The sequence below is a fragment of the Vreelandella aquamarina genome, assembly GCF_020075495.1.
GTDB classification, from domain to species: domain Bacteria; phylum Pseudomonadota; class Gammaproteobacteria; order Pseudomonadales; family Halomonadaceae; genus Vreelandella; species Vreelandella aquamarina_A.
In genome coordinates this window covers 56,251-112,698 of the sequence record NZ_JABYQT010000008.1, presented here as the reverse complement: position 1 = coordinate 112,698, position 56,448 = coordinate 56,251, and the positions used below count along the sequence as shown (strand labels likewise).

Here is a 56,448-nt window from a genome sequence, read left to right as displayed (position 1 = left end):
TCGGTCATGAAGTGGTGCATTTCGCCGATACCGAGACGTTTTTCAACGCGGTGCTGACCCGCCGCCCCGATGCCGTGATCATGGACGTGCAGTTTCCCCACGGGCAGACAGCGGGCACCGAAACGCTGACCAGCCTGAACCGGCTGACCGGCCAGGAGCTGCCTTCCATCGTGCTCTCGGGCCATGGCGATTTCCACTCCCGCTTGAGCGCTGTGCGTGCCGGCTGCAACGGCTACTTTACCAAGCCGGTGAAGCCGCTGGACCTGATGCTCGCCATCGATGAGCTGACCGCACCGGTGGATGACGAGCCGCTGCGCGTCTTGATCGTCGACGATGAGCGCGAAGTGGCCGAGTATCATGCCCTGCTGCTCGAAGAGGCCGGCATGATCGTCCATCAGATCCATCACCCCAACGATGCGCTGAACGCGCTCGAACGCTTCAGCCCGGATCTGCTGCTGGTGGATGTCTACATGCCGGTCTGCTCCGGCACCGAGCTTGCCAATATCATTCGCCAGCAGCCGGAGTACGTGGGCCTGCCGATCATCTATCTCTCCAGCGAAACCGACAGCCAGAAGCAGATGTCGGCCATGGCCGCCGGCGTCGAGGCCTTCATCACCAAGCCGGTAGTCCCCGATGAGCTTGTATCGGCGGTACGCCTGCGCGCCGAACGCCTGCGCCTTCTGCGCTCGCTGATGACCCGCGACAGCATGACCGGCCTTTACAACCACAGCACCACGACGGACTTGATCAACAAGACGCTTGCCCAGGCACACCGCAGCGGTGGCCGACACGCCATGGCGATGATCGATATCGACCACTTCAAGACGGTCAACGACACCCACGGCCATCTGGCAGGCGATCAGGTCATCATCACGCTGTCCAGGCTGCTCAGGACTCGCCTGCGGCTTTCAGATACCATTGGCCGGTACGGCGGCGAGGAGTTCGTCGTACTGCTTCGGGATGTCAGCATTGCGCAGGCGACCAGCCTGATCGACGGGCTGCGCCAGGACTTCGCGCTGGTGGATTTTCACGCCGGGGGCGTAAGCTTTCGCTGCACCTTCAGCGCCGGTATCAGCGACTTTCCCAACCACCCCACCACCCAGTCGCTGCGCCTGGCCGCCGACCAGGCGCTCTACCGCGCCAAGCATCAGGGTCGCAACCGGGTGACCAGCAGCATGGAGTCGGCCCATGACGGCGAATGACCAAGGCCCGCTAACCCTCGATCAGGTGCTGGGCGAGTACGACGCCGACAGCGGCGTGGTGGACGTGGAGGAGCCCAGCCAGCAGCTGGTGCTGTTTCGCCTGGGCGGCCAGCGGTTTGCGCTGCCGGGGAGCGCCGTCAAGGAGATCATCAGCCACGACCAGCCGGTCTATTTCGTGCCGGGCCTGCCGGCGTCTACCGAAGGCGTACTGCATCTGCGCGGGCATATCGAATCGGTCATCCTGCCCCATGTGTTGCTCGGCCTGGAACCGAAGGCGTCTGCGTCGGGCATGATCTTGCTGGTCGCAGCGGCCGGTATACGCAGCGGAGTGCGTATCGAGCAACTCGATGATGTGTGCGATGTGCCGCAAAGCCTGCTCAAGGCGCCGCCTGAAACACTTTCCGAGACGCTGCGCCCTTTCGTGAGCGCCCTGTGGCAACCAGAAGAAGGGGCGGCCGCTGTCCTGCTCGACCCGGAAGCGCTGTTCAATGCCTATCAGCAGGGGCTTGGGTAGCCATGCAAGGCGCGGGGGTGCCCCTGGTGCTGTTCAACGCCGGAGCGTATCGCCTGGCCCTCGAGGCACGCTTTGTTACCGGCATGGCCGATACGCCTACAGCTGCCCGTCGCGCCGAGGCTTCGGCGCTGCTCTTTCAAGCGCCCCCTTCCTCACCCCCCGCTTACTGGCTGACGCTGAGCGATACGCAGGGCACCTGGCAGCTCGGCGTTCACCATCCGGTCGCCCTGCGTTCGCTGGCAGCCGACGAGCTCTACCCGTTGCCGCCGCTGCTCATGGCGCGCCGCGCTCATCCAGCACTGTGCGGTATCGCCTTCGAGCCGCCGGCATCCCGCCTGCTGCTGGATGCACGCAGGCTCTGGATACCCGCAGATGCAGCCCGGCCTGACTAACCTGCCAGCCATAGGCAATCAACTCTATCGCCCTTCTCCACCCCATGGTTCGGGGGAATGACCGCCAGCGCGTCGGCCTCGATACACGAGGAGAGCACGGCAGAGTTCTGGTCGGCAAAGGCGCTTGCGGTAATGCCCTGAGCGGTAAACGCAAGTGCTACGCGCATATAGTGCTGGCGCGGCCCGGTCGAGGTGGCAAAATCCGCCGTGGCTGACAGCGCCGGAAGGGCAGCAAGCGCCGGGCAGCCCAGGAGCGCGCCCATCAGCGGGCGTAGAAACAGCCAGGCGCCCACGAACCCGGAAACCGGATTGCCCGGCAGGCCAACAAAACGCGCCTGGCGGCCATCGCTACGCGGCAGCCGGCCCAGCGCCAAGGGCTTGCCGGGGCGAATGGCAAGTTTCCACATATCCAGCTGGCCAAGCGCGTCGAGCGCTGCCTTGACGTGATCCTCCTCGCCTACGCTGACACCGCCTGTACTCACGACCACATCCGCCGCGCTGGCCGCCTGTTCAAGCAGCGCTCGGGTCTGTTCGGCGTCGTCCGGCACGCTGATCACGCAAACCACGTCGGCGCCGAAGTTCTCCAGCAGCCGCTTGAGCATCGGGCGGTTGGAATTGTAGAGCTGGCCCGGCTTCAGCGGTGCGCCCGGCTCGATGATCTCATCGCCGGTGGAAAGCAGCGCCACCCGTGGCCTTCGGCGCACCCTGACCTGGGTGATGCCCTGCCCGGCCAGATGGCCAAGGGCAGCGGCTTCCAGGCGCTGCCCTGCAGCAAGAAGACGCTCTCCCCTGCGCACGTCACGGCCCATCAGGCGGATATTGTCACCCTTGGGGATATCGTCAGGCAGAAGCACCGTGTCGCCCTCGAGCGTCACGCGTTCCTGGATCACCACGCAGTCCGCCCCCGGAGGAATCTCCCCGCCGGTAAAGATGCGCGCGCAGGTGCCTGCCTCAAGAGGCACGGCGGGGCTGCCGGCGGCAATCCGCTGGCTGACCGGCAGGCGCTTGCCCGCCTCAACAGCGCGCAGGGCATAACCGTCCATGGCGCTGTTATCGAAGGGCGGCACGTCAAGCGTTGCCAGCACGTCTTCGGCCAGCACGCGGCCGGGCGCGTGTTCCAACGTCACCTGCTCGGCCTCAAGCGGGGCCACATCTGCCAGCAGCGCCTCAAGCGCCGTTTCGATTGGCTGCAGTTCAGCCATGCTGACCTCGCCCGGGAATCACCAGGTTGGCGAAGTTGCACGGTTTATGACGACTATCCAGCTGCTCGGCCAGAATGCCGTCCCACCCGGTGCGGCAGGCACCGGTAGACCCCGGCAGGCAGAACACCACCGTGGCGTTGGCAAGCCCGCCCAGGCAGCGGCTCTGAATGGTGGAACTGCCGATCTCATCGCCGCTCAGGCGGCGAAAGTGCTCGCCAAAGCCCTCGATATGCTTGTCCAGCAGGACAGACACCGCTTCGGGAGTGGAGTCCCGCCCGGTAAAACCGGTGCCGCCGGTAGTAATCACCACCTGCACGGCCGGGTCGGCGATCCAGCCGGCCACTACCGCGCGGATGCGGTAAACGTCATCCGCCACGATGCGCTTTTCGGCAAGCGTATGGCCAGCATCGGTCAGCCGCTCGGCAAGGGTCTGGCCGCTGCGGTCGGTCGCTTCGGTTCGGGTATCCGAAATGGTGAGGATGGCGATATTCAGAGGCTCCATGGGTTCCATGCGCCTACTCCTGATTCTGTTTCTTGGCCTGGCGCGCCTCGAGGGCAGCCAGTTGCTCCGGGGTGGCCGCTGCCTGGTGGTTCGCTTTCCACTCGCTGTAGGGCATGCCGTAGACGTACTCGCGGGCCGCCTCCAGCTCCAGTGATTCGCCACGCTCCTCAGCGGCGCTGACCATCCACTTGGAAAGACAGTTGCGGCAGAAATCCGCCAGAATCATCAGGTCGATGTTCTGCACATCCTTGTTGTCGTCCAGATGACGCAGCAGGCGACGAAAGGCGGCGGCTTCAAGCTCGGTACGGGTTGTCTGATCCAGTTCGTTAAATGCTGACATTGCCGTTTTCTCATGAAGATTGATGTAGAACCAGCATAACAAAAGACACCGCCAAATGGCGGTGTCTCGAAGGCAACGATACTTCTCAGCTGGTTCGCGTGGCCGACGCCCCGGCGTTCGATGCCTTGCGCGCGGCCAGCTCTTCTTCGGGAATCGCCTGATCCTTGACCTCGTCGTACCACAGGTTGTGGTGCTCCTTGGCCCAGGTTTCATCCACGTAGCCGGTGGTCATGGCTTCCAGCGCGCCTTCGGTCCCCAGCGTGCCGATATAGATATGCCCCAGGGAAATCGCCGTGATGCCCAGTGCGCCCACGGCGTGAATGACGTTGGCCCACTGCATGGTGTCGCGGCTTTGATCGAAGTTGGGGAAATCAAGCACGAAGCCACTGGCCACGACCATCAGACCCACGCTTGCCAGTATCCAGTACCAGGCCTTCTCGCCGCCATTGGCAAAGCCGGCATCCACGTGCTTCTTGCCGATCATGCCACCGCCTTTCTTGAGCCATACCCAGTCGTGCCATTTGGGTATGTTTTCCTTGATCAGGCTTGCCAGCATGATCACCAACAGCACACCAAAGATGGGGCCCATATAGTTGTGCAGCAGCTTGGAGGCGGCAATCATCCACGCCCAGACGGCATCGCCAAACAGGGTACGGAACACGAACTTGCCGAACAGCAGGTTCAGCCCGGTCAGCGCCAGGGTCAGAAACAGCGTGGCCACGGTCCAGTGAAGCGCGCGCATCATCAGTGACCAGCGCGGAATCAGCCGTCCGGTACGCGGGGCTTCCAGATGCTTGCGCCCGACGATCAGGTAGAACAACGTGATCAGCGCAACGGTGGCCCCTATGGCGATCAGGCCAAACGGAGAGACCCAGCGGTTACGGATATGTCGCCAGGTTTCACCGCTTGCATTGATCAGGCTGTAGTTGCTGTCGTGACGCGAATCACGGTAGTTGGGGCCGGTTTCGCCGCTGCGCACCTGACGCCACTGATCGGCGGTGATGCCTGGTGCGGCAGTGGTCATTTCACGGTCCGGGTCGGCCTGGGCCACGGCCACCTGGGTGACGGCAAGGCTCATCACCAGTACAAGTGCCATCGCGACAAACCGCCAGATGCCAAGGGCAAGCCCCTTACCTGAGCGCGGCACCCCAACGGGCGCCGGTGCAGTCAACAGGTTCATGACACGCCTCCTTACCCTTTCTGGGCAGCATCGTAGGCTAGGTGGTCGGTACTGGCCTGCGGGTTGTTGGACCAGGCGCCATCCTTGTGGCCGCGCTGAACGACCCGCTGACGGAAGATGTCCGCCACGTCCTGGGCATCACCGGCCAGCAGCGCCTTGGTGGAGCACATTTCGGCGCACAGCGGCAGTTTGCCTTCGGCAATCCGGTTGGCGCCGTATTTTTCGTACTCTTCTTCCTTACTCTCGGCAGGGCCGCCGGCGCAGAATGTGCACTTGTCCATCTTGCCGCGTTCGCCAAAGGCGCTGGTCTGCGGGAACTGCGGCGCGCCGAACGGGCAGGCGTAGAGACAGTAGCCGCAGCCGATGCACAGATCTTTATCGTGCAGCACGATACCGTCATCGGTCTTGTGGAAGCAGTCGGTCGGGCACACCGCCATGCAAGGCGCGTCATCGCAGTGCATGCAGGCCACCGAGATCGACATCTCGCTGGCTTCGCCGTCGTTCAGGGTCACGACGCGACGCCGTTGAATGCCCCAGGGCACTTCGTTGGCATTCTTGCAGGCAGTGACGCAGCCGTTGCACTCGATGCAGCGCTCGGCGTCACACATGAATTTCATTTGAGCCATGATGTTCTCCTCTTGCCAGGGCAGGCAACTGCCTGCCCTGGCCAAATCTCTGGTTGACCGGACCTAGGCGCGCTCGATGCGGCAGATGGTGCACTTGGTCTCTTGCATCAACGTGACCGGGTCGTAGCCGTAGGTGGTCGCGGTGTTGGCCGCTTCGCCGATCACGTAGGGATCAGAGCCCGCCGGGTAACGGTCGCGCAGGCTTTCGCCCTGGAACATGCCGCCAAAGTGGAACGGCATGAAGGCAACCTTGCGGTCCACCCGCGGCGTCACCAGCGCTTTCACCTTCACGCGGCCGCCTTCGGCGCCTTCCACCCATACCTGATCGCCGTCTTTCACGCCCAGGTCGTTGGCATCCGCCGGGTTGATCTCGACGAACATCTCCTGCTGAAGTTCGGCCAGCCACGACATGGAGCGGGTCTCTTCGCCGCCACCTTCGTACTCGACCAGACGCCCCGAGGTCAGGATGATCGGGTAGTCGGCGCTGTTGTCGCGCGCCTGGATGGACTTGTAGAGCGTCGGCAGGCGCATGATGGAGTCGAAGTCATCCCAGGTCGGGAAGCGCTCGACCAGATCGCGCCGGGTGGTATAGAGCGGCTCGCGGTGCTTGGGCACTTCATCGGGGAAGGTCCACACCACGGCACGCGCCTTGGCGTTACCGTAAGGCGCACAGCCGTGCTCGATCGCGACCCGCTGGATACCGCCGGAGAAGTCGGTTTTCCAGTTCTTGCCTTCCGCAGCCTGCTTCTCTTCGGCGGTCAGGTCGTCCCACCAGCCAATATCCTTGAGCAGCTGGTCGGTAAACTCCGGGTAGCCGTCGTCGATGTCGCTGCCTACCGGCGCGGAGCCTTCGGCCAGCAGGTTGACGCCGTCGCGCTCGATACCAAAACGCGCCCGGAAGCCCATGCCGCCTTCCATGACCGGAATGCTGGTGTCGTAAAGGTTGGGCGAACCTGGATGCCTGAACTCCGGCGTTCCCCAGCACGGCCACGGCAGGCCGTAGTAGTCGCCATCGGCCGGGCCGCCTTCGGCGCGCAGGTTCTCGAAGCTGAAGGTATGCCAGTTCTTCTGGTGCTCTTTGAGGCGTTCCGGGCTTTGGCCGGTGTAACCGACAGTCCACATGCCGCGGTTGATCTCACGCAGCACGTCCTCGATCACCGGGCGGTTGCCGTCCATCGCGTAGTTCTTTACGAACTGCTCGCCAAAGCCCAGCTTGCGTGCGAACAGGTACATGATTTCATGGTCAGGCTTGGACTCGAACAGCGGTTCGATCACCTGGTCGCGCCACTGAATGGAGCGGTTGGTGGCGGTCACGCTGCCGGTGGTTTCGAACTGGGTCGCGGCGGGCAGCAGATACACGCCGTCGGTGCGGTCGTGCATGACCGATGCAACGGTGGGATAAGGGTCAACGATGACCATCATCTCGAGTTTCTGCATGGCCTTTTGCATTTCGGTACCGCGGGTTTGCGAGTTGACCGCATGGCCCCAGTAGAACATGGCCTTCAGCGCGGTACGCTGGGAGATGTTTTCGTCTTCTTCCAGCACCCCGTCCACCCAGCGCGATACCGTGATGCCACTGGTATACATGGGCTGGCCATCGGCGTATTCGGTATCGTCGAAACGACCCTGCAGCCACGCGTAATCCACGTCCCAGACATCGGCCCAGTGCTGCCACGCACCTTCGGCAAGGCCGTAGTAGCCCGGCAAGGAATCGCAGCCCAGGCCCAGGTCCGTTGCGCCCTGAACGTTGTCATGGCCACGCAGAATGTTGGCGCCGCCACCGGATTTACCGATATTGCCCAGCGCCAGCTCCAGAATGCAGTAGGCCCGAGTGTTGTTGTTGCCGGTAGTGTGCTGGGTACCCCCCATGCACCACACCACGCAACCGGGGCGGTTGTCGGCAAGGCGCTTGGCCACATCGAACATTTCCGCTTCGGGTACGCCAGTGACCTCTTCAACGACGCTGGGCGGGAACTGCTCGACTTCCTTGCGCACCTCGTCCATGCCGTAGACACGCTGGTTGATGTACTCGCTGTCTTCCCAGCCGTTGGCGAAGATGTGCCACAACAGGCCCCAGATGTAGGCAACGTCGGTGCCGGGGCGCAGGCGAACGTACTTGTTGGCCTTGGCGGCGGTGCGGGTGAAGCGCGGGTCAGCGACGATGATGTCGCAGTTGTTGCGCTCCTTGGCGATCAGGAAGTGCTGCATCGCCACCGGGTGCGCTTCGCTCGGGTTGGAGCCGATGAACAGCATCGACTTGCAGTTGTGCATGTCGTTGAGCGAGTTGGTCATCGCCCCGTAACCCCAGGTATTGGCCACACCAGCCACCGTGGTGGAGTGGCAGATACGCGCCTGGTGGTCGGTGTTGTTGGTGCCCCACATGGAGGAGAGCTTGCGCATCAGGTACGCCTGCTCGTTGCTGAACTTGGCCGAGCCCAGCCAGTAGACGCTGTCGGGGCCGTAGCTTTCGCGCAGCTCTAGAAGCTTGTCGCCAATTTCATTGACCGCTTCTTCCCAGCCCATGCGCTGCCACTCACCCGCGACCAGCTTCATCGGGTATTTCAGGCGGCGGGTGGAGTGACCGTGCTCGCGCAGCGATGCGCCCTTGGCACAGTGCGAGCCACGGTTGATGGGGTGATCGAAGGCCGGCTCCTGCTTGGTCCAGATACCTTCCTGAACTTCGGCATACACGCCGCAGCCCACCGAGCAGTGCGAGCAGATGGTGCGCTTGGTCTCGACCGGCGAGTCCAGCACCGGCGTCTTTTCTGCGGACTCTGCCCGCTGCATCATGGGCGCGCCGATAAAACCGGCAGCGGCCACGCCGCCAACCGTTGCACCGCTGCGTTTCATGAACTGACGACGCGAAATTCCAAGCCCCGGGGCCTTGGGCGTATCAGGTTTGCGAGTAAGGCGCATGGCTATTCTCCTGGCGTTCAGCCGTCAGTCACGCAGCGAAGCGTAGTAAGCCCGAATATGGTCGGTTTCGTGATAGTTCTTGGCCTGGGCCGCAGGCGCGGCCTGCTTGGGTGCATCTGCCTGTGCGAGCGTGGCGTGGCCAACCGCCGCTCCCACGCCTGCCGCCGCAGCGCCAAGACCCACTGTTTTCATGAACCGCCGGCGTTCGGGATTGTGAGACGTTTGCATGAGGAGATCCTCTTTTCTGCTTGTGTTGTCGGCCCAAGGGCCCTGTTCCTGGCTTGCTGCCACTGCCCCTCAGGGCGTCATGATACGCACGGGACGGTAGGCGGCCTGCGCCTCCATGCTCGCCCGCTCACTCTCTATAAATGCACTGCCCAACTGGCCGGTAGCGGCGTAGAAGGCATTTTCAAGCCTGCCCATATCCGCGAAACAGCGACCTGCCCAGGGCGCGATATGGCGCTGGAAAAAATCGACCTGCTCGTCGCGACTTGCAACAATCAGCATCGCCATGACTTCACACTCGGCAGCCAGATGGTCCTCGGGTTCGTGAACCGCATCGCGCCGCTCGAACCCGAGCATGCGCAGGTCCCGGCGCAGCGCCACCAGGGCGCTGTCCATCAGCTCGCCATTCAGGTAGAAGGAGGCGTAGGGCACGATATCGCCCTGAATGACGCCGACCAGATGATTGAAATGCGCCCGCGAAAGCGCCTCTGGCGTACTGCTGCGCGCTGCCTGAATCAGCGCCGCCCAGCATTCGGCAAGCCGGCTGCCGTCGGCGTCACTTTCAAGCGTTGCCAGCCACTCGAGCAGCTCGGTATCCGGCGGCTGGCGAATCAGGCTGGCCAGCAGCTGGTAGATATCCGCACGGATGGCCTCCGTCTCGCTTATCACGCCCTGTTCATCATTCATCGCCATTACACCTTGAGTTGCGCATTGGGGTCGCGCGCCATGGTCAGCCAGACATCCTTCACCCGGCAGTCCTCGCACATTTCCAGGCGCGCCAGCGCCTCACCGGCAAAATAGGGGTGATTGGCGAGCTTCTGCTTCATCATGGCGACCGTACTGGCAGTGGCAAACGGCTTCGCGCAGCGAATGCACTCAAACGGCGCTTCCTCGTGACAGACATGACGCTCAAGACGCTCCGGCGCGGCCAGAAAACCGGGCACCAGGGTAATCGCATCTTCCGGGCAGGCCTTTTCGCACAGGCCGCACTGCACGCAGTCCGCTTCGCGGAAGCTGAGCGACGGCGAGTCGCGGCCGGCCGCCAGCGCAGGCGTCGGGCAGCTGCTGACGCAGGCAAGGCAGAGCGTGCAGGCGTTGCTGTCCACGTCAAGGCCACCGTAGGCGGCGCGCTCGGTCACGGCGTGGCGCTGGCCGCTGGGCTGGCCCAACGCCGCCAGACACTCGAGCACGCGATTGAGCCGGGTGCGCTTGTCCGGCTCATTCAAGGCAAGGGAGGTATCGGTCAGCGGCATCAGGCGCGGCAGGGCATCCCGGGCCACCTGCTCGCCAGGGGCTATCAGTTGAACCCGCTCGGGGGCGTGGCCCAGAGCTTCCAGCAAGCGCTGGGCCTGGGCCAGTTGATCCTCAAGAAACGCGCTCAGCCGAGGCGGCATCGCTTCATGCAGCTGAATTCTGACCTCTGCCGCACCGCTGGCAAGCGCCGTCAACCACTGATCGTGGCCTGCAGCCCCCAGCTCTTCAAGCGGCACATCCAGCACGTGGCCTGCCGTTACCACGCCTGCGTGCTTTTCAGCATCCAGGGTGTCATGGGTCACAAAACGCATGACCGGCTGAGTGCCGCCGGCGTCGCGGTAGGCGGCAAGCCAGGTAGCCAGCGTATCCTGCTGACGGCGGGTTTCCGGCAGGCGGAACTCGATCGCCCCGGTCGGGCAGGCGCTGGTGCAACTGCCTACGCCCTGGCACAGGAACGGGTCAATCTCGATTCGCGATTCGATGCGCCCCTGATGGCTGGTAATCGCATCGGCGGGGCACACGTCCAGACAGCGCGTACAGCCAATATTGCCACTCGAGGAGTGGGCGCAGAGGTCGCTGTTGACCTGAAAATAGCGCGGCTTGTCGAACTCGCCGACCAGCTCGACGGCGCGCTCGAGCACGCTTTCAAGCGGCTCACCGGCCACTGCTGGCTGTGTGCTCCACGTCAGGTAGCCCGGCGGCGGCAGCTCCCAGCGGCAAACGTCGCAGGCAGCTCCCTCGCCGGTCATGTCCAGCACTACGTCGAACACGTCGCGGGATATCAGTGCACGGGCAAGGTTGAGCGCCTCGCCATCCGCGGGCTGAAGGTTGACCGCGAAGTTGCCCAGATGACCGTCGACAGTGAGTTGCTGGCACTGTTCGGGGGCCAGGGCGTAGTGGGCAGCGGGCTCGCTGCCGCCAGCCAAGGGCGAAAGCGGCGCCTCGGCATCGGTGGACAGCAGAGTGATCGACGCCAACCCACGCCCTTGAAGGGCACGAGCAGCATCGTGAATGGCGCGCTCGCTACCCAGCAGCAAAAGATGCCCACGGCTGTGGTAGGTCACGTTCGCTGGCGTCAGGTTGGCCGGCCACGAGATACGCTGGCGCACGGCTTCTCGGGCAGCGGCGTTACGCTGGTCGTCGATGGACGCCAGGGGTATTTTTTGATTCATGCATTCTCACGGTCAAGAGGTCATGCTAGTTAGCATCTAGTGCGCTATTTTTTAGTTTCTGCTTCTCTTGGTTTTCGGCTTCCATGCCTTTTTCTTTAAACTTTGAACATAGGTTCTTTAAACACAGGTTCTTTAAACATAGAGCAATAATACGCCCCGGGCCGCTTGCCCGTATGTCCGATTAGCCAACGCTTTGGCGCTTATTAGCACTTATTGCGCGGTGGCGGCATCGGATTCAGGGCTATTTTTTAGTCAGCGCTGTCGGTGCCGTCATGGCGGACAGGTTTATGCCCAACAGCACTAAGTTTATCAGCACTTTCTCCAGAATCGGCCCTTTCTATAGCGTTCGTTGGCTGAGTGCAAGTATTTGCGTCATCGCCCGGCTCCTCACGGGGCGCGTCTGACGGTTCGCGTGTTTCGTCATGATCAGACGAATCCAGCGCTTCTTGCGCCTTGTGCGTCCAGCGACGCAGCTTGTCTGCCAACCCATCGGTCATGGGCTTGAGCTGCTGGCGATAATCCGCGTCGTAGTCGTCCAGGCCGTCTCTGACATTATAGTTGCCGGTCGCCCATAGCCGCTTCAGCGCCCGCCGACGCAGCGCCGTACTCACCCCGGACGCCATGAAGATGCTGAAATCGCTTCCGGCCGGCAGAAGATCAGGGTCGGGCAGGCTGTCATCGAGGCTGCCCGGCGCCGGTGCGTCAGACTCGATGGAGCTAGGCGTACCGGCGTCGGGTGCTGCCTGGGGCGACTCAGGGGCCTGGGTTTCAACGCCTTGCGCCGGGGTGTCGTCAACCTCCGGTGCTGAGGTGGCCTCGCGACTCTCGACACCGCGCTTGCGCTGCGACCAGCGCTCCCAGCGACTCACGGGGGCGGCTCCTGGCCGGGCGTGGGCTGTGCCCGCCCGGCGCCCTTGCGCTTTTTCTTGCGCCCCTGTACCGGGGCTTCGCCGTGGCGTGCCAGATAACTCTCTAGCCATACCTGAATGGCCACCGGCATGGGGCTTTCAAACACCTGCTGCTCGCCGTCGAGCCAGCCTGCCGCGACGTCCTGACTGGCGGTAATCGCATCGGGCCTTGGGGCCTGGCCGGTGAAGCCGGCGCGCACGAACAGTCTGGGCGACGTGGAACTCAGGTTGAAGCGGTAGGCGGCACGCTCGGTCATGGTAAGCTGAAGGCCCAGCGGGTAATCCCCCTGCTCGCCCGGCGTCAGTTGAGCAATCCGCCACTGAGTGAGCGTAAAGCCCTTCATCTGCTTGGGCTCGGCGGCCAGGGTCACGCTGAGCGTGCGTAAATTATCGTGCATGGGAGGTGAACACCTTGAACGGGTAGACAAGTAAGCCTCTTGAACGCCATCATCGTCAACAGGGCGTGTTTTACTCTACTATTGCTCATTCATCCATAGCAGCGCCTGACCAGTGACCAGCGAGGATTGCGGATGCCCGCCCTTCAGTTAAGCCGTGCCCGCTTGCCGGCCACTACCACCATTGACATCATGGACGCCTACGGCGAGATACGCCAGCAATCCATTGCCGCCGAACGCGCCCTGACGGTCTACCTCAACAAGCGTGAAATCGTTACGCTCATGACCCTTGGCGATGCCCCGGAAGCCTTGGTGGTCGGCTACCTGCGCAACCAGGGACTGCTTCGTGCCGCCGACGACCTGCTCGCCGTGCAGGTGGACTGGGAGGTCGAGTCGGCGGTGGTGGTAACCCAGCGCCTGCCCGATGACCTCGAAGCCCGCCTGGGCCACCGGACCGTCACTACCGGCTGTGGCCAGGGTACCGTGTTTGGCAATCTGCTCGAGCAGACCGCCTTGGCCGCCCTGCCCGCCACGACGCTTGCTCAATCTGACCTCTATCAACTGCTCACTAATCTGAACGCGTATAATGATACCTATAAAAACGCGGGCGCCGTACATGGCTGTGCGCTGTGCCACCAGACAGCAGTGCTCGATTTCGTGGAAGACGTAGGCCGCCATAACGCCGTGGATACGCTCGCCGGGCGCCAGTGGCTGGCCCAGGCGGCAAGCAGTGATGCGGATATTTTCTACACCACCGGGCGCCTGACCTCCGAGATGGTGCTGAAAGTGGCGCAGATGGGCATCAGCGTGCTGGTATCGCGCTCCGGCGTAACCCAGAAAGGCGTGGAACTTGCCGAGCGCTTCGGGGTCATGCTGATCGCCCGAGCCAAGGGCAAGCAGTTCCAGGCCATCAACGCCGGCGCCCGGCTGACGCTTGATAGCCCTCCACCCCGGCCGCCTGCGGCCAGAACCTCCAAGGAGGCAGGCGTATGATTCCCGCTCACTCCATTACCGGCCTGGTGCTCGCCGGCGGCGAAGGCCGCCGCATGGGCGGGCGCGACAAGGGACTCGTGCCCTTTGCCGGTCTGCCGCTGGTGACCCACGTCATGCAGCGTTTCGAAGGTCAGGTAAATGAGCTTCTGATCAATGCCAACCGCCATCTGGACGGTTACGCCCTGCTGGGCGCGCGCGTGATCAGCGATGTCGAAGAGGGCTTCAAGGGGCCGTTGATGGGCATCTACAGCGGTCTGCGGGCGGCCAGCACGCCCTGGCTGCTGGTTGCCCCCTGCGACTCCCCTGCGCTGCCCCGGGACCTGGTGGCACGCATGGTGGCAGGCATTGGCGAGCACGATATCGGCGTTGCCCATGACGGTGAGCGCCTGCACCCGGTGGTAGCCCTGCTGCGCACGACGCTTGCCGACGACCTGGCCACCGCTCTGGCCGAGGGCGAGCGCAAGATCGACCGTTGGTACGCGCGCCACGCCTGGTGCCAGATCGATATGTCCGACTGCCCCGAGGCCTTTGCCAACCTGAACACCGAAGAAGAGAAGCACCGCCTGGAGCAGACGCTTATGGGCGCCAAGGAGATGCCATGACGCTTTCCTGTTTTGAGCTGGGCGAAACCATGCTCAGCGTCAATGAGGCCATGACCGCGCTGATGACGCTGGTAACCCGCACCACGGGAAGTGAAAGCGTGCCGCTGGAAAAGGCCCATGGCCGGCGTCTGGCAGCAGACGTCACCGCGCCGATCAACGTGCCCCAGCAGACCAACGCGGCCATGGACGGCGTGGCCCTGGCCTGGCCCGATACGCGGGATACCCGCTGGTCGGTGGCCGGTGAAGCGTTCGCCGGCCAGGCGTTTGCCGGGCCGGTTCCCGCCGGGCAGTGCGTGCGCATCACCACCGGCGCCCCGCTGCCGGAAGGTACCGACACCGTGATCATGCGCGAGCAGCTCGACGAGCAGGCTGACCATGTCACGATCAATGCGCCGGAGCGGATCAAGCGCGGCCAGCATATCCGTCAGGCCGGAGAAGACATCCGCGCCGGCAGCGTGGCCCTTGCCGCCGGCACCCGCCTGGACGCCGCCGCCATGGGGCTGATCGCATCACTGGGCTACGCCGAGGTGAGCGTTACCGCCCGCGCGCGGGTCGCGATCTTCTCCACCGGCAACGAAGTGACCGCGCCAGGGAAAGCACTGCCTCCAAGCGCCATCTACGACGCCAACCGCTTCACCTTGACGGGCCTTTTGACCGAGCAGGGCGCCGAGGTGATCGACATCGGTATCCTGCCCGATGACCCCAACGCCATTCAGCAGGCGCTGGAAGATGCCGCCCGACAAAGCGATCTGGTGATTACCAGCGGCGGCGTCTCTGTCGGCCAAGCCGACTTCACCCGCCAGGCGCTCCAGTCAATGGGTCAGCTCGCCTTCTGGCGCGTGGCGCTGCGTCCCGGACGGCCGATGGCCTGTGGCCTGATTGGCGAGCAGCAGACGCCCTTTGTTGGCCTGCCCGGCAATCCGGTGGCGGTCATGGTAACCTTCAGCCAGTTTGTCGTGCCGCTTTTACGCGCCCTGGAAGGCCAGGCGCCTTCACTACCCCGCCGCCTGACGGCGATTGCCGAAACCGCGCTCAAAAGCCGCCTTGCACGCACCGATTTTCTGCGCGGCGTGTATCGCTGTGACGCGCAGGGCGTGCTGCATGTGCGTGACACCGGCGCCCAGGGCTCCGGCATCCTGACCTCGATGGTGGCTGCCAACTGCCTGATTGAGCTAGGCGACGACCAGCCAGGCGCTCAACCCGGCGAGGCAGTCTGCATTCAACCACTAGCGAGATGGCCATGACCGAACAGTTGATAGATGATTTTGGCCGACGCGTAAGCTATGTGCGTATTTCGGTGACCGACCGCTGCGACTTTCGCTGCGTGTACTGCATGAGCGAGGAGATGACGTTTCTGCCCCGCGCGCAGGTGCTCACTCTGGAAGAGATCGGTCAGATTGCCCGCGCCTTTACCGAGATGGGCGTCGAGAAGATCCGCCTTACCGGGGGCGAGCCGCTGGTACGTGGCGGTATCGAGCAGCTGGTCGATGAGATCGGCGCCCTGCCCGGGCTGAACGACTTCACCATGACCACCAATGGGGCGGGCCTGCGCAAGCATGCCAGGCGGCTTTACGAAGGCGGGCTGCGGCGGCTCAACATCAGTCTGGATTCGCTCGACCCGGCACGCTTCAAGCAGCTTACCCGCACCGGCGATCTGGCCAAGGTGATCGATGGTATCCACGCCGCCAAGGAAGCCGGTTTCCAGCGCATCAAGCTCAACGCGGTGATCCTCAAGGGCCGCAACGAGGATGAGGTGCTGGACCTGGTCGAGTTTGCCCGCAATGAAGGGCTGGATATCAGCTTCATCGAAGAGATGCCGCTTGGCGATGTGTCGGACCACTCCCGCGCCGAAACCTTCTACTCAAGCGATGACGTGCAGGCCGTGATCGAGCAGCGCTACCCGTTGCTGCCGACCACGGAAACCACCCCCGGCCCGTCGCGCTATTTCAAAATGGCCGACAGCGACAGCCGGATAGGTTTCATATCGCCCCATAGCCACAACTTCTGCGAGTCCTGCAATCGCGTGCGGGTGACCGTCGAGGGCCGCCTGCTGCTCTGCCTGGGCAACGAACACTCGGTAGACCTGCGTGCCGTGCTGCGCCGTTACCCAGGCGACATGCAGCGGCTCAAGCAGGCCATCATCGATGCTCTGCCCCTCAAGCCCGAGCGCCACCACTTCACTACCGATGGCGACGTGCAGGTCGTGCGTTTCATGAACATGACCGGGGGTTAGCGTGGCTGGCGTAAAAGTGCCGGTGCATATCGTCACCGGGTTTCTGGGCAGCGGCAAGACCACGCTTATTCACAGCCTGATCAAGCAAAAGCCTGTGGATGAAAAATGGGCCGTGCTGGTCAACGAGTTCGGCCAGATCGGGATCGATCAGGCCATGTTCGAAAGCCGTGACGACGTGGTGATCAAGGGCTTGCCCGGCGGCTGCCTGTGCTGCCAGCTCGCTTTCGTGCTTCAGGCGGCGCTGGTCAATCTGCTCGCGCGCAGCAAGCCCGACCGCGTGATCATCGAGCCTTCGGGCCTTGGCCATCCAGCAGGACTCCTGGACCTGCTGCGCGGCGAGGCGTTTGCCGAGGTGGTGGAGGTGCGCGACATCATCGCCACCCTGGACCCGCGGCGCCTGGAAGACGAGCGCGCCCGCACTCATGAAACCTTTCAGGACCAGCTGGCCATTGCCGATGCGGTGGCGCTGACCATGCTCGATCACGCAACACCTGCCCAGCGCCAGGCCGCCCAGCAGTTTGCCGAAGCGCTATGGCCGCCCCCCAAGTGGATCGAACCGGTTGCCAATGGTGAACTGCCGCTCGAACGCCTGACCGGCAGCGGCCACAGCCAGGCGGGAGAGCTTGCCGTGCCCGATGCGCACCGCACGCTGAACGCCCCGCCCAGCCTCGAAGGCAGCTTTTTTGACGCTCCACCGCCCCGCGGCAGCGTACAAAAAGAAACCGGCACCGCGCTTGGCTACACAAGCCTCGGCTTGCGCTGGCACCCTGCCGAGCATTTCGACCTGGACCAGTTGGCCCACGTGCTGAGCGAGCTTCCCGGCAGCGCACGCATCAAGGGGGTGTTTCATACCTCCAGCGGCTGGCAACGGCTCAACCGCGCCGATGGAGCGCTGACATTCGAAAGCAGCGCCTGGCGCCAGGACTCCCGCCTGGAAGTCATTCTTCCCGATACCCTGGTCGCCAGCGTGCCGGATGCCTCTGCCCTGGCCGAGCAGTTGAGGCGCAGGGCACTGCTGCCAAGCGAGGCGTAGAGCGCCAGCTGACCAATCTCCTGTTCGCCCCGCCCCGCGCTCGCTGCTATCGATCACGGTAGCCCTATGGCCCACCACCCTTGCGCGGGTTTTAGACCGGCATGTTCTAGCCCCTTCCAGAAAAAGCGCCGCACCAGGCGCAGTCTCCTCACCTGCCTCGCAAACAGCATCATGCAACACATTGTTCCTGAAGCACTTGGCGACAAAGGGCATTTAATCTTAGAATATGAGAAGATATCTCATATAAAACATTTTCTCATGAAAGGAGTCGCTATGAAAAACACTGCCATGACTACCCGTGTACTGGCCACCTCTCTGCTGCTGGGCGCCGTCAGCGCGACCGCTTATGGCGAGGATCGCGTCGCCACGTTTGACCTGGGCGGCCTGGATACGCTGGATGCATTAGGCTTGAGTGATCGCGTGGTGGGCGTGCCGAAGTCCAACCTGCCGGCCTATCTTGAACAGTATGACACGGATGACATTACCGATATTGGCGGCTTGCGCTCCCCGGACTTCGACGCACTGGCCAACAGCAAGCCGCACCTGATTCTGTTTACCGGCCGCCAGGGCGAGTGGCAAACGGAGATGGAGACGGTTGCCCCCACCCTGAATACCGGCGTACAGGGCGATGACTACCTGGCAGCCTTTGACGACAACGTCCGCGAGATTGCCAGCCGCCTGCACGCAGAAGCACGCGCCGAAGAGGCCCTCGAAACGCTGCATGGCGAGATCGAAGCCCAGCGGGAAGCATTGAGCGACGCGCCGCGCACGCTGGTGGTCACCCACAACGACGGTAATCTGACCCTCAATCAGCATCCGGTGGTGCACGAGGTGCTGGGCGTGGAAACACTGGCAATACCGGATAGCGTGACGTCCGAAACCTACGGCAGCCGCACCTTTACCCCGCTTTCTGCCGACGCGATTGGCGAAATCGACCCCGCCGTCGTGCTGATCATCGATCGCAGCGCAGCGATTGGCAACGAACCTGCCGACCTGGAAGCCCTCGAGCACGACTTGACGGAGGCAGGTGCGTCGGATGTGCGCCTGGTCAGCCTGACGCCGGCGCTCTGGTACCTCTCCGGCGGCGGCCTGCAGAGTCTGGCCATGCAGGTTGAAGAAGTCACCGCCGCGCTGGGTTCATCGAACTAAGCAGGTTCATCGAACTAAGCGGGTTCACAGAACTAAGCAGGTTCACAGAACCAAGCGGGTTCACAGAAATACAAAACCCAGCGCGCCGGGTAACCGTGGGAGGCCTAGAACGCCTCCCACTCTTCTTCTGCGCTACTGGTTGCCACCTGGCGGCGTGGAGCCGGCCGCATCAGCGCTGGCTCAGGCTGTGGCGACGGCTGCTGACGAGGTGAGGCCAAGGGCTGCGGCGTACGACTCTCGGCTTCCGCCAAGCGGAAGCCCGCCACCACGCTTTCAAGCCTTGCCGCCTGCTCTTCGAGCGAGCTTGCCGCTGAGGAGGCCTGCTGCACCAGCGAGGCGTTCTGCTGGGTGACCTCATCCATCTGCGCGACCGCCTGATTGACCTGTTCGATCCCCGAACTCTGCTCCTGGGAAGCAGCGGAGATCTCATCCATGATGTCGGTGACGCGACGCACCGACGACACCACATCACGCATGGTGACACCCGCGTTTTCCACCAGCGCCGAGCCCTCTTTCACCTGAACGGATGATGCCTCGATCAGCGCCTTGATCTCCTTTGCCGCCTCGGCACTGCGGCTTGCCAGGTTGCGCACCTCGCTTGCCACTACCGCAAACCCACGGCCCTGCTCACCCGCGCGCGCCGCTTCCACCGACGCATTGAGCGCCAGGATATTGGTCTGAAAGGCGATGGAGTCGATGACGCTGATGATATCCGTCACTTTCTGAGAGCTTGCCGAGATGCCCTGCATGGTAGTGATGACCTGCTCCACTACCTCGCCACCGCTGGTGGCCGTGCTCGAGGCTTCATTGGCAAGCTGACTCGCCTGGCGAGCGTTATCGGCATTCTGCCTGACCGTGGCCGTCAGCTGCTCCATGCTGGCCGCCGTTTCCTGCAGCGAAGCGGCCTGCTGTTCGGTACGCGAGGAAAGATCCGCGTTGCCGCTGGCGATCTCGCGCGCCCCGATATGGATAGAGCCACTGCTATCACGCACCTGCGATACGGTGCCGGCCAGATTACCTTGCATGTGCTGCATGGCAATGAACAGTTTGCCGATCTCGTTGCGACCACGCGCCAGCACCTTGCCCGACAGGTCGTTGCTGGCGATACGCTCGAAGTGCCCGACCGCCTCATTCAACGGCTTCACGATATAGCCTACGATCGCCATTCGCACCAACAGCACGATAAGTGCCGCGATCAGCAGCACCGCCAGGTCAATGTACCCGATGATCTTCATTTCGCTTTCGTAGTCAGCCACCATCAGCGCGTTCTGCTCCGCCAGGTAGTCGTTATAGGCGCTGACGTTATCGATCAGTTGCTGGTTCAGGTCGCTGGTTACCGCCCGCGCTGCCGTGAACTGCGCTTCGTTTCCTGCGCGCAGCGCCTCGGCAAGCGGTACGAGTCCCTGCTGTATCAGCTGCGCGAAGCTTGCCATTACCGTTTCAGCAAGCGCAGAGGGCGGATTGGTCGATTCGAAATGAGCCAGGTACTCCTGGGCCGTTTGCTGATTGGAGCGTGCCTGCGCCAGGTAGTCATCTGCCAACCGGGCGTCACCACTGGCCGCCGCGTTGAAGCTGTTGACGTAGAAAAGCTGGGTATAGGCAATGGACCGCTGACTGCGGCTGAGGTCGCGGGTGCGTTCTGCAGAAAGCGTCAGCTGGCCAAGCGATTCGTTGGCCTCTTCGCCTGCGCGATGACCAAGAAACGCAATGACGATGATCAGAAGTGAGAAGATGGCCAGTACCAGCGTCAGGCTGGTCTTTACTGACATATTATTCAGTAGTCGATTCATTACACAGAATGCCTTTTAGCAGATTGATTGGTCATTGGCGTTTTAATCCCTTCTCTGGGGATTAAATCGATCTAAGGGGGCTAGATCCGCCAATATAGGTAGGGGTGGGGTAAGTATCTATCGGCTTGAAAAATAGATACTTTAGTCACGTCGGTAAAAACATTACTCAACTTTTCCGAGGAACTCGCAAAAATGAATCGATTTCTTCAAGAAAAACAACAGTGCCTTATTTTCAGTCGTTTATTAAAACCTTCAGCCCTTTTAACTTAAACTTTATTTTTAATATTGATTAAAAAAACACCTACTTTAAATCAGGCTTGCACCGAAGGAACGGTGATCCAAGCAGCAGCACCTGAAACGATACGATTGCCTGTCGATTGGCTGACTTGGATAAAGCGCGTTACCTTGAAGTGACACTACCCAAGGAGCCGTTTATGAGTTTACTGACCGCGCGCAGCTTTCTGGCCGAACACGCCCCGGACCTCAAGATCATCGAACTCGACGAGAGCACCGCGACCGTGGAGCTGGCCGCCGATGCCCACGGCGTGGAGCCTGGCCAGATCGCCAAGACACTGGCGTTCAAGATCGGGGAAATGCCCCTGCTGGTAGTCACCAGCGGCAGCGTGCGGATCGACAATGCCAAGATACGCGATGTCTTCGGCGGCAAGGCCAAGATGCTCGATGCCGAGACGGTCATGGAGCTGACCAGCCACCCGGTGGGCGGCGTCTGCCCTTTCGGACTGGCCGCCGACTTGCCGGTGTATTGCGATACCTCACTTCAGCGCTATGACGAGGTGCTGCCGGCGGCGGGTTCACCCAATAGCGCGGTGCGCCTTTGCCCCATGCGCCTGGCCGAGCTGGTCGGGGCGAAGTGGGTCGACGTATGCTCCCCCGCTGGCACACCCTAGCTGCATGCCGGTGATTTGCGTAAGATAGCCAAACCGCAGGGGCCACCGTGCCCTTGCGGCCACGTTCTCAGGGCGGGGTGAAAGTCCCCACCGGCGGTGATGGCGAAATGCCCAAGCCCGCGAGCGCTCCAGGGCACGCCCTGGAGGTCAGCAGATTCGGTGTGATTCCGAAGCCGACGGTGATAGTCCGGATGAAAGAGAACGGTACGTTGGACATGGAGTGCGCAAGCGGCCCTGGCCGCCTCCTGCCGCTGCCTGAAAATCGTGCCGCGTGCCCTGATTCTGGTACCCTTAGTTACGAGAATGACCATGAATCAGACATTTCCGTTAGACCTTTCAAGCCACACCACGTCCCAGCGCATCGCCTTCATTCAGGGCCACTGGCATGATGACATCGTCGGCCAGGCGTACCAGGCCTTTGTCGAGGAAGTGAAGAAAAGCGGCCTCAGCGCCGACCAGGTCGAGGTCTTCACCGTTCCCGGCGCCTACGAGATTCCCCTGCAAGCCAAGGTGCTGGCCGAAAGCGGCCGATATGGCGCCATCGTAGGCGCGGGGTTTGTCGTGGATGGCGGGATCTACCGTCACGACTTCGTCGCCCATGCGGTCATCGACGGCATGATGCGCGTTCAGCTCGACACCCAGGTGCCGGTCATCTCGGTGGTGCTGACTCCGCATCACTTTCACGAGCACGCCACCCATCACAGCTTCTACTTCGAGCACTTCGTCACCAAGGGCAAGGAAGCCGCCCAGGCGTGTCTCAACACCATCGAAAACCTGCACCGCGCACGCAAGCTGAGCGACACGTAAGGGCGCTCGGGCCCGGCCAGCACCGGGCCTGTAATGGGTGAGTGCGGCCACTAGCAGCCGCACTCACCAAGCGGCGTCTTCAAAAGCGTACCGCGAGTCTCTCCCGCCTGCACCGGGTGCTCATCCCGGCGCCAGAAATCCAGCCCGCCCAGCAACTCCTTCACCCTGAAACCGGCACTTGAAAGCTTCCACGCCCCTTTGGTCGAACCGTTGCAGCCAATGCCATCGCAGTAAGTGATGTACACCTTGGATGGATCAAGCGTGGCGAGCCGCTCAGACGTCATCTCGCGATGTGGCAGGCTCAGCGCGCCGGGAATATGCCCCGCGCAGTAGTGCGCGAAACTTCGAGTGTCGATCACCACGATCTCATCGATGCCGCCGGCCAGATCCTGCGCCAGGTCCCAGGCGTCGGTGTGGTAGCAGAGCTTGGCATGCATGGCTTGCGCCATCTCATCTGGCGTGGCGGGGGCAAAGGCCAGTACGCTGGATTCCCTCATCTCTCTCTCCTCAAACATTCAGCAGGTAGCTGTAGAACTCGTGGTTGCGCTGCCAGCCCAGAGACTCATAAAGCCCCTGGGCACGCGCGTTGCCGACCTGGGTCATCAATGCCAGACGGGGGACGCCGTGTTCACGGGCGAGTTGCGCTGCCGATTCCATCAGCGCCCGCCCCGCCCCTGTTCCCCGGCTTGCGGGTGAGACGTAGAGATCGTTCAGTGTCCAGCGTGCGTTCAGCCCCACGGTGGAGAGGCCGGGGTAGAGCTGTACGAAGCCGTCCACCTCGCCCTGGGCGTTCTCGCTGACCAGAAGGAACGCATCGCCCAGCCCGAAGCGCTGGCTCAGAAAATGGCGGGCGGCTTCCAGGTCGCTTGGCTGCTGATAGAACTGGCGGTACTCGTCCAGAAGATGAGTCAACGCTTCGAGATCGTTGAGTACAGCGGCCCGGACACGGCTCATGGTGTGCTCCTCGTAGGGTAAAGATCAGCAGGGTAGGGGTACGCACAGTCTGCCGTTATAGTGGTACGCACATAAGAGCCACTTGAGCAATTTTCGAAGGAACCAGTCATGCGCCGCACACCCTCCAGTGAATGGCTTATCGATGCCCTGGCCCTGCGGGTGAGCACAGACAACGACCTGCCGCTTGCCCAGCAGCTCTATACCACGCTGCGCGGCTGGATTCAGGGCGGGGAGCTCGAAGCCGGGCGACCCTTGCCGTCCTCCAGGCGTCTTTCTAAAGCGCTCAACATCAGCCGCAACACCGTGCTGGCCGCCATGGACCGCCTGCTGGCCGAAGGCCTGGTGGTCTCCCGGCGCGGCTCCGGGCTTTATGTGGCAACGCTGCCGCTTCTTGCGCTGCCTGCGGCGCCACCTGCCGCCGAGGTGGTCGAGTACTCCACCCGTGGCCTGGCGCTGATCGACCGCTGCGCAACCCTGAGTTCGCAACATACGGCCTTCGCCCCCGGCATTCCGGCGCTGGATCTGTTTCCCCACGCCCAGTGGCAGCGCCTTTTAAGGCGCCACTTTCATCAGGCGGATACTGCCTGGCTTGCCTACCAGACGCTGGGCGGCCTGCCCGCCCTGAAAGAGGCGCTGTGTGACTACCTCACGCTTTCGCGCGCGGTGCGCTGCCGGCCGGAACAGATCGTCATTACTCAGGGCGCCCAGCAGGCGTTCGAACTGATCGTGCAGCTTCTCACCGACAGCGGCGAGAACGTCTGGATGGAAGAGCCCGGCTACGGCGGGGCGCAAACCGCGTTTGCCACCGCCGGGCTTTCCATCACGCCCATACCGGTGGATGAGAATGGCATGAACCCGGCACTCGGCCCCGCGTCAGGCGTCTCCCCGAGACTGATATACGTCACGCCTTCACACCAGTACCCAAGCGGCGTCACCATGCCGGTGCCCCGGCGCCTGGCGCTGCTGGAGCACGCAGCCCATCACGGCGCCTGGATCATCGAAGACGACTACGACAGCGAGTTCCGCTACGACACCCCGCCGGTGCCCTCGCTTCAAGGGCTTGCCGAGCGGGCGGCGGTGATCTACGTCGGCACCTTCAGCAAGGTGCTCTACCCGGGGCTACGGCTTGGCTACCTGGTGCTGCCGGATGCGCTGGCGGATACCTTTCGTCTGGCCCACGCCAGGCTCCACCGGGAAGGTCACTACCCGGCCCAATCGGCGCTGGCCGAGTTCATCGCCAAGGGGCACTTCTCGCGCCACATTGCCCGCATGCGCGGGCGCTACCGCCTGCGCCAGGCGTGCCTGCGAAAGGCCCTGGCGCCTGCCATCGCCCAGGGCCTCAAGCTCTCCTCCGGCCATGCCGGCATGCATCTGGTGGCCGAGCTTGAAAGCGCCGCGCAGGAGCGAGCACTGATCGAGCAGTCGCACGCGGAGGGCATCACGCTCTCGCCCCTGTCGCGCTACTACCTGGGCCAGCCGCAGCGCTTTGGCCTGGTGCTGGGCTACGCCGGGGCCACGGAAGACGAGCTTTCGACCGCCGGGCACTGGCTGGGCCATGCCTGGCTGCGCCTGCAAGGCGGAGGCAACTGAGCGCGCAGGCAAGCAGCGCTGGCCGCTTGTACATCACGGGCTAGCGAATACCGGCAGGAGCCGCCATGCTATAACGAGGTTACCTGCCTGGCTATTGCAAAGGGTCTGACTAGCATGACGTGACTCATGGCACGCGCATCCATACATCCAACAGCAAAGAACATGACGTTCTCAATGGGGTTACTGTGGCTCAACCACTCTCTTCAAATGCCGATAACCACGCCTCGCGATGCAAGGCCAAGGCCTGGAGCGTGCATGTGCTGACCGCCAGCGGCGTGCTGCTGGGCACCATGGCGCTGCTCGCCTTGATCGACGACGACCCGGTGGCCTGCCTGCTCTGGCTGGGCGCGGCAATGATGGTGGATGGCTTCGATGGCACCCTGGCGCGCAAGTACGAGGTCAAGACCATCCTGCCCCACTTCGACGGCTCGACCCTCGACATGGTGATCGACTACCTGACCTGGGCGTTCATCCCGGCGCTGTTCATCTACCACTTCATCGACCTGCCTGCCAATACTGCACTTCTGGCGGTCTTCATCATCCTGCTTTCGTCGATGTTCTGTTTTTGCAACGTGGACATGAAGAGCCAGGATAACTACTTCGTCGGTTTTCCCGCCGCCTGGAACATCGCCGCGGCCTATTTCTACCTGCTCGATTTACCGCCCTGGCTGACCGTCGCCGCGATTCTCGTGCTGGCTGGGCTCACCGTTACCAGAATGAAATTTCTGCACCCTTTTCGGGTACGCAAGTTCATGCCGCTCAATATCACCATTACGCTACTCTGGTGTGTCTGTACCACGGTCTTGATACTGTCGAGCCCCGAACACGCTACCTGGGCGCTGGCGGGGCTTGCCATCACCTCGCTCTATTTCGTGGGCATGTGCCTCTGGCGTACCGCGCAGGAGTGGTTCGATTAACCCAGTTTGACCGTTGAAAAAGGAACAGGGATGTCATTGACGCAGCAGCAGCAAGAACGTTTCCGGCGGCTGGCCGCCGAGATCGAAGGAATCGATGTCGATGTCTACGAACGCTTCGAGCGCGACCCGCTCGAGCCGATCATCGGCTTAGGCAAACCGAACCTGCGCATCGGCTTTTTTGGCCGCGATCCAGGGCGTGAGGAAGTCCGCTACCAGGAGCCCTTTATCGGCGCCGGCGGGCAGCTGGTGAGAAAGGCACTATACGAGCGCCTGCATGGCGAGAAGATGCCAGACTTCGAGGCCTCGCGTGCCGTGGGCGAACACTTTTTCTGGATCAACACCGTGCCCTACAAGCCCGTCGGCAACAAGGCGTGGTCGATGAAGGTAAAACGCCACTTTCATGACCTGATGAACGAAGTGCTGATCTCGCGCTGGGAGGGAGAGAGCCTGATTACCCTGGGCCGCGAGGCCTTTCTATGGTTCGGTATCGGCCGTTCGAAGGAAGAGCGCGACCGGCTGGAGGCGTTCTGGAAAAGCGACGAGCGCTTTGAAAGCAGCATCGAGGTAACGCTCGAGGATGAAAAGGGCGAGGCGCGCACCTTCACGCTCTACCCGCTCCCCCACCCTTCCCCGCTCAACCAGACCTGGTACGCCCGCTTTCCCGAACTTCTGAAAAACCGCCTGGAGCAGCTGGACGTGCGTCTGGACAACCTCGCCACCTGAACCGCAAGCGCTCGCTTTCGTTCATGAAAGCGAGCGCTCGGAAAGACCATACTCGCACGACAGGCGATGACAACGACTACTCGGCTTCGAACACCACGGGGAACTCGTCGGCGTCGTCGTTACACGCCTCATTGGCGCGATACTCGGTGAGCCGGAAGTTGCCGTTTTCCCACTGCCAGGTGCGTACGCCGCCGCAACCACCGGCACCCCGGTCGCGGTAGCGGTCGGTCAGCACGCCGGTTTCGGGGTCGAACTCGGGATCGAACAGCGACTCGGTGCCGGTCCAGCTACCATCACGCCACAGGGCAAACAGCAGCTTGCGCGGTTCAGCGTCGTCGGGCTGGTAAATTGCTTCATAAGAAGTCTGGTAGGCACCGGCGTTACACGGCACGAGCCACAGTTCCCCGCCCATGTCATCGTCCATCGTGAAGCGCTGGGCCGTGATACCCAGCGATTCATCGATGGGGGCGCAGGTGTCACTCATCTGCGCGGCGACCGCCTCCGGCGTCGTTGATGACTCGTCGGCTGCCTGCTCCGTGTTGGCATAAGCGGCAAAACCGATCGAAAGCCCCATGGCGGCGGCTGTCAGCCAGCCAAGTGAACGTAACATATGACCACCTCCTTCATACGGTTCGCGCCACGAGCTTTCATGGCTCGCGACGAATTGAACATGCGTGCTTGAAAGCACTCCTACTTGATACCCCGGTTTCGAACGCGCCGCCATCTCCCAGCTACATCTTGCACCATCGTTTCTTATTTCACGCCCGTTCAGGCAATCGTGTGTTCGCGCATGTGCGCGATTATCTTGGTGGTCAGTGCGTCTGCGGGGAATGATAGAGCCTAGTCGCCCAGAATCGGGCGATGTCGGTTCATCCCCGCGCCTGCGGGGAACGGGCCCGAAAAGTCCGTAGTCAGCCCATCGTGAACGGTTCATTCCCGCGCCTGCGGGGAACGGCGAAAGCAGGGTGGGAACAACCAGGCCGACACCGGTTCATCCCCGCACCTGCGGGGAACGGAGCAACGCTGGTTCCGCCACCTGTTTTTCGCACGGTTCATCCCCGCGCCTGCGGGGAACGGAGTCCGCGGCGCACGCCCCATTTATGAGCCTGCGGTTCATCCCCGCGCCTGCGGGGAACGGTCGATAATTGTTCCGGCGACGCCTTGAATGGCCGGTTCATCCCCGCGCCTGCGGGGAACGGACTCAGCAGCAGGTCGTAAAGCTCCTGGCCGTCGGTTCATCCCCGCGCCTGCGGGGAACGGGATACTTCCTTGAGGGGATCTACCCACGACCACGGTTCATCCCCGCGCCTGCGGGGAACGGGACGGCCTGCAGCACCGGTGCTCGACCGTAATCGGTTCATCCCCGCGCCTGCGGGGAACGGTGCGCCAGCGCGGCCGTATGTGGGGGTGAGGCCGGTTCATCCCCGCGCCTGCGGGGAACGGAGTATCGCAAATATGATAGGTCTCTTTGACGACGGTTCATCCCCGCGCCTGCGGGGAACGGCGCGTTTTCACACGTGCCGAGCGTGCCGCCGGCGGTTCATCCCCGCGCCTGCGGGGAACGGCAGAAAGTAATTTGGTCGAGATTGATATCGACCGGTTCATCCCCGCGCCTGCGGGGAACGGTGGATGGCGAGATCGTCAACGTGTTCCGCGTGCGGTTCATCCCCGCGCCTGCGGGGAACGGAGAATCACTATCCGCATCGCCTGCCTCCAGGGCGGTTCATCCCCGCGCCTGCGGGGAACGGGTAATAGCGACCGTTAATCGACCAATCCAAATCGGTTCATCCCCGCGCCTGCGGGGAACGGGCCATTAAAGCGTGGTGCCAGTTAACCAAAAACGGTTCATCCCCGCGCCTGCGTGGAACGGCGAACATGGCCACGGCATCGAATCAAGACCAACGGTTCATCCCCGCGCCTGCGGGGAACGGTGTACGCATGGTTGAGGCGGGTATAAGATGTGCGGTTCATCCCCGCGCCTGCGGGGAACGGATTTGTAGTTGCGAATACTAGAACCTGGCGACCGGTTCATCCCCGCGCCTGCGGGGAACGGATCATCAGGTACCTCAATTAGCGGTGGCTCACCGGTTCATCCCCGCGCCTGCGGGGAACGGCGAACATGATCAAGTCCATTGGACGTATGCTACGGTTCATCCCCGCGCCTGCGGGGAACGGCGTGTTCAAAATCGGGACTCTTTTTCATACTACGGTTCATCCCCGCGCCTGCGGGGAACGGATGAAAATTACATACCTGCCGTGCGCGGCCAACGGTTCATCCCCGCGCCTGCGGGGAACGGCCAGATAGTCAGCATGAAGACATTGAAATTCGCGGTTCATCCCCGCGCCTGCGGGGAACGGAGTCAAACAGGCACAAGTGAAGCCTACGTGTTCGGTTCATCCCCGCGCCTGCGGGGAACGGAGTGGGTGAAGCAGGATAAGGGCGGCCAGGAGCGGTTCATCCCCGCGCCTGCGGGGAACGGATCGGCATCCGGCGGCCGGTGCCGTCGGCCAGCGGTTCATCCCCGCGCCTGCGGGGAACGGAACTGCCGGTGTGCCCAAGTACCAGTGATCGACGGTTCATCCCCGCGCCTGCGGGGAACGGAGGAGGTAGCCCTGGCGGGTGAGCTCGCGGAACGGTTCATCCCCGCGCCTGCGGGGAACGGTCCAGCAGACAGAGCACATGAGCAAAGAGTCGCGGTTCATCCCCGCGCCTGCGGGGAACGGAAACGCCTATTCCTCATTGCACGGCGCGACAACGGTTCATCCCCGCGCCTGCGGGGAACGGCTCGGCAAACATGTAGGAGTTGTATTCAAGTCCGGTTCATCCCCGCGCCTGCGGGGAACGGCCCTTCCTCATATTCGCCAGTGCTGTTGAAACGGTTCATCCCCGCGCCTGCGGGGAACGGTAGCATTACTGACGGTTTCCCATCCTAAAATACGGTTCATCCCCGCGCCTGCGGGGAACGGTTTTTGCAAAAAGTGTTTGCAACCCCAAATTTCGGTTCATCCCCGCGCCTGCGGGGAACGGGACGAAGTGACAAGCGTGTACGACGGCGATACCGGTTCATCCCCGCGCCTGCGGGGAACGGAGGGCCAGATCCCCGAGCTAACCCTCCCCGAGCGGTTCATCCCCGCGCCTGCGGGGAACGGGAGCAGCTGCAGCAGGTCGCGGTTATGCGTGACGGTTCATCCCCGCGCCTGCGGGGAACGGGACAAAATTCTGGGCGGCTCGCAGTCTTGGCGCGGTTCATCCCCGCGCCTGCGGGGAACGGGTTAATCAATAACCACGTGCCTGACGCTGAAGCGGTTCATCCCCGCGCCTGCGGGGAACGGTCGACCGTCTCGATTTTCAGCGCCCCGGACAACGGTTCATCCCCGCGCCTGCGGGGAACGGCAGGAGGTGGGTATGGCAGCAGCAGATTATTACGGTTCATCCCCGCGCCTGCGGGGAACGGGCGTTTAAACGCGGCTAAAGCCGAGCGGGACGCCGGTTCATCCCCGCGCCTGCGGGGAACGGCGAGTCGATCAACTACGAGCTCGTGCCGAGTGCGGTTCATCCCCGCGCCTGCGGGGAACGGCAGCTGCTCGAGGTCGAACAGGTCGCACCCGCCGGTTCATCCCCGCGCCTGCGGGGAACGGTGGATCTCGACCGCCTGGCGGATCCGTTCGCGCGGTTCATCCCCGCGCCTGCGGGGAACGGCCGATTACGGCGGTGATCGGTTTCATGGCGGACGGTTCATCCCCGCGCCTGCGGGGAACGGCACCTTCTGCTTGGCAGACAGGTTGCGGGACACGGTTCATCCCCGCGCCTGCGGGGAACGGGCTGGCAGGCATTGGCGCATCTATTGCCAACGCGGTTCATCCCCGCGCCTGCGGGGAACGGGCCCGTCGCACCTCGATGCTCGCCGTCAACGACGGTTCATCCCCGCGCCTGCGGGGAACGGGTGCCAAGTTTGTCGCCCAGGATAGCCGCAAGCGGTTCATCCCCGCGCCTGCGGGGAACGGAACTCGGCAGGCGACGTTTTGATCTCTGAGTCACGGTTCATCCCCGCGCCTGCGGGGAACGGTAAACTAGCGGTTTGCCCACCAGTTTGGGATTCGGTTCATCCCCGCGCCTGCGGGGAACGGCCCTATGACCGCTTGCGTTGAATGCACAAACACGGTTCATCCCCGCGCCTGCGGGGAACGGGTCGTTGATCGACCAGCCGAGGTGGTTTCTAGCGGTTCATCCCCGCGCCTGCGGGGAACGGACGCGGTGTGTAGCGGTGATTGGCGCGCCCGCCGGTTCATCCCCGCGCCTGCGGGGAACGGCCAACTTCTCATTACGCTCATACATCCTCCGGCGGTTCATCCCCGCGCCTGCGGGGAACGGGTCGCAGTATTAACCGACTACCATCTGATGGGCGGTTCATCCCCGCGCCTGCGGGGAACGGGTTTCATGGTCACCCATTAAAGAGTACCCGAGCGGTTCATCCCCGCGCCTGCGGGGAACGGGTGCTGAACAAGCTTTGGTATCGCCAGGTCATCGGTTCATCCCCGCGCCTGCGGGGAACGGTTTCGGCCGGTGCCGCAGGAAGCCCTTAAGGGCGGTTCATCCCCGCGCCTGCGGGGAACGGCAGCAATTGTTCATTAATGTGCTCATGTCCGGCGGTTCATCCCCGCGCCTGCGGGGAACGGTATTGAGCGTCCCGTGATCCCAATTGAACCTGCGGTTCATCCCCGCGCCTGCGGGGAACGGTCTGAATCCTTCTATTATTTTTTCTCGCTCACCCGGTTCATCCCCGCGCCTGCGGGGAACGGGCTGACCGGCACCTGGACGATGATCTCGCCCGGCGGTTCATCCCCGCGCCTGCGGGGAACGGCAAAACAGTCACATGAAATACCCGATTGACTGCGGTTCATCCCCGCGCCTGCGGGGAACGGGGCGTCAATGACGTAGCTGATGATCTCAGCGCCGGTTCATCCCCGCGCCTGCGGGGAACGGTAAATTCAACATTACGCTGCCCCCTGGGCGCTCGGTTCATCCCCGCGCCTGCGGGGAACGGCCACATATCAATGTGCGGCAGGATGCAGCACTCGGTTCATCCCCGCGCCTGCGGGGAACGGCTGGCCACGTCCGGCTTCTTCGACAACCTGCGCGGTTCATCCCCGCGCCTGCGGGGAACGGCATCTGCCCCCGGCCTTCCAGCACTGCCCGATCGGTTCATCCCCGCGCCTGCGGGGAACGGGCCCTGGGGGGTGAGTCCCAGCATGGCAGCCACGGTTCATCCCCGCGCCTGCGGGGAACGGACTATGCCTAGCACCGATACCACCATGGCCATCGGTTCATCCCCGCGCCTGCGGGGAACGGGGCAATCAACGTGGTGAAGCCAAGCTGGCGGGCGGTTCATCCCCGCGCCTGCGGGGAACGGCAGCGTGAAGTTCTGCAGGCCGGTCGCCGCCACGGTTCATCCCCGCGCCTGCGGGGAACGGGCTAACGCCGTCTGAGCCGTGCGCTGGTCTAGCGGTTCATCCCCGCGCCTGCGGGGAACGGCTCCATCTCATCACCGTTGGCGGCGCGCGAGGCGGTTCATCCCCGCGCCTGCGGGGAACGGGGAAGCCCGAACCCTACCCGCTGCGTTGGCCGCGGTTCATCCCCGCGCCTGCGGGGAACGGCGTGGCGCGCTGGCTGCCTTCTTCGCTTATCCCGGTTCATCCCCGCGCCTGCGGGGAACGGACTAATTGTAGTCACTTGTTTTCAAAAAGAAAAATCGCCAGCGAAAAATCCACCGGCGATTTTGCTCATTTTTTGTACAGCTGCATATTATTAAAGATCAATAAAAACAGTTATTTATCCATGGGCGGTAAAAAACGCACCAAGCGTAGTCCGTCGTGGTCGATGGGGACGCGGCGGTTGTCGCCGAAGGTCTGGAACTCGAAGCCGGATTCGTGGTTGCTGGCCCAGGCCATGGCGACGTTGCCACCTTCCTCGGCTAGGGCTTCGATCTGCTCCCAGATCATTTCGCGGATGCGCTTGCTGACATCGCCCACGTAGATACCGGCGCGTATCTCCAGCAGCCAGACGGCGAGCCGCCCGCGCAGGCGTGGCGGTACGGCTTCGGTAACGACAACGAGCATGGCCATGTCATTGGCTCCTGTGGCCGCTGTCGCCGATCGATGCCGGCTCGGGAATGGCGGGCGGCACGGCATCGGCCGGCGGGGGCGGCGGTTCGATCTCGCCCGCTGCCAACACCTCTTCGATCATCGGGATGATGCGCTGCAAAAGCCGGGTCTGCTTGAAGGCATCGCGGCAGGCAATGCGCACCTCGCGCTCCGGCATTGGCGGGTTTTTCGCGGCGATGCGAAACGCTGCCGGGACCACGGTTTCGAATTTGACGATATCGGCAATGTCGTAGACGAAGCTCAGCGGCTTGCCGGTGTGCAGAAAGCCGATAGCCGGGGCGTAACCCGCGGCCAGAATCGCGGCTTCGGTGATTCCATAGAGGCAGGCAGTGGCGGCCGACAGGCACTGGTTGGCCACATCCGAGGCATCCCACTGTTTGGGGTCGTAGCGGCGCCCTTGCCACTTCAGGCCATACTGCTTGGCGAGTACCTGGTAGGTCTTGCGCACCCGCGCGCCTTCGATCCCACGCAATTGCTCGACGCTGCGCCGGGACGGTGGTTCTTCGCCAAAGCGCAGCTCGAACATCTTGCGTACGACCTTGAGCCGCAGGCTTTCATCCAGCGCCAGCTGGGCCTGGTAGAGCAGCTTGTCCGAGCGCGCTCCGCCCGGTTGCCCCGCGCTGTAGAGCCGCACCCCGGCATCGCCCACCCAGATCAACAGCGTACCTACCACTGAGGCCAGCTTGACCGCGGCATGCGATACCCGCGTGCCCGGTTCCAGCAGCAAACACGCTACCGACCCCACGGGGATGTGCATGCGCTCGCCGTTGACCTCGTCGACCACGACGAATGCCCCGTCGCGCACGTCGATCTGGCCCATGCCGACGAAGATCATCGACATGCGGTCCTTGAGAGGAATGGGTTTTAGGGGGATGAAGCTCATGGGTCACTCCGGTACGCGACGCAACAACAAGAGCCCACAGCCGAACGCCTTGGCACGGCCAATGCCGTCGCGCAACGTTTCCCTGAGCCGCTCGGGATCGGCTACTTCCAAAAGGCCTTCGTAATCCACGCTGGAGTAGCGGATAGGCTGCCCACCGTCCTTCTTGACCAGCGCGTGCTGGCGGTAAGCGCCCACTTCCGGTTTCACCGGCAATGAAAAGCCGAGGCTTTCAGCACGCTCGTCGAGCCAGTGTCGAGCCGCCGCGTCCATCGCCTCGACGCAGGCCTGGCTTGTGCGCTCACCTTTGGAGAAAGGGTAGCGCGCATCCATTAACACATCGGCGCGGTGAGAGCGGCGGCCTTCGCCCGCCGGTTTGGCAACGGTGGGGTTGGCGCGCAGACGAAAGGCCAGCCGCTCGCCGCGAGCAAGCTGGGGGTCGAACGGCTTGCACTGCACGTCGAAGCCTTCGACGGGCTCGAGGGGCCGGTTTGAGCCAACGTAGAACCGGGGCAGCCCGGCGCTCTTTCCGTTGGCGTCTTCCTCCATTTCCTGGCGAAAGATGAACGGCCGCTCGCCTTTGGGTATGTCGGGAAACAGCCGCCAAAGGAGCTGGTGGGCGGTATAGGCGCCGCCGTCCAGTACGTCGAACAGCTCGGCGCGGCTGAGGGCGTTGAGGTCCAGCCTGACACTCGATAGATACATTAGCGCTCTCCTTCCACGTTCACGGTGCGCCGATGTTCAAGGCGGGGGCCGAATTGCCAGCGACGCCGATGTAACGGCTCGTCCCACACCTCGCTGGATTCGCTGGCTGTATCGCTACCATCGAGTGCATCGGCATCGCCTTCCCAGGCGTAAAGCACTTCTTCAGGTAGGCGCAGCAGGCGTTTGTCCTTCTCTTCATTGCCCACCAGCGCAAGCCAGGTGCGATCTGGATCCAGCGCGCTTTCAAAGCGATGATCCAGCGCCTGTCGCCAGTTCTCGGCCTCGACCAGCGTGGGCAACAGCGGCGCGGCCAGGGGGCACGCCTTACGGCCGAGGTAAAGCGCAAAGCGGGGCTTTTCCAGCGCCGCCTTGAGGTCATCGAGCGACCAGGCGGCGTGCGTGGCCAGCCGCACTGCTACGCTCCACAGGCCGTCGCAGCGGTAGTCGCGTGACGAGAGAATGGTATTGAGCGCGTCCTTGGGAACCGACAGCTCCTCGCGCCGGGTGCGATGGGTCACTTTCGACTGTGATGGTGGCGCCTGCACGGTGTGGTAATCGCGCAACAAAAGCCCCGGCGAGCGCTGCTTGACCGCGATCTGCAGGCTCTCGCGCAGGTGGCGTTGGCCGACATCGTCGTCGCGGCGAATGCCCAGCGCCGCGCCGATCAACCCGACAATGGCGCTGCGGCCGGGATAGGTGGCCGTTGGCCGTGTCTCGCCGACCGCGGCCTCGCCCCAACTCGCCATGGGCGCGTAGAGGCGAAAAACCAGATGGTGTGGCATGTCGCCTCCGCTTAGTCGTCGCCCTTGAGGAAGGTCAGCAGTTGCTCAAGGTTGCCCTGCTGAACATCGCCCTTGAGAGCCCTCTGCTCGTACTCCGGCACTGCCGAAAGAATAAAGCGACGGTCCGCCCCCGCGCCGTAGGCGTCATCGAACGCCTGGGCCTGGGTTTCCAGCTTGCGGATGGCCGCAACGCCTTGCTCGTCGCTATTGACCGGTTGCAGGAAAGAGGCAGACAGCGAGCGCGGCTGCTGGTCGCCCTTCTCTGCCAGCACATAGCTTGCCTGGGCGCGGGAGCCGAAGCTGTTCTGCTTGCCCTTGGGCGAAATCTTGACGGCGGATTCCACCAGCGCGGCAATGGCGCGGTCAGCCAGATCGGCCTTGCCTTGAAGGTTCTCGACCAGCAAATCCCGGTCGATGCAGATATAGAGATAGAACAGCCCGGCGGCGAATCCGGCTTCGCCGATATGCGCCGCACCACGGTCTTCATCGCCCGTATTGAGATCGTCAACGGCGGTGAAGTAGTCATCCTCGACCTCGGCGGCGTGGACGGTGATGGCGTGGGCGACCTGGCAGGCGGCTTCGACGTTGTAGCTGGGGGCGGCGGCGAGCATGCGCCCGAACAGCGCCACATCGACGGCGGTGGGCCGCCGGGCAAGCAAGCCCTTGAGTTCGTCATCGGTCGGCTCGCGGTTCTCCGCGGCCAGGGTATCGGCGAGTGCGTCAAGTGCGGTTAGCTCCTCGGGCCCGACATGCACCAGCTGTTCGATTTCGTACTCGTGCTTTTCGCCCTTGTCGACCTTGCGCAGCTTGCCAAAGACGCCGGCGATCTTCTCGGCGCTGTTACCAGCCACCTTGTCATTGGCGCCAGCCGCTTTCATGCGTTTGAAAACTTCTCCTCCCAAGCGCTTGGTGCGCGTGCCCTTGTGGCCATCCACCGCTGATTCAAAAAGCTCTGAAGTACGCCAGTTGCGCTTCAAGCTTTGCGAGGAGACGCGCAGCCGCCGGGCGCCGCCCATGAACGCCGTCTTGGGACGACCCAGATCGTCGCGGTTGAGGTTGGACGGTGGGTAGGAGGTCAAAAGGTGGAGCTGGATAAAGTGGCTCATGGTCGTGTTCCCTGAATAAACAATGTGTCGAAGGTCAAAACGTGGCGGTTGAAAAGCGACTGTTGATTAAGTGGCGGCCGCGATTCAGTCACCCGCGGCCGGTTTAAGCGCACGCGCGTGGAAGTAGGCATCACTCATGACAAAGGCAAAACGCTGAGTCGCTTCGGCGCGGTACTGGCCGCGCTGCTCGCGCGCCCAGAGCGCGACCATATCGGCTAGGAGAACCACGCTGACGGCCTCATTGCCTGCCAGTTTGAGCGCGCGGCGAAAGCGGCGAATCAGTTCTTCAGGCGTATGGCAGTCGAGTAACTGCTGAAAGCGTAGGTCGCTCATGCGCGGCGTATCGGTGGTATTGGGCCGTTTCTCACCCAGACGCTTGCCGAGTGGCGCACCGGAGGCCTCGTCGCGCAGTTCGCTTGCGACGGCGGCAATGATCGCCCAGGTTTCAAGACGCTGATCGCGTTGTTTTTTCGAGTTCGCAGTAGGTGCCTTTTCCCACACCTGCGATTCAAGCGCAGACCAAAGATGGCGAAAAGCCTCAGTCAACATGACGGATTCGACTGTGTCACAGCGGCGCAGTACGGCGCGCACGCCGCGCGGGTAAGCCGGCGCCTCGGTAATCTTTTTGAGCGCAGGAGGATCAAGCGTCAATCGCTGCCACCACAGGCGCAGCGTATAGGCCTCATCCGAGGTGAGCGCGTGGCGATATTCCTTTGCCTTATCGCCAGTTATGGCTGGGTTATTTGCCTCTGGCGGCGTCTGTTGTTCTGTCTCACTCATGCTGGGCTCTCCTCGGAATTGCCTTCAGTTACCGGCGTGGTCAGCTCGAAGCTGCCTTCTGCGGCAAACATCTGCACCGTCTTGCCAATCTTCTTGTCGCTACCACTCAGGTACGCTGAAAGGTAGCGCCGTGCGTTGGTAATACGCTCGAGCTGCTGCATCTTCATACCCTCCAGCGGGCCACTGATGGCCTGGGCGTCGAACAGCGCCAGCGCTTCACGCTTGAGCGCCAGATACCACTGGCGATGAGTCTCGGGCGAAAGCGTGGGGGCCTCTTCGTCTTCACGTAGCACCTCGCCCATCTCGCGCAGCGCGGTAAAAAACGCCAGTTGGGTTGCCTCGAAGAACTGGGCGTCGATCTGGCTCATGTCGCCTTTAGCGTCTTTAGGTCTTCTAAACCAAGCATCTTTAAGTCGATCACGAAGTTCTTTAGCAATTTTTTCAGCCAACTCGACGAAGCGTTTGATCCAGCCGCGCAGCGTCTCCTGATGTGTCTTGGGTACGCCTACCAGCGGCATCTCGGCGTTGTACCACCCCCGGGCATCCATTTGTTTCATGTCATAACCGAACACCCAAAGTCGAGCTCGCTTGAATAGCGCCTCGAATACTTCACCATCGTCGCGTGCAGCCTCCACAAGACGATACTTTTGCAGGTGATGAGTGACCACGCGGGCTGGCAATGCACCGCTGACAGCTTCGTCCTCCAGCATCAACCCTAACCAATGACGATAGCTACTTGGTCCACCGGGTTGGCCTTTCTTAGAAAAAGGAAGCTCATCAGGCTTTTTCGGGTTCATACGATATGGAGTCAGCGGATGTCGCCAAGGGCCGTCGTAGTTGGCACCATGCTTTCTGGATCGCAAGCGACGCACGAGTCGAGTCACCTCTCTACCACAGATATCGCAATAGCCAGACTCATTGTCGAACAGAAGTCGATAGCGCCTTGGCATCGACCAGAAGGCATGCAGTGGGTGCGCCTGTTCGGGCAATACCTCGGTGCCCTTCCTATCGCTAATGCGCGTATTACTCATCCAGAAGAACAGATCGCGATCATCGACCTTGGGGGCATGCCAGGTCTGTCCCGGCTGGCCGACGGCATCGGCGGGCATCACGTTGGGCCAGAGCCGCGCCCACAGCGGTTTGCTGTTGTCTTCCGGCAAAATCAATGTAGTTAGTGGCCCGCCACCTCGTAATCCTGTGCGTATTCCAGCACCACCTTCAGGTGCGTTGATCTGCATGGTATAGAGCGCTAAAGCCGCACACTCTGTACAAAGACCTCTCACACGATCGCGTTTTACGAAAAAGTCTCGATTTTTCTTAACCGTATTAACGCCTGGAGAATCAACTAGAAGACTGCTAACAGAGGCTTCAGCGACATCATTGAGCGGGTCCAGGTCCTGCATGAAGCGCGGGCCGTCGCCATCCAGTTCAAAGGCCGAAGTAAAGGGCACCAGCAACTCGTCAAGCTCGGCCACGCTGGGCGGGGTTTGGTAACGATCCAGCCAAGCGTCGGTATTCTTCGGTGTCATCGCCGTCTGCAGCAGCGCGATCAGAAATTGCCAGGCCGCACCCTGAAAATCGGCGCGGGGAAGTGCGAGGTCGAGCACGTTCGGGTCGGCCAACGCCGAGGGTGGGCGGTAGTCGATTCGGCCATCGCCATCGCGATGCCGAAACGGCAACCAGGGGTCTGTGAGTAGATTCATCGGCACCTCTCGTGTGCTGTTTCGGCGTTAATCGTGCTTGTTTAATTACCTTGTCTCACTTGCCTTTCAGTAAAATAGCAATGTCTATTTTTGTTCAAAACTCACGCCCCACTGCTCATCGTAACTACAGGTATCGTCTTCTTCCGGCAGCCAGGGATGAACAAAGCGCAGCCCGCGATGACGCTGCTGTAGCGCTTCCCACTGCTCGGTATAGTGCCCCGGCAGCGGTGTCAGTTTCTTGACCTGGCTCTCCCTCAGGCGGCATCGGCTCAGGCGGTCGGCGTGGCGGTGATCTTCTACCCAGAGCACCAGTTCCTCTCCACGGCGCTTGAGTAGAACGACCTCGACACTTTGCTCGTCGCTGAGCCGGGTGCCCGTCTCGCGCTCTTCTTGCCAGGGGTCGAAGTCGCCGTCGAGGCGGTAGCCGTCTTCCAGATTCAAGGCGTTGTGGGTGGCCATCGAGATCGCCTGTTTATCCATGCCGGTGCGCTCGAAGTGCGCCAGGTCAAACGCCTCGGGAAGATCGTCCGTCGGGGCAGCGTAAACGCCCTCGATCAAGGTGCGCGCCTCGCCCGGCATCACGATGGCACCCCGCTCGCGCAGCACCCGTTGGGTCAGCCAGATCAGCGAGGTGTCCTTGTAAACGGCCTGGGTGCCGCGGTGCGCTTGGCTCAGCCAATCGGCGCTGGGGGTATCGCTCCAGGCAGGCGCCAGCACCTGTAGCACGGGGGCGGGGCGTTCGCCGCGCTGATGGCGCTGCAGCCGCCCGGCGCGCTGAATCAAAAGATCGATGGGCGCGATGTCGCTGACCATCTGGTCAGCATCGCAATCGAGGCTCTCTTGGAAAACCTGCGTTGTGACAATTACTTGCCCACTTCTTAGGGTCGGTGTGGATTCCTTGCCAAAGCGGCGAATTACCTCGGATTCGATCCGCTGGCGGTCCACCATGGCAAAGCGCGCGTGGAAGAGCAGGCAGCGTTCGGGGTCGGGGTGGCGTTCGCGTAGCGCTTGATAGGCGCGAATGGCGTCGTCGACGGTATTGCGTACCCAGACGATGCACTCCCCCGCTGCCACGGCAGCCAGCACGCGTTCGATGGCTTCATCTTCGCTTTCAAGCCACGTAATGGCCACACGGCGCGCGACTTCCGGGTGTGTATTGACCGAGATTTCGTCGGTCGCATTTTTTCCGCAGTGAGTGAGCAACGGGTAATCCGTTACTTCCAGCGCGCTGGGAGCGGCGTCCAGACCATGCCGCCAGGCCGCGACCAGCGCTTCGCGCATGGCTTTGGGGAGCGTGGCCGTCAGCAGAATGGCGCTGCCGCCCTGGCGGGCGTGGTGGGCCAGCAAATGGTACAGCAGGGTCTGCATGTAGTGATCGAAGGCGTGGACTTCGTCGATGATCAACACTTTGCGCGCAAGCCCCAACAGGCGCAGCGACTGATGACGAAACGGCAGGCCACCCATCAGTGCCTGGTCGATGGTGCCTACCCCCACATCGGCCAATAGCGCCTTCTTATTGGAGTCCGCCAGCCAGCGGTTGCACTGGGTCGAGGCGCTGGCGTCCATGGCGGCATAGTCGTCGTGGTCGGGCTGTGCGATGGATCGCTCAAACGCTTCATTAAGTGCGCGCGCGCCGTGGGCAAGCACCAGCGAGGGTTTTGAGGCAGCGCTGTAAAAGCGGTGATGAAGATCCCCCAGCCGGGTGTACATGGCGTTGGAGGTGGCCATGGTGGGCAGCGCGAAATAGAGCCCTTCACCGTGACCATCGGCCAGCAGCCGCTGGGTCAGGATGCAGGCAGCTTCGGTCTTTCCCGCCCCGGTCACGTCTTCGAGAATGAAAAGCTGCGGTCCGGCCTGAAGCGGCAGGTTTTCCGCCTTCTGCTGCAGCGGGGTCGGCGTTACCTTGCCGGAAAACCAGTGGGCGAGCCCGGCGTAAGGCACTGGCTCCGGCGGGCGGGCAAAGCCGGTGGCGTCCAGTACCGCTTCAGCTTGCTTGAGCGCTCGTGGCCAGTAATCGGCGAGCGCCATGGGCTTCTGGCAGTAAGGAAAATAGTCCCGGTTCGAGCCCAGCCAATCGCTGAGCGTCGCCCAGCCCGCTACCGTCCAGCTCAGCGTCTTGAAACGCTCAAGCCATTCTTCATCCAGCAGCTGGTCGACGGGCCAGTATGGCTCGACCAGCGCGGCCCAGTCGTCGACGAAATCGCCGGCGGCGGTCGCATCCTCAAGCTCGCCGTCGTCGACGAAAAAGTCTGCAAACGTCAGTTGGCCGGTGGCCACGGGTTGGCCATGGTGACCGAAAAACGGCGCCAGCAGGTAGCCCATGGGCGTCCACAGTTTGCGTTTGGTCGCCGTACTATCTTCAGGCCAGCGCAATGCGCCATCCTTGCGCCAGGTGTTCCAGCAGTTGTCCCAGAGCAGCACGCCCAACCGGTCGTGGCGCTGCTTGTAGGGTTTGCCTTGCGGCTGAACCATGCCATCGAGCGCGAGCTTCAGCACTTCCTGGAAAGCCCGGGAGAACTTGCCGAGATCATGCAGGCCCAGCAGAAACACCAGCAGCCGCCGCAGCGGCTCGGGCTCGATACCCAGCTGCGCAGCCAGCTGCTTTGTCAGGGAACGCTCGGGTGCCAGCAAGTGCCAGCCGACGGCCGCGACGTCCAGGCTGTGCCAGGCAAGCAGATGGCAGGCGTCTCCCGACTGGCCCGGTAGCGCCTTGCCCGCGTAGCGGTGATAGGTCGGCAGGCGTGAAGATCGAGTCGGCGTAGTCAAAATGTTCTCTCCTTATCTGGCTGGCAGCCACGCACATTGAAGCTACCAAAATGGAGATTGGCGATTGCCCCAGCTGTCACGTTAACTCATTAAAATTAGCGAACTGACTAAAACCGACGATAGCGTGTCTGCAAGTTGAAAGGAAGGTCCAAAACGACTAATGGTTGAACGCGTTGCGTCATCATAAAAAAAACCGCTCTCGGTCGAGAGCGGTTTTCACGTTTGGCCTACAGCTTCAGCGTCGCTACATAAATACGCCTTTCTCTTTGAGCCAGGTTATTCGTTACGCGTGGGTCAGCTTTTCCAATGCCGCCGAGGCAATGAACACAGAGCGGCTTTTAATGCCGTGCGTAGTAACGTATTTGTCGATCTGGCGGATGACATGACCGGGCAGCGTCACATTCACCTTTTCGGCATTATCTGGAGTTTCAAGAAAGAGGCTATAACAGAAGGGGAGATATGGGGAGAAATCTGCAGTTAGATAACAAATATTCGCCTTATCTTGAGTTTTGTGAGGGTGGTGGTTTTAACTCGCTAAACGCTGGAGCACCGCTTGCTTAACAAATTATCGGGGGTACAATAATTAATAGGATGAGGAGACTCCGATGGCCCCAGGCAGTGAGATTGAATACGACCTGCGCAAACAGCAAGACATCCTGCAACATCGCGGCCTGGACTTTAACGATGCGCCTACTGTTTTTGCCGGGAAAACGCTATCAATGGTGGATGATCGCCAAGACTACGGTGAAGAACGCATTATCACAGTGGGTAAGCTCACCGGCAAAGTCACCGTGATTGTCTGGACACAACGCGGAAAGAAGCGCCGCATTATTTCCATGAGGTACGGCAATGAACGCGAAAGACAACGATACGAACAGCACCTGGTTTGATCCAGACGATGCCCCCGAACTTACAGAGGCGTGGTTTGAGGACGCACATCAATACCAGGGGAATACGTTGGTGAAACGCGGTCGTGGCCGCCCCCCTATTCCTGTAAGTGAACGGAAAGTGCCTGTAAAAATTCGCTATGACCAAGATGTAGTGGAAGCCTTTAGGCAAACGGGCAAGGGCTGGCAAACCCGCATGAATCAAGCACTACGCCAATATCTGAAAGAGCATAGTGTTCACGATCTTAATTGAGGATGATGGCAGAGGGCGCGGAATTTATGGTTTAGCTCAGCGCTCTCTCAGTCCAAACCAAACGCCTTTGTTTTTGACATCCTCCCCTCCCTAAAGGGAGGGGAGGATGTCAAACCTTTCCTTTTTATATATACAGTTCATCCCCACGCCTGTGGGGAACGGTCCAAGTTCTATGTGACCCACAACGACATGTCCGGTTCATCCCCACGCCTGTGGGGAACGGACCCAAAAGAAAAGCCCCAGTTGGCGCTGGGGCGGTTCATCCCCACGCCTGTGGGGAACGGTTTAATTTGCTGCCATATACCGCTGAAAAACGCGGTTCATCCCCACGCCTGTGGGGAACGGCAAAAAAAACTAACATCCTGCCTGCGCTGGCATCGGTTCATCCCCACGCCTGTGGGGAACGGCTCGATATGCTCGGCATCGAGGTGCCCGACGGCGGTTCATCCCCACGCCTGTGGGGAACGGTGGATCAGGGCCTCGATGCGCTCTTTGCGTGCCGGTTCATCCCCACGCCTGTGGGGAACGGATGGGCGGCACTGATCCGGCCGGTTATGCAGGCGGTTCATCCCCACGCCTGTGGGGAACGGGCTGACCAGGTGCATTACTCTTTAACCTCCGGCGGTTCATCCCCACGCCTGTGGGGAACGGGCCATGTTCACCAAGCTGCGCACCGCCAAGCACCGGTTCATCCCCACGCCTGTGGGGAACGGTCAAGTGGCTCATGTCATACATAAAGGACGAACGGTTCATCCCCACGCCTGTGGGGAACGGCAAATCAGACAATACGAAATAATGTACGAGAACGGTTCATCCCCACGCCTGTGGGGAACGGCTTGACAACCATTGCCCGCCCTCACCGGCGGGCGGTTCATCCCCACGCCTGTGGGGAACGGGCCGATGCTCAGTATCGCTACATCGTTAACAGCGGTTCATCCCCACGCCTGTGGGGAACGGCTCGATAGGACCGATAGCCATCAGTCTACCAGCGGTTCATCCCCACGCCTGTGGGGAACGGCAAAGCTGCGTAAGCATCTACCAGAAGGCGTGCGGTTCATCCCCACGCCTGTGGGGAACGGGGCCGGTTATATCGCCACCGCTGACACCCAGACGGTTCATCCCCACGCCTGTGGGGAACGGTGGCTGATCCGGTCGCGCTAAACGTAGACGGCCGGTTCATCCCCACGCCTGTGGGGAACGGCTCAACGTTGTAGATACCGTCAGCAAATATTTCGGTTCATCCCCACGCCTGTGGGGAACGGGACTCGCAGCTGCTCAACCGCGATGTAAGCGGCGGTTCATCCCCACGCCTGTGGGGAACGGAGCTGGGGCACTGGACAGGCCATGGGTCACGACGGTTCATCCCCACGCCTGTGGGGAACGGATCCAGCGCGTGAAGGCGGATTTCATCAAGGACGGTTCATCCCCACGCCTGTGGGGAACGGCGCGACGCAGCAACAGACCGACACTCGCAACGCGGTTCATCCCCACGCCTGTGGGGAACGGAGACAACCGGCGTAGTACGTCACCAATGCGGGCGGTTCATCCCCACGCCTGTGGGGAACGGGCAGGACAGCCCTATGCGGGCTGCCAGCTCTGCGGTTCATCCCCACGCCTGTGGGGAACGGCGCGAAGGGTGGGCGGAATGATTGTCCAAGCGCGGTTCATCCCCACGCCTGTGGGGAACGGTCGCGCCAAGCTTGAGCCCTCGCCAACTGATCCGGTTCATCCCCACGCCTGTGGGGAACGGCCAATACCTTGGCGGGTCACGTCCACCATTTGCGGTTCATCCCCACGCCTGTGGGGAACGGATACCGTCTCCTGTAAAAGCACCGGCCGGTAGCGGTTCATCCCCACGCCTGTGGGGAACGGGCCTTGCTTATCACAAAGGTTATTCGTGCGAACGGTTCATCCCCACGCCTGTGGGGAACGGTTAGTTGCTCGCCAAATAGCGGTCTTGTTCGTCGGTTCATCCCCACGCCTGTGGGGAACGGGATACCCGTACTTGCGAGATCCGCGCGACGCCACGGTTCATCCCCACGCCTGTGGGGAACGGTTGGCGAAGGTTACACGGCGACGGTAGTTGACCGGTTCATCCCCACGCCTGTGGGGAACGGCCTTGCCTTCCAGCGAAGTGAGGATTTCAGAGCGGTTCATCCCCACGCCTGTGGGGAACGGTCGGTCGTGGAGCAAAGAAAAAATCGCTTTGACGGTTCATCCCCACGCCTGTGGGGAACGGCCCAAGAATCCTATCCCGGAATTCTCGCAGCGCGGTTCATCCCCACGCCTGTGGGGAACGGCGCGTCAACTCCTTGTCGGGTGGCCTGGATAACGGTTCATCCCCACGCCTGTGGGGAACGGAGCGTCGTGGCAAGGACAACATGCCCTATGGCCGGTTCATCCCCACGCCTGTGGGGAACGGTTTTGGCATTTTGAAATCATCAACACGCTGGCCGGTTCATCCCCACGCCTGTGGGGAACGGCGACTACCCTCCAGTCCTCGGCCAGCATATCGCGGTTCATCCCCACGCCTGTGGGGAACGGGAACACAACGCCAAAGGCAAATCTAAAGAAGACGGTTCATCCCCACGCCTGTGGGGAACGGGGCAAGGTCAGGTACAATCCCTGATGGACCTGCGGTTCATCCCCACGCCTGTGGGGAACGGCCAGTTGACGATATCGGCGGCGGTCACGGTCACGGTTCATCCCCACGCCTGTGGGGAACGGTGCGAGCTGCGAACCGGCGCGATCGTCAGTGTCGGTTCATCCCCACGCCTGTGGGGAACGGGCGGTTTTGCGCATCACTGAGCCGCAGGCTAACGGTTCATCCCCACGCCTGTGGGGAACGGAGCCAGCCAGCGCTAGACCTTAGCCGTTACCACGGTTCATCCCCACGCCTGTGGGGAACGGTCTAATTGTAGATGACTGTTCTGCAAGATAAAAATAGGCCGCAGAAAATCCACCAGCGGTTTAGCTCAATTTTTGATCAGGAAGACATTATTAAAGAACAATAAAATCAATATGTTGGAGAAACCCACAAAAATCGTACCAAGCCTCATTCATCAAGGTATGAGTATGCGTTGTTTTTTAAGAGCAATCTCGTTTATGACATACGAATTACTCATTGGGGGCATTCGTGAAGCGCGCTTATTGGCTGGCCCCGTAGTTGTCAGACAAGCGATGCCCGCGCCTCTTCCACCATTTCACCCGCCAGCTCCCCCACCGTACGTACCGCGGTTTCAATTACGGGCGTGAGGGTAAAGGCGTAGTTCAGACGCAGGCACTGGCGAAACTTGCCGGAGGCGGAAAATAGCGAGCCTGGGGCAACATGCACGCCATGGCGAGCCAAACGCTCATTGAGGCGCACGCCGTCCACGGCGGCGGGCAGCTCCACCCACAGCAGAAAGCTGCCTTGGGGGTAGCTGATACCCGTGCCCTCGGGAAAATAGCGCTGCACCCAATTGATCATCACATCGCGCTGGCGCTGGTACTGGCGAATGGCCACGCGCAGATGGCGTTCGTAGTGCCCCTTGGCAACGAACTCGGCGACCGCCTGCTGGGGGAGCGTGGCCGATGCTCCGGTGGAGACATACTTGATGTGCAGCGCCTGATCGCGGTAGCGGCCCGGCGCTAGCCACCCGACCCGCAGCCCCGGCCCCAGCGTCTTGGAAAACCCGCTACACAGCAGCACGCGTCCATCATCGTCGAAGGACTTTACGGTAGGCGGCCGGGGCTGAATAAACGACAGATCGCCATAGATATCGTCTTCGATTACCGCCACATCGAAGCGCTGGGCGAGCTGGAACAACGCACGCTTGCGCGCAGGTGGCATGGTATAGCCCAAGGGGTTGTTGAAGGTCGGCGTCACCTGAATGGCGCGGATGGGCCACTGTTCCAGCGCCAGCTCCAGCGCTTCCAGGCTGATGCCGGTTTGCGGGTCGGTGGGAATTTCAAGCGCCTTCAAACCGCTGGCCTTCAATATCTGCATGGTGCCGTAAAAGCTTGGCGAATCGACCGCGACCACATCCCCCGGCTGGGTCAGGGTGCGCAGCGCAATGGAAAGCGCCTCCTGGCACCCCGTGGTGATCAGGATGTCGTCCGGGTGAAGCAGGCAGCCGGAGGCCACGGCAAGCTTGGCCACCTGCTGGCGAAGTTCACGGTTACCGATCAGCGTGTCGTAGTTGAAGCCATGCAGATCGATACGTCGATGCAGCCCGCCAAGGATCTTCGCCAACGGCTTCAGCGTCGCATATTCGAGATTGGGCACACCGCGACCCAGCAAAAGCCGGTTGTCGTCACGCTGGGTGGCGATGAGTTCCAGCACCTGGTCCCACTGGGAAACGTCCAGTGGCCGCTGAGCCGGGCGGGACACCGAGGGCAGTACCCTTGGCGCCTGGCCAGGCAGCACGAAGTAGCCCGACCTGGGCCGCGCCTCGATCAGTGCTGCATCCATCAGTTGCCGATACGCCTCCTGCGCGGTCGAGATGCCCACGTCCATCTCCTGACAAACGGTGCGAATGGAGGGCAGGCGCTCACCGGGGCGATAGATCCCGTGCTCGATACGCTCGCGCAATACAGCAGCGACTCTTTCATAGCGCGTCATGGCACTTCCTCTCTTAGTCACCCATACAGTCGAGCGTTAAAACGAGCATACAGCGACCAATAAAGGTCAATCTGTATCCTTAAAATACATGATTCTATATCTGTATCATGAATTGCACGCCGAGTAATCTGAAAAGGCCACTCACCGGAGGAGTTTCCATGCCCCTTTTCAGCCTTGCCCGATTTCGTGATCGACTGCGCCGTTACCGCGAATGCCGCCGCAGTCGCCGCCAATTGCTGACCCTCGATGATCGGCTGCTCAAGGATATCGGTATCAGCCGTGCCCAGGCACACCGGGAGGGCAAGAGAACCTTCTGGCAACCCACCACGTTCAACCGGGAGCGCTCATGAACCGTGCCGAGTACCAGCTACTGGATGTGTTCACCGACTCACCCTTTGCAGGCAATCAACTGGCGGTCTTTCTGGAAGCCGATAGCCTTGAAACTGCGACCATGCAGGCTATTGCGCGCGAACTCAACCTGGCGGAAACGGTGTTTCTGGGTGCTGCCAGCGCAGCCAACCATTACCCGATGCGGATATTCACACCCACCCAGGAACTCGATTTCGCCGGCCACCCCACCGTAGGCACCGCCCAGCTGCTGGCCGAGCTTGGCCTGATAAGCCGCGAGCAGACGCTGATACTCCAGCCGCCGGTCGGCAAGCTGCCCATCCGCTTTTCAGACAGCAAGGCCACTTTCACTACCGCCCGGCCCGCGAGCATCAGTTCGAGTCCGCTAGATCCATCCAGCGCCGCAGCCCTGCTCGGCCTGCAACGCCATCAGGTGGTTGGCACGCCCGTCATTTCTTCCTGTGGCTTGGCTTTTCACTTGATCGAGCTTGCCGATCTTGTGGCCCTGCAGAACTTACAGATTTCCGAAGCCGAATGGACCAGAGCCGTAGCGCCCAGCGGGGTCGAGCAGGTGTATGTGTATGTCATCGAGGCGTCGGACGACACCGAAGCCACGCTTCGCAGCCGAATGTTCTCAAGAGAGCATGGCCTGTGCGAAGACCCGGCGACCGGCAGCGCCGCAGCGGCACTAAGCGGGTATCTGGCCACTACCTCGCAAGCCAGGAGTTGGCGCATCCATCAAGGCGTGGAGATGGGCAGGCCGAGCGTGATCGAGACTGCCACGGCCGATGGACGGGTCCAGGTAGGCGGCAATGCCGTGCTGGTGGGCAAGGGGGAGATTTATCTGCGGGGCTGATATTCAGTTGGTCACCCGCCACGTTGGCCGCCGGAGCTCATTTATCTACTGTTGGTTCATTTTGCTTGTTATCGGCTGGTTGGGCGGCGGTCCATGGCGGCGGCAATGTCTTCTTCGTGCGCCGCGCCCCAGCCGCAAAGGGGCTCCATGGCGTGTACCAAACTCATTCCAAAAGGCGTCAGCGAGTAGTCGACGCGAAGCGGTATTTCCCCATAGTCGGTTCGACGAACGATGCCGTCGGATTCCAGCTCCTTCAACTGCTGGATCAACATCTTGTCACTCACGCCGCGAACGCTTCGCTTGAGTTCGCCGTAACGCGTTGGGCCCTTGTTTAAAAAGAACAGAATCAACGGCTTCCATTTGCCGTTAATCACATGCAGCGTTGCGTGAAGGCCGCAAATGAAACGTGGGGTTTCTGATTTTTCTTTCGCCATAATAGGTACTTACCAAAAGGTGCATACTTGAACATTGGTAAGCGGGTTATATATCGTTAAAGCGAATCGAGTCAACACACGGACACCCCAACATGAAGCGGCTAAACGGTAGAATCGCACTCATCACCGGCGGCGCCAGCGGCATTGGCCTGGCCTCGGCCCAACGCCTCATCGACGAAGGCGCTTTCGTCTTCATTATGGGGCGACGCCAGGATGTTCTGGACAGCGCGGTCAAGGCACTAGGGCCTAACGCCGAAGGCATCCAGGGGGATGTGACGAAGCAGGAAGACCTCGACCGCGTCTTCGAAACGATCCGGAGAACACAAGGGCAGCTGGACGTACTGGTGGCCAACGCAGGCGTCGGCGAGTTCGCAAGCCTGGGCCAGATCACCGAAGAGCACTACGACTATATCTTCGATATCAACGTCAAAGGCACCCTCTTCACCGTTCAGAAGGCCCTGCCCTTGATGAAGAACGGCGGCTCCATCATCCTCACCGGCTCCACGGTAGGCAGCATGGGCACCCCCGCCATGAGCATCTACAGCGCCTCCAAGGCGGCCGTGCGCAACCTGGCGCGCGTTGGGCTCATGATCTCAGGGGCACCGGCATTCGCGTAAACGTCATGTCGCCGGGCCCAACTCAAACCGACAAGGTGATGGAACTGCTTCCCCCCGAAGCCCTGAGCGAAATGACACGGGCCATCCCGCTCGAACGCCTGGGCGACCCCAAGGACACCGCGGGCGTCGTGGCGTTTCTGGCGTCCGAAGACAGCCGTTTCATGACGGGGAGCGAGGTGTTCGTTGATGGGGGTTACGCACAGGTTTAGCCGTTAAGCCGGCCCCTGCGTAATTGACCGCCCGCTTAATGAATAACCCAGGCCGTTTGACCTGCCAGTCTTTCATCACCGCGGGTTCGGCCGAACTAACGCTGCCAGCGTCGGCTCGAACCTTCTGAGTGGCTGTTGCTCGTTTATGCCAATTGCTGTCGCTGAATCTGCTCTCGAGCTATTAAAGGATAATGTCTAGATGCGATTTAAAAATCCGAGATCCTACAGCTAGTCATATCATCTTTTGTGGCGCTTAACTCCGAATTAAGGTGTGGACAACATCCCACGAACCTCAACCATACCACCGTAAACACAAAACCTAACGATGAAATGAAAATACCAAGCGTTGGGAATCGCTCTTAAATTTTTTTATGTGTTCTGGTACACGTTTGTCCGATGGTATTCAAGAAACTCTTCATGCTCAGGCTTCAATTTAATACGCATTTCCGAACATATCCCTATTGATTGGTGGTTTTTCAACTTTGGTGAAATCATGATAACTCCCGAACTATTGAAACTAATAAGACCAGATTCAAACGCTTTATCAAGGTGTGCTAACAAAAGTAAACCATTGTATGGATTCAACCTATTTGCTTCGGAAATACACCACGGAACAATATGACTAGCAACAAGTAACTCTTTAACTTCACAACCTGTTACGGAGCATCCACCCCACATATTAAGTAATTGCTGCCGAAATATACCCTGACCGAGTCGGGACTTGATTAAACTCTCTTTCTCAGTAACCCCAATTTTTGGGTTGGATGCGATTTCGTTCAGATCCAACTCTAATCTCGATTTTGCTTCAGTGCCATTTTTGTGAATAAAGTCTATTTGAGCAGCTAAACTTTGTGCATTTGAGGAGTAATATTCTTCACTAGTTACATAAACTGCATGACCTTTTTCTATAGCTCTATCAAAATAAAAATTTTTCAAAGTTCTCCCTTGGACAAAATCCCCCTTAGAGAAAGTATGCTCAAATTCTTCATTTCCTACTGTTTTTACAACACGAACACCATTTGCTAACTCGAAGAAATGGTACTTTGCACCATTTGGCTCGTTTTTTCTCTGATATTGATGCTTTCTCATAAATTACTCGAATATATAACGCGTGCAGCTGCGGCAAATTGCGAGCTAAGCGATTAATTTTTCCGACAGCCTGCACTTATTAAAGAGTTCATGGCGCATCCGGGTCAGATAACTGAACGACTACGCCCGTCTGAACGATTTCGTATTTACCTTTACTTAAGTAATCTACGTCAGCATCACCCCCTAGTTTTAAGAATTCTTAAACCTTCATTCGTAGCATGAGGGTCATCAAATGTCCCTTTGTCGTTTATTTGCGTGAAAAGATCAATGATATACTCGTCATCATCACCTATGGCAATAAACTTCCATCGTGCCGATTTTCCTTTAGTATATTGATTCTCCTAGCTCTTTAACGCCGCTAGAACGCGCGGCTTTGTAGTGGAGGCGAAGCCGCAACGAAAAAGCCGTCGCTGTGCCTGGCCTTATTAAGCGTTATTGGCAATCTAGTCACTCTCACTTCGCACCTACTCAGAACTAACATACGCTAAGCTAAAAAAACTAGAAGCTTGTTCAACAAAGGGACCAAATATTTCGTTTCTCTATTTTTCTCGACAACGGGCAAAAGTGATATTAACTCGTGAACCAGATCATTACTTTGCTCAGGCGAAAACCCTGGCTCTCTATAATAGGAATCTTTCATTCTGCTGAGCTGGCGATGCTTGTCAGAGTCTACAAACCCGAAGATCGCTTCTTCGTAATGCTCAACACTTACACTTAAACTCCCCGCATACAGATCGAATGCCATGCATCTCCTTGGACACTTAACAGTTATTATACGCCCAGCCACATAACCCCAATAAAAGCGCGGGCACGTTTATTGGGGTTATGCAGCCCGCACGCGGCCTATAACTTACCGATCTATATAGACCCGATCAATTTTCAGGCTACCTATCCAGTGTTCGCGTGCCCACTCGTTTTACTCGATGCAATCATACCCTATTCCCAAACTCTCCTTCGGCAACACGTAAGTTGGATGATACTCGTCAGCCATAAGTCGTGGGTCTTCACTCGGTGCCGCTTTCGGTTGACTCAAGCACCGCCCGCGCCTTCGCCGCAAACGCCCGCCGCGAGGGCTTGAACCCCACACCTTCGGGCCAGGGGAGCCAGGCATCCGGCACCATAAAACCGGGCAGCGTTTCGCGCACCCAGGCGTTTAGCTCAGCTTCTTCCACCGCCGCGGCGTGGTAATCGATAAACGCTACCGGGCGTTCGCCCCATTCCGGGTGGGGTACGGGCACTACCAGGGCCTGGGCGATGCCGGGGTGGTCGACCAGGCGCTGCTCGATGGTTTCGGGTTGGATGTTTTCGCCGCCGGAGATAAAGGCATTGTCCAGCCGCCCTTCCACCACCAGTTCGCCTTGGGCGTTGAAATGGCCTTTGTCCCGGGTGGCGAACCAGCCTTCGTCATCGCGGATTGAATGAAGTTCGTCTTCCAGCAGATAGCCCTCAAAAAGCGTTTCGCCGCGCACCTGAATCTCGCCTTCCTTGATGCGTACCTCGCGCCCGGGGAGCGGCGTGCCTACCACGCCGGGGGCGCTAGGCAGGCCGGTGCATACCTGGCTTGCCATCTCCGAGAGGCCGTAGCTTACCTTGGGCGTCAGGCCGAGGGCGGTCATTTTGGCCACCAGCGGTGCGGGGATGGCGGCGCCGCCCAGCAGCAGCTCGTGCAGCGCGGTCTTTTGCGGGTCGAACCCCGCATTGAGCAGGCGCCATAGCTGGGTGGGTACCAGCGAGAGGTGAGTGATCACTTGCTGTTCGAGGCGCGCCAGAAGCGGCGAGCCATCGTCGAGAATGACACGCCCGCCGGCGAGAAAGACGCGAAAGGCGATAGCGTAGCCGCCGATATGAAAGAGCGGCAGCGAGAGCAGCCAGCCGCTCGTTTGATCCACGGGAATGAAGGTGGCCGAGCCGCGGGCGGAGGCCAGGTGGTTGCCCAGGCGGTGCTGCACCGCCTTGGGCGTGCCGCTGGAGCCGGAGGTGAAGATGGTGTTGCTGGGCTGCTCTGGGTCGAGGGTGGGTTCGCCCGGTTCAGCCTCGGTGGTGAAGTCCAGCGAAAGCGCCGTCAGCGCCTTGGCGCTTGCAAGCTCGGCGCTGACGCTTTCCGGCTGGGCCAAAAAACGCGCGGGCAAGCGCGCCGCCATGGCAAGCTGCTCCCGGGCGGGAAACGCCGGGTTGACGGGGCAGAACACCACCCGGGCGCGCAGGCAGGCCCAGGCCAGCAACAGCGCGTTGAGCGAACCCCGGGCGGGCACCAGCAGCCGCTCGCCGGGGGCCATCATGCGGGCAAGCTGTTGGGCCAGGGCGGCCACGCGGCGGTCCAGTTGGCGGTAGCTGAGTAGTGCATCCGGGGCCTCGACCGCGGTGTGCTCAGGTGTCTGGGTGGCCCAGTAATGGATTGGGCAGCTCTCGATCACGCCTGCCTCCTGACGTAGTGGACAATGAAAAAGTGGCGCGGCCTAGGCCGCAGGCGAACGGTAGAGGCAGCGGCAGCGCTCGGTCATAACCGCGCCGTGCTCATCGGTGAGGCGCTCAGAGAGCCAGCCGCCGGTATCCAGCCCCGGTGGCTCGCCCAGCGCCCACTCCCGGGCCAGCCGGGCAAGCCCGGCAAGGCCCAGGTCGGATTCGAAGCTCGACGAGATCACCACGCGCAGGTTCAGCGCCCGCGCCCGTTCGACCAACGCCTCACACGCGGCAAGCGAGCCGACCAGGGTGGGCTTGATGACCAGCGCCGCCAGCTGCGGGTGCGCCTGCCAGGGCAGGTGACGCGAAAGTGTTTCGTCCAGCGCAAAGGGCACTCCGGTCGCCTCGGCCACGGCAATGGTGTCGGCCAGCGCCGCGCAGGGTTCTTCCAGATAGTCGACCTGCCCCGCCGGCAGCCGGGCACAAAAGTGAAGCGCCTGCTCGCGGGAAAAGCCGCCGTTGGCATCCAGTATCAGCCGTGTGGTGGGTAAGCGCTTGCTTAGCCGCTTGATCACCGCCAGCTCTTCATTGATGGGGTAGCGGGCGACCTTGAGTTTAAGGCGCTCAGGTGGTGCCGCTCGCCACGCCTTGAGGCGGACTTCAATCGCGATCATCAAGTGGGCAGGCGTACCTTGCAGCAGCGGGTACGGGGCGGGCGATTCGGGCAAGCGCTCGGCCCAGGCGCGCCGGGCGCAGTCGAAGCCGAACTGCACCGAGGCAAGCTGCGGAGTTGGCGCCTCGCCGCGCTCGCTGGCCGCCAAACAGGCCAGCGCCTCGGCTTCGGCCTGGGCCAGCGTCTCGCGGGAGAAGCCCGGCAGCGGGGCGATCTCGCCCCACTGGCCGTCGATCTCGACCAGCAGCCCCTCGCGGTGGGTCAGCCGCTGGCCGTTGAAGGTCAGCGGCTGCGTCAGCGCCAGGGCGTAGCGGTAGAGCGCCCGCGCCATCAGGGGTTGCGCGGGTAGCGGGAGAAATCCGGGCGGCGTTTTTCGTTGAAGGCGTTGCGCCCTTCCTGGCCCTCTTCGGTCATGTAGTAGAGCATGGTGGCGTTGCCAGCCAGCTCCTGAAGCCCAGCCTGGCCGTCGCAGTCGGCATTGAGCGAGGCCTTCAGGCAACGCAGCGCCATGGGGCTGTGCTGGAGCATCTCCCGGCACCAGCGCACGCTTTCGCGCTCGAGTTCCGCAAGCGGCACCACATGATTGACCAGACCCATGTCGAGGGCCTGCTCGGCGCCGTACTGGCGGCACAGGAACCAGATTTCCCGCGCCTTCTTCTGGCCGACGATGCGGGCCAGGTAGGAGGCGCCGTAGCCACCATCGAAGGAGCCGACCTTGGGGCCGGTCTGGCCGAACACGGCGTTGTCGGCGGCGATGGTCAGATCACACATCAAGTGCAGCACATGGCCGCCGCCGATGGCGTAGCCCGCCACCATGGCCACCACGGGCTTGGGGCAGGTGCGAATGTCGCGCTGGAAATCGAGCACGTTGAGGTGGTGAGTGCCCGCTTCGTCCCGGTAGCCGCCGTAGTCACCGCGAATGCGCTGGTCGCCGCCGGAACAGAACGCCTTTTCCCCGGCGCCGGTGAGCAGAATGGCGCCGATGGCGCTGTCGTGGCGGGCGCGGCTGAGCGCCTGGGCCATTTCGCTCACCGTGCGCGGACGAAAGGCGTTGCGCACCTCGGGGCGGTTGATGGTGATACGGGCAATCCCTTCACGCGAGGTGTGATACAAAATATCCTGATACCCCTCGGAGTCATCCTGCCATTCGATGGGGGCGTAAAGTTCTGTTTCCGTAGGTCCGTTGATCATGCCACTCTCTTCAATCGGTTAGTTAAGGCGTTTAGAGTCGAAGGCGTCGCTTAGCTCAGCATGCCTGCCAGCACCACGCCAAGCGCCAGCACACTCAGTAGCGCGGCCGCGCCATACATCACCTTTTTATTGACCGTATCGCTGCCTACGCGGATATCGAACAACCCGTGGCGCAGCCGGTGAGCGGCATGGAATAGCGGCAAGCACACCACCGCTCCTGCAAACAGAACGCCCGGCACGCTGAACAGCCATGCAGAGGCTCGTTGATAGCTCAGCGCTTCGGCGGGCAGCAGGCCAAGAGGCAGTAGAACGCCAACGAAGAGGATGACGGCGGGCAGAAAGACGGCGAAACAGACGCCGCCGGCGCTGAATAGCCCCCACCAGAGCGGCTCATCGAAGGCTTGCTTGTGCGTAGTGCCCTGCGGGTTATCTGGCTTGTTCATGGCTGGCTTGTTCATGGCTGGCTTGTTCATGGCTTGCTTACTCATGTTCAGGCCCTCCCCAATAGCCAGAAGAACAACAGCGCCACCGCCAGGACACCAGCCCACTGCCCGGCCACGATCATGTTGTCCGGCAGGCGGTGTCCAGCAATGCGCAGCGGCATGACCCGAGGAAACAGGACAAAGAAGGTGGCCGCATGAAACAAGCTGGCGGCAAGCGCCAACAGGTTGAGCGCCAGCACGATGGGCGAGCCCATGAAGGCGACCCACCCCTGCCAGCTGTCTGCTCCCTGAAGCAGGGAGACGAACCCAGCCAGCAAACACAGTATGAAGAACACCAGCGGCAACACCGTGGCTTCACGCACCATGTAAAGCTTGAAGAAACGGTGCTTCAGCCACCAGGTACGCGTCAGTGGGTCAAAACGCTGCGATGATGATTTATCCATCTCTCCCCCTACCCTTTGAACAGCGCGATCAAGGTATGCTTGGCCGCCTCGACCTTGCCCTGATTGACCGCCGCGGCAGGGTCGACGTGCTTGGGGCACACCTTGGAGCAGAAACCCACGAAGGTGCAGCTCCACACCCCTTCGTGGCGATTGAGTTCCGCCATGCGCTGCTTCTTGCCATGGTCGCGGCTGTCCAGGTTATAACGGTGCGCCAGCGCTATCGCTGCCGGACCACGAAACTCTGGGTTGAGCCCGAACTGCGGGCAGGCCGAGTAGCACAGCCCGCAGTTGATGCAGTTGGCAAACTGCTTGTAGCGGGCAAGCTGCGCCGGCGACTGCTGATAGGTTTGCGGTGCGGCTGGGTCGAAGGGTTTTACCGGGTTGTCGTCGATCAGGTAAGGCTTGACCGCAGCCAGGTGCTCGAGAAATATCTCCATGTCCACGACAAGATCCCGCTGCACCGGGAAGTGGGCGAGCGGCTCGATGCGGATCTCGCCGTCGTAATCACGCAGGAAGGTCTTGCAGCCAAGCTTGGGAATGCCGTTGACCATCACCCCACAGGAGCCGCAGATCGCCATGCGGCAGGACCAG

Annotated in this window: 54 protein-coding genes, 2 CRISPR repeat arrays and 1 riboswitch (2 of these 57 cut by a window edge); of the genes, 20 read left to right on the top strand and 34 right to left on the bottom strand. The window is 61.4% G+C overall.

From position 1 onward, the window contains the following. The 3 genes in view from HW452_RS13285 to HW452_RS13275 are tightly spaced (at most 2 nt apart) and all read left to right on the top strand, a layout consistent with a single transcriptional unit that may run on beyond the window. Nucleotides 1–1,202, top strand: the 3' portion of a protein-coding gene (locus HW452_RS13285; RefSeq protein WP_224106595.1) for a diguanylate cyclase. It extends 481 nt beyond the left edge of the window; 1,202 of the gene's 1,683 nt are visible here — the last part of the coding sequence; its start codon lies off the left edge, out of view; the stop codon is at nt 1,200–1,202. After that, nucleotides 1,189–1,716, top strand: a complete 528-nt coding sequence (locus tag HW452_RS13280) for a chemotaxis protein CheW (RefSeq protein WP_224106594.1) — start codon at nt 1,189–1,191, stop codon at nt 1,714–1,716. Before HW452_RS13285 ends, HW452_RS13280 begins: the two co-directional genes overlap by 14 nt. A 2-nt stretch (nt 1,717–1,718) precedes the next feature. After that, nucleotides 1,719–2,108, top strand: a complete 390-nt coding sequence (locus HW452_RS13275; RefSeq protein WP_224106593.1) for a hypothetical protein — start codon at nt 1,719–1,721, stop codon at nt 2,106–2,108. Here HW452_RS13275 and glp (HW452_RS13270) read toward each other — a convergent pair. From glp (HW452_RS13270) to HW452_RS13220, 11 genes are all read right to left on the bottom strand, one after another. Next, the gene (glp, locus tag HW452_RS13270) at nt 2,105–3,310 is read right to left on the bottom strand and encodes a gephyrin-like molybdotransferase Glp (protein ID WP_224106592.1); all 1,206 of its coding nucleotides are present in this window, start codon (nt 3,308–3,310) and stop codon (nt 2,105–2,107) included. The genes HW452_RS13275 and glp (HW452_RS13270) overlap by 4 nt on opposite strands. Further along, nucleotides 3,303–3,821: a molybdenum cofactor biosynthesis protein B gene (moaB, locus tag HW452_RS13265; protein WP_224106591.1), complete on the bottom strand. Its 519-nt coding sequence runs from the start codon at nt 3,819–3,821 to the stop codon at nt 3,303–3,305. The genes glp (HW452_RS13270) and moaB overlap by 8 nt, the downstream gene beginning before the upstream one ends. Nucleotides 3,822–3,825: 4 nt before the next feature. Then, nucleotides 3,826–4,152: a DUF1244 domain-containing protein gene (locus tag HW452_RS13260; RefSeq protein WP_224106590.1), complete on the bottom strand. Its 327-nt coding sequence runs from the start codon at nt 4,150–4,152 to the stop codon at nt 3,826–3,828. An 85-nt stretch (nt 4,153–4,237) separates the two neighbouring features. Continuing rightward, complete coding sequence (locus HW452_RS13255; RefSeq protein WP_224106589.1) at nt 4,238–5,332, bottom strand: formate dehydrogenase subunit gamma; 1,095 nt, start codon at nt 5,330–5,332, stop codon at nt 4,238–4,240. 11 nt (nt 5,333–5,343) lie between these two features. Beyond that, complete coding sequence (fdh3B, locus tag HW452_RS13250) at nt 5,344–5,958, bottom strand: formate dehydrogenase FDH3 subunit beta (RefSeq protein ID WP_224106588.1); 615 nt, start codon at nt 5,956–5,958, stop codon at nt 5,344–5,346. Nucleotides 5,959–6,021: 63 nt separating this feature from the next. After that, nucleotides 6,022–8,874, bottom strand: coding sequence for a molybdopterin-dependent oxidoreductase (locus HW452_RS13245; RefSeq protein ID WP_224106587.1), 2,853 nt, complete (start codon nt 8,872–8,874; stop codon nt 6,022–6,024). 24 nt (nt 8,875–8,898) lie between these two features. Beyond that, complete coding sequence (locus HW452_RS13240; protein ID WP_224106586.1) at nt 8,899–9,102, bottom strand: twin-arginine translocation signal domain-containing protein; 204 nt, start codon at nt 9,100–9,102, stop codon at nt 8,899–8,901. A 69-nt stretch (nt 9,103–9,171) separates the two neighbouring features. Then, nucleotides 9,172–9,786, bottom strand: coding sequence for a TorD/DmsD family molecular chaperone (locus HW452_RS13235; RefSeq protein WP_224106585.1), 615 nt, complete (start codon nt 9,784–9,786; stop codon nt 9,172–9,174). A 5-nt stretch (nt 9,787–9,791) separates the two neighbouring features. Continuing rightward, entirely contained in the window at nt 9,792–11,525 is a 1,734-nt protein-coding gene (locus HW452_RS13230) for a 4Fe-4S binding protein (RefSeq protein ID WP_224106584.1), read from the bottom strand. 248 nt (nt 11,526–11,773) lie between these two features. After that, entirely contained in the window at nt 11,774–12,394 is a 621-nt protein-coding gene (locus tag HW452_RS13225) for a DUF3306 domain-containing protein (RefSeq protein ID WP_224106583.1), read from the bottom strand. Then, a complete protein-coding gene (locus tag HW452_RS13220; protein ID WP_224106582.1) occupies nt 12,391–12,831 on the bottom strand; it encodes a DUF3305 domain-containing protein in 441 nt (146 codons plus the stop codon). Before HW452_RS13220 ends, HW452_RS13225 begins: the two co-directional genes overlap by 4 nt. Nucleotides 12,832–12,963: 132 nt before the next feature. On the opposite strand from HW452_RS13220, the gene HW452_RS13215 reads away from it, so the two are divergent. The 6 genes from HW452_RS13215 to HW452_RS13190 all read left to right on the top strand — a co-directional run bounded on the left by HW452_RS13215 (nt 12,964) and on the right by HW452_RS13190 (nt 18,838). Beyond that, nucleotides 12,964–13,821, top strand: a complete 858-nt coding sequence (locus tag HW452_RS13215) for a formate dehydrogenase accessory sulfurtransferase FdhD (RefSeq protein ID WP_224106581.1) — start codon at nt 12,964–12,966, stop codon at nt 13,819–13,821. Next, nucleotides 13,818–14,423, top strand: coding sequence for a molybdenum cofactor guanylyltransferase MobA (mobA, locus tag HW452_RS13210; RefSeq protein ID WP_224106580.1), 606 nt, complete (start codon nt 13,818–13,820; stop codon nt 14,421–14,423). The genes HW452_RS13215 and mobA overlap by 4 nt, the downstream gene beginning before the upstream one ends. After that, nucleotides 14,420–15,667, top strand: coding sequence for a gephyrin-like molybdotransferase Glp (gene glp / locus HW452_RS13205; RefSeq protein WP_224106579.1), 1,248 nt, complete (start codon nt 14,420–14,422; stop codon nt 15,665–15,667). Before mobA ends, glp (HW452_RS13205) begins: the two co-directional genes overlap by 4 nt. Further along, nucleotides 15,664–16,656 (top strand): GTP 3',8-cyclase MoaA, encoded by a 993-nt coding sequence (moaA, locus tag HW452_RS13200; protein WP_224106578.1) that lies wholly within the window; start codon nt 15,664–15,666, stop codon nt 16,654–16,656. Before glp (HW452_RS13205) ends, moaA begins: the two co-directional genes overlap by 4 nt. Before the next feature lies 1 nt (nt 16,657). Further along, nucleotides 16,658–17,689, top strand: a complete 1,032-nt coding sequence (locus tag HW452_RS13195; RefSeq protein ID WP_224106577.1) for a CobW family GTP-binding protein — start codon at nt 16,658–16,660, stop codon at nt 17,687–17,689. A gap of 273 nt (nt 17,690–17,962) precedes the next feature. Further along, nucleotides 17,963–18,838, top strand: a complete 876-nt coding sequence (locus HW452_RS13190) for an ABC transporter substrate-binding protein (RefSeq protein WP_224106576.1) — start codon at nt 17,963–17,965, stop codon at nt 18,836–18,838. A gap of 104 nt (nt 18,839–18,942) precedes the next feature. On the opposite strand, the gene HW452_RS13185 is transcribed toward HW452_RS13190, so the two are convergent. Continuing rightward, nucleotides 18,943–20,628, bottom strand: coding sequence for a methyl-accepting chemotaxis protein (locus HW452_RS13185; protein WP_224106575.1), 1,686 nt, complete (start codon nt 20,626–20,628; stop codon nt 18,943–18,945). Between the two features lie 434 nt (nt 20,629–21,062). Between HW452_RS13185 and HW452_RS13180 the strand changes: the two genes are divergently transcribed. Then, the gene (locus tag HW452_RS13180) at nt 21,063–21,536 is read left to right on the top strand and encodes a YbaK/EbsC family protein (protein WP_224106574.1); all 474 of its coding nucleotides are present in this window, start codon (nt 21,063–21,065) and stop codon (nt 21,534–21,536) included. A 59-nt stretch (nt 21,537–21,595) separates the two neighbouring features. Then, nucleotides 21,596–21,743: riboswitch (FMN riboswitch) on the top strand. A 102-nt stretch (nt 21,744–21,845) separates the two neighbouring features. Continuing rightward, nucleotides 21,846–22,343 (top strand): 6,7-dimethyl-8-ribityllumazine synthase, encoded by a 498-nt coding sequence (locus tag HW452_RS13175; RefSeq protein WP_224106573.1) that lies wholly within the window; start codon nt 21,846–21,848, stop codon nt 22,341–22,343. Between the two features lie 50 nt (nt 22,344–22,393). Here HW452_RS13175 and HW452_RS13170 read toward each other — a convergent pair whose 3' ends face one another. Next, nucleotides 22,394–22,840 carry a rhodanese-like domain-containing protein gene (locus HW452_RS13170; RefSeq protein WP_224106572.1) on the bottom strand — a complete coding sequence of 149 codons (447 nt, stop codon included), beginning with the start codon at nt 22,838–22,840 and terminating at the stop codon, nt 22,394–22,396. Nucleotides 22,841–22,850: 10 nt separating this feature from the next. Then, nucleotides 22,851–23,297, bottom strand: a complete 447-nt coding sequence (locus HW452_RS13165; RefSeq protein ID WP_224106571.1) for a GNAT family N-acetyltransferase — start codon at nt 23,295–23,297, stop codon at nt 22,851–22,853. Nucleotides 23,298–23,405: 108 nt separating this feature from the next. Between HW452_RS13165 and HW452_RS13160 the strand changes: the two genes are divergently transcribed. The 3 genes from HW452_RS13160 to HW452_RS13150 all read left to right on the top strand — a co-directional run bounded on the left by HW452_RS13160 (nt 23,406) and on the right by HW452_RS13150 (nt 26,527). Continuing rightward, nucleotides 23,406–24,887 (top strand): PLP-dependent aminotransferase family protein, encoded by a 1,482-nt coding sequence (locus tag HW452_RS13160; RefSeq protein ID WP_224106570.1) that lies wholly within the window; start codon nt 23,406–23,408, stop codon nt 24,885–24,887. Nucleotides 24,888–25,138: 251 nt separating this feature from the next. After that, complete coding sequence (gene pcsA / locus HW452_RS13155) at nt 25,139–25,804, top strand: phosphatidylcholine synthase (protein ID WP_224106633.1); 666 nt, start codon at nt 25,139–25,141, stop codon at nt 25,802–25,804. Nucleotides 25,805–25,834: 30 nt separating this feature from the next. After that, nucleotides 25,835–26,527, top strand: coding sequence for a uracil-DNA glycosylase family protein (locus HW452_RS13150; RefSeq protein ID WP_224106569.1), 693 nt, complete (start codon nt 25,835–25,837; stop codon nt 26,525–26,527). Between the two features lie 76 nt (nt 26,528–26,603). On the opposite strand, the gene HW452_RS13145 is transcribed toward HW452_RS13150, so the two are convergent. From HW452_RS13145 to HW452_RS17710, 10 genes are all read right to left on the bottom strand, one after another. After that, nucleotides 26,604–27,137, bottom strand: a complete 534-nt coding sequence (locus HW452_RS13145; protein WP_224106568.1) for a DUF1176 domain-containing protein — start codon at nt 27,135–27,137, stop codon at nt 26,604–26,606. A gap of 255 nt (nt 27,138–27,392) precedes the next feature. Continuing rightward, nucleotides 27,393–32,243: a CRISPR direct-repeat array (repeat unit 29 nt; unit sequence CGGTTCATCCCCGCGCCTGCGGGGAACGG). Nucleotides 32,244–32,353: 110 nt separating this feature from the next. Next, complete coding sequence (cas2e, locus tag HW452_RS13140) at nt 32,354–32,650, bottom strand: type I-E CRISPR-associated endoribonuclease Cas2e (RefSeq protein WP_224106567.1); 297 nt, start codon at nt 32,648–32,650, stop codon at nt 32,354–32,356. Between the two features lies 1 nt (nt 32,651). After that, nucleotides 32,652–33,572, bottom strand: a complete 921-nt coding sequence (cas1e, locus tag HW452_RS13135) for a type I-E CRISPR-associated endonuclease Cas1e (RefSeq protein WP_224106566.1) — start codon at nt 33,570–33,572, stop codon at nt 32,652–32,654. Between the two features lie 3 nt (nt 33,573–33,575). Beyond that, nucleotides 33,576–34,274, bottom strand: coding sequence for a type I-E CRISPR-associated protein Cas6/Cse3/CasE (cas6e, locus tag HW452_RS13130; RefSeq protein ID WP_224106565.1), 699 nt, complete (start codon nt 34,272–34,274; stop codon nt 33,576–33,578). After that, the gene (gene cas5e, locus HW452_RS13125) at nt 34,274–35,056 is read right to left on the bottom strand and encodes a type I-E CRISPR-associated protein Cas5/CasD (RefSeq protein ID WP_224106564.1); all 783 of its coding nucleotides are present in this window, start codon (nt 35,054–35,056) and stop codon (nt 34,274–34,276) included. Before cas5e ends, cas6e begins: the two co-directional genes overlap by 1 nt. Before the next feature lie 11 nt (nt 35,057–35,067). Continuing rightward, complete coding sequence (gene cas7e, locus HW452_RS13120; RefSeq protein ID WP_224106563.1) at nt 35,068–36,162, bottom strand: type I-E CRISPR-associated protein Cas7/Cse4/CasC; 1,095 nt, start codon at nt 36,160–36,162, stop codon at nt 35,068–35,070. Nucleotides 36,163–36,246: 84 nt separating this feature from the next. Further along, nucleotides 36,247–36,942, bottom strand: a complete 696-nt coding sequence (casB, locus tag HW452_RS13115; protein ID WP_224106562.1) for a type I-E CRISPR-associated protein Cse2/CasB — start codon at nt 36,940–36,942, stop codon at nt 36,247–36,249. Then, nucleotides 36,939–38,645, bottom strand: coding sequence for a type I-E CRISPR-associated protein Cse1/CasA (casA, locus tag HW452_RS13110; protein WP_224106561.1), 1,707 nt, complete (start codon nt 38,643–38,645; stop codon nt 36,939–36,941). The genes casB and casA overlap by 4 nt, the downstream gene beginning before the upstream one ends. 84 nt (nt 38,646–38,729) lie before the next feature. Next, entirely contained in the window at nt 38,730–41,411 is a 2,682-nt protein-coding gene (cas3, locus tag HW452_RS13105; RefSeq protein ID WP_224106560.1) for a CRISPR-associated helicase Cas3', read from the bottom strand. Nucleotides 41,412–41,694: 283 nt separating this feature from the next. Next, on the bottom strand, nt 41,695–41,901 hold the full coding sequence (locus tag HW452_RS17710; protein WP_425348112.1) for a type II toxin-antitoxin system HicB family antitoxin: 207 nt from the start codon (nt 41,899–41,901) through the stop codon (nt 41,695–41,697). A 115-nt stretch (nt 41,902–42,016) separates the two neighbouring features. Between HW452_RS17710 and HW452_RS13095 the strand changes: the two genes are divergently transcribed. Next, a complete protein-coding gene (locus HW452_RS13095) occupies nt 42,017–42,301 on the top strand; it encodes a BrnT family toxin (protein ID WP_224106558.1) in 285 nt (94 codons plus the stop codon). Further along, nucleotides 42,261–42,551, top strand: a complete 291-nt coding sequence (locus HW452_RS13090; protein ID WP_224106557.1) for a BrnA antitoxin family protein — start codon at nt 42,261–42,263, stop codon at nt 42,549–42,551. Before HW452_RS13095 ends, HW452_RS13090 begins: the two co-directional genes overlap by 41 nt. A gap of 133 nt (nt 42,552–42,684) precedes the next feature. Next, nucleotides 42,685–45,461: direct repeats of the CRISPR family, unit length 29 nt; unit sequence CGGTTCATCCCCACGCCTGTGGGGAACGG. Between the two features lie 259 nt (nt 45,462–45,720). Here the strand turns inward: HW452_RS13090 and HW452_RS13085 are convergent. Further along, complete coding sequence (locus tag HW452_RS13085) at nt 45,721–47,154, bottom strand: PLP-dependent aminotransferase family protein (RefSeq protein ID WP_224106556.1); 1,434 nt, start codon at nt 47,152–47,154, stop codon at nt 45,721–45,723. A gap of 158 nt (nt 47,155–47,312) precedes the next feature. On the opposite strand from HW452_RS13085, the gene HW452_RS13080 reads away from it, so the two are divergent. Both HW452_RS13080 and HW452_RS13075 read left to right on the top strand, forming a co-directional pair. Further along, nucleotides 47,313–47,504: a DUF1127 domain-containing protein gene (locus tag HW452_RS13080; protein WP_224106555.1), complete on the top strand. Its 192-nt coding sequence runs from the start codon at nt 47,313–47,315 to the stop codon at nt 47,502–47,504. Further along, a complete protein-coding gene (locus HW452_RS13075) occupies nt 47,501–48,358 on the top strand; it encodes a PhzF family phenazine biosynthesis protein (RefSeq protein WP_224106554.1) in 858 nt (285 codons plus the stop codon). Before HW452_RS13080 ends, HW452_RS13075 begins: the two co-directional genes overlap by 4 nt. 68 nt (nt 48,359–48,426) lie before the next feature. Here HW452_RS13075 and HW452_RS13070 read toward each other — a convergent pair whose 3' ends face one another. Beyond that, nucleotides 48,427–48,792: a winged helix-turn-helix transcriptional regulator gene (locus HW452_RS13070; RefSeq protein WP_224106553.1), complete on the bottom strand. Its 366-nt coding sequence runs from the start codon at nt 48,790–48,792 to the stop codon at nt 48,427–48,429. A gap of 92 nt (nt 48,793–48,884) precedes the next feature. Here HW452_RS13070 and HW452_RS13065 point away from each other — a divergent pair, with 92 nt between their 5' ends. Both HW452_RS13065 and HW452_RS17575 read left to right on the top strand, forming a co-directional pair. Continuing rightward, on the top strand, nt 48,885–49,409 hold the full coding sequence (locus HW452_RS13065; protein WP_263433657.1) for an SDR family NAD(P)-dependent oxidoreductase: 525 nt from the start codon (nt 48,885–48,887) through the stop codon (nt 49,407–49,409). Between the two features lie 5 nt (nt 49,410–49,414). Beyond that, nucleotides 49,415–49,618, top strand: coding sequence for an SDR family oxidoreductase (locus HW452_RS17575; RefSeq protein WP_263433656.1), 204 nt, complete (start codon nt 49,415–49,417; stop codon nt 49,616–49,618). A 369-nt stretch (nt 49,619–49,987) separates the two neighbouring features. Here HW452_RS17575 and HW452_RS13060 read toward each other — a convergent pair whose 3' ends face one another. The 8 genes from HW452_RS13060 to HW452_RS13025 all read right to left on the bottom strand — a co-directional run. Beyond that, nucleotides 49,988–50,707 (bottom strand): HNH endonuclease, encoded by a 720-nt coding sequence (locus tag HW452_RS13060; protein ID WP_224106552.1) that lies wholly within the window; start codon nt 50,705–50,707, stop codon nt 49,988–49,990. A 484-nt stretch (nt 50,708–51,191) separates the two neighbouring features. Next, nucleotides 51,192–51,452 (bottom strand): hypothetical protein, encoded by a 261-nt coding sequence (locus HW452_RS13055; RefSeq protein ID WP_224106551.1) that lies wholly within the window; start codon nt 51,450–51,452, stop codon nt 51,192–51,194. A 259-nt stretch (nt 51,453–51,711) separates the two neighbouring features. Beyond that, nucleotides 51,712–53,121 carry an o-succinylbenzoate--CoA ligase gene (gene menE / locus HW452_RS13050; RefSeq protein ID WP_224106550.1) on the bottom strand — a complete coding sequence of 470 codons (1,410 nt, stop codon included), beginning with the start codon at nt 53,119–53,121 and terminating at the stop codon, nt 51,712–51,714. Between the two features lie 42 nt (nt 53,122–53,163). Beyond that, nucleotides 53,164–54,111: an o-succinylbenzoate synthase gene (gene menC, locus HW452_RS13045; RefSeq protein ID WP_224106549.1), complete on the bottom strand. Its 948-nt coding sequence runs from the start codon at nt 54,109–54,111 to the stop codon at nt 53,164–53,166. Continuing rightward, a complete protein-coding gene (gene menB / locus HW452_RS13040; protein ID WP_224106548.1) occupies nt 54,111–54,971 on the bottom strand; it encodes a 1,4-dihydroxy-2-naphthoyl-CoA synthase in 861 nt (286 codons plus the stop codon). The genes menC and menB overlap by 1 nt, the downstream gene beginning before the upstream one ends. A 50-nt stretch (nt 54,972–55,021) precedes the next feature. Next, a complete protein-coding gene (gene frdD / locus HW452_RS13035) occupies nt 55,022–55,459 on the bottom strand; it encodes a fumarate reductase subunit FrdD (protein ID WP_224106547.1) in 438 nt (145 codons plus the stop codon). A 2-nt stretch (nt 55,460–55,461) separates the two neighbouring features. Further along, entirely contained in the window at nt 55,462–55,857 is a 396-nt protein-coding gene (locus HW452_RS13030) for a fumarate reductase subunit C (RefSeq protein ID WP_224106546.1), read from the bottom strand. Nucleotides 55,858–55,865: 8 nt separating this feature from the next. Next, nucleotides 55,866–56,448, bottom strand: partial view of a succinate dehydrogenase/fumarate reductase iron-sulfur subunit gene (locus tag HW452_RS13025; RefSeq protein ID WP_224106545.1) — the 3' portion only. Its footprint extends 185 nt past the window's final position; the window shows 583 of its 768 coding nt (coding positions 186–768); its start codon lies off the right edge, out of view; it ends in the stop codon at nt 55,866–55,868.

Bases quoted from the DNA above. Each gene is read 5' to 3' on its own strand.
- HW452_RS13280 (WP_224106594.1), top strand. From the start codon at position 1,189: ATGACGGCGAATGACCAAGGCCCGCTAACCCTCGATCAGGTGCTGGGC.
- HW452_RS13275 (WP_224106593.1), top strand. From the start codon at position 1,719: ATGCAAGGCGCGGGGGTGCCCCTGGTGCTGTTCAACGCCGGAGCGTAT.
- glp (WP_224106592.1), bottom strand. From the start codon at position 3,310: ATGGCTGAACTGCAGCCAATCGAAACGGCGCTTGAGGCGCTGCTGGCA.
- moaB (WP_224106591.1), bottom strand. From the start codon at position 3,821: ATGGAACCCATGGAGCCTCTGAATATCGCCATCCTCACCATTTCGGAT.
- HW452_RS13260 (WP_224106590.1), bottom strand. From the start codon at position 4,152: ATGTCAGCATTTAACGAACTGGATCAGACAACCCGTACCGAGCTTGAA.
- HW452_RS13255 (WP_224106589.1), bottom strand. From the start codon at position 5,332: ATGAACCTGTTGACTGCACCGGCGCCCGTTGGGGTGCCGCGCTCAGGT.
- fdh3B (WP_224106588.1), bottom strand. From the start codon at position 5,958: ATGGCTCAAATGAAATTCATGTGTGACGCCGAGCGCTGCATCGAGTGC.
- HW452_RS13245 (WP_224106587.1), bottom strand. From the start codon at position 8,874: ATGCGCCTTACTCGCAAACCTGATACGCCCAAGGCCCCGGGGCTTGGA.
- HW452_RS13240 (WP_224106586.1), bottom strand. From the start codon at position 9,102: ATGCAAACGTCTCACAATCCCGAACGCCGGCGGTTCATGAAAACAGTG.
- HW452_RS13235 (WP_224106585.1), bottom strand. From the start codon at position 9,786: ATGAATGATGAACAGGGCGTGATAAGCGAGACGGAGGCCATCCGTGCG.
- HW452_RS13230 (WP_224106584.1), bottom strand. From the start codon at position 11,525: ATGAATCAAAAAATACCCCTGGCGTCCATCGACGACCAGCGTAACGCC.
- HW452_RS13220 (WP_224106582.1), bottom strand. From the start codon at position 12,831: ATGCACGATAATTTACGCACGCTCAGCGTGACCCTGGCCGCCGAGCCC.
- HW452_RS13215 (WP_224106581.1), top strand. From the start codon at position 12,964: ATGCCCGCCCTTCAGTTAAGCCGTGCCCGCTTGCCGGCCACTACCACC.
- mobA (WP_224106580.1), top strand. From the start codon at position 13,818: ATGATTCCCGCTCACTCCATTACCGGCCTGGTGCTCGCCGGCGGCGAA.
- glp (WP_224106579.1), top strand. From the start codon at position 14,420: ATGACGCTTTCCTGTTTTGAGCTGGGCGAAACCATGCTCAGCGTCAAT.
- moaA (WP_224106578.1), top strand. From the start codon at position 15,664: ATGACCGAACAGTTGATAGATGATTTTGGCCGACGCGTAAGCTATGTG.
- HW452_RS13190 (WP_224106576.1), top strand. From the start codon at position 17,963: ATGAAAAACACTGCCATGACTACCCGTGTACTGGCCACCTCTCTGCTG.
- HW452_RS13185 (WP_224106575.1), bottom strand. From the start codon at position 20,628: ATGAATCGACTACTGAATAATATGTCAGTAAAGACCAGCCTGACGCTG.
- HW452_RS13180 (WP_224106574.1), top strand. From the start codon at position 21,063: ATGAGTTTACTGACCGCGCGCAGCTTTCTGGCCGAACACGCCCCGGAC.
- HW452_RS13175 (WP_224106573.1), top strand. From the start codon at position 21,846: ATGAATCAGACATTTCCGTTAGACCTTTCAAGCCACACCACGTCCCAG.
- HW452_RS13170 (WP_224106572.1), bottom strand. From the start codon at position 22,840: ATGAGGGAATCCAGCGTACTGGCCTTTGCCCCCGCCACGCCAGATGAG.
- HW452_RS13165 (WP_224106571.1), bottom strand. From the start codon at position 23,297: ATGAGCCGTGTCCGGGCCGCTGTACTCAACGATCTCGAAGCGTTGACT.
- HW452_RS13160 (WP_224106570.1), top strand. From the start codon at position 23,406: ATGCGCCGCACACCCTCCAGTGAATGGCTTATCGATGCCCTGGCCCTG.
- HW452_RS13150 (WP_224106569.1), top strand. From the start codon at position 25,835: ATGTCATTGACGCAGCAGCAGCAAGAACGTTTCCGGCGGCTGGCCGCC.
- HW452_RS13145 (WP_224106568.1), bottom strand. From the start codon at position 27,137: ATGTTACGTTCACTTGGCTGGCTGACAGCCGCCGCCATGGGGCTTTCG.
- cas2e (WP_224106567.1), bottom strand. From the start codon at position 32,650: ATGGCCATGCTCGTTGTCGTTACCGAAGCCGTACCGCCACGCCTGCGC.
- cas1e (WP_224106566.1), bottom strand. From the start codon at position 33,572: ATGAGCTTCATCCCCCTAAAACCCATTCCTCTCAAGGACCGCATGTCG.
- cas6e (WP_224106565.1), bottom strand. From the start codon at position 34,274: ATGTATCTATCGAGTGTCAGGCTGGACCTCAACGCCCTCAGCCGCGCC.
- cas5e (WP_224106564.1), bottom strand. From the start codon at position 35,056: ATGCCACACCATCTGGTTTTTCGCCTCTACGCGCCCATGGCGAGTTGG.
- cas7e (WP_224106563.1), bottom strand. From the start codon at position 36,162: ATGAGCCACTTTATCCAGCTCCACCTTTTGACCTCCTACCCACCGTCC.
- casB (WP_224106562.1), bottom strand. From the start codon at position 36,942: ATGAGTGAGACAGAACAACAGACGCCGCCAGAGGCAAATAACCCAGCC.
- casA (WP_224106561.1), bottom strand. From the start codon at position 38,645: ATGAATCTACTCACAGACCCCTGGTTGCCGTTTCGGCATCGCGATGGC.
- HW452_RS13095 (WP_224106558.1), top strand. From the start codon at position 42,017: ATGGCCCCAGGCAGTGAGATTGAATACGACCTGCGCAAACAGCAAGAC.
- HW452_RS13090 (WP_224106557.1), top strand. From the start codon at position 42,261: ATGAACGCGAAAGACAACGATACGAACAGCACCTGGTTTGATCCAGAC.
- HW452_RS13085 (WP_224106556.1), bottom strand. From the start codon at position 47,154: ATGACGCGCTATGAAAGAGTCGCTGCTGTATTGCGCGAGCGTATCGAG.
- HW452_RS13080 (WP_224106555.1), top strand. From the start codon at position 47,313: ATGCCCCTTTTCAGCCTTGCCCGATTTCGTGATCGACTGCGCCGTTAC.
- HW452_RS13075 (WP_224106554.1), top strand. From the start codon at position 47,501: ATGAACCGTGCCGAGTACCAGCTACTGGATGTGTTCACCGACTCACCC.
- HW452_RS13070 (WP_224106553.1), bottom strand. From the start codon at position 48,792: ATGGCGAAAGAAAAATCAGAAACCCCACGTTTCATTTGCGGCCTTCAC.
- HW452_RS13065 (WP_263433657.1), top strand. From the start codon at position 48,885: ATGAAGCGGCTAAACGGTAGAATCGCACTCATCACCGGCGGCGCCAGC.
- HW452_RS17575 (WP_263433656.1), top strand. From the start codon at position 49,415: ATGTCGCCGGGCCCAACTCAAACCGACAAGGTGATGGAACTGCTTCCC.
- HW452_RS13060 (WP_224106552.1), bottom strand. From the start codon at position 50,707: ATGAGAAAGCATCAATATCAGAGAAAAAACGAGCCAAATGGTGCAAAG.
- HW452_RS13055 (WP_224106551.1), bottom strand. From the start codon at position 51,452: ATGGCATTCGATCTGTATGCGGGGAGTTTAAGTGTAAGTGTTGAGCAT.
- menC (WP_224106549.1), bottom strand. From the start codon at position 54,111: ATGGCGCGGGCGCTCTACCGCTACGCCCTGGCGCTGACGCAGCCGCTG.
- menB (WP_224106548.1), bottom strand. From the start codon at position 54,971: ATGATCAACGGACCTACGGAAACAGAACTTTACGCCCCCATCGAATGG.
- frdD (WP_224106547.1), bottom strand. From the start codon at position 55,459: ATGAGTAAGCAAGCCATGAACAAGCCAGCCATGAACAAGCCAGCCATG.
- HW452_RS13030 (WP_224106546.1), bottom strand. From the start codon at position 55,857: ATGGATAAATCATCATCGCAGCGTTTTGACCCACTGACGCGTACCTGG.